The sequence below is a fragment of the Actinoplanes sp. NPDC051851 genome, assembly GCF_040681165.1.
In the GTDB taxonomy this organism is placed as follows: domain Bacteria; phylum Actinomycetota; class Actinomycetes; order Mycobacteriales; family Micromonosporaceae; genus Actinoplanes.
Window position 1 is genome coordinate 57,672 of sequence record NZ_JBFAYF010000010.1, and the last position, 55,367, is coordinate 113,038.

At 71.4% G+C, this 55,367-nt stretch carries 55 protein-coding genes, 1 pseudogene and 1 riboswitch (2 of these 57 cut by a window edge); of the genes and pseudogenes, 27 read left to right on the plus strand and 29 right to left on the minus strand.

The features are described from left to right. Positions 1-343: the beginning of an ABC transporter ATP-binding protein gene (locus AB0M08_RS12820; protein ID WP_364492214.1), read on the minus strand. 434 nt of this gene lie to the left of the window's left edge; 343 of the gene's 777 nt are visible here — the first part of the coding sequence; it begins with the start codon at positions 341-343; its stop codon lies beyond the left edge, outside the window. A 124-nt stretch (positions 344-467) separates the two neighbouring features. Between AB0M08_RS12820 and AB0M08_RS12825 the strand changes: the two genes are divergently transcribed. Genes AB0M08_RS12825 through AB0M08_RS12835 form a run of 3 tightly spaced genes read left to right on the plus strand, consistent with a single transcriptional unit; the run spans position 468 to position 2,916 of the window. Next, a complete protein-coding gene (locus tag AB0M08_RS12825; RefSeq protein WP_364492216.1) occupies positions 468-1,439 on the plus strand; it encodes an ABC transporter substrate-binding protein in 972 nt (323 codons plus the stop codon). After that, positions 1,439-2,173, plus strand: coding sequence for an ABC transporter permease (locus AB0M08_RS12830; protein WP_364492218.1), 735 nt, complete (start codon positions 1,439-1,441; stop codon positions 2,171-2,173). The genes AB0M08_RS12825 and AB0M08_RS12830 overlap by 1 nt, the downstream gene beginning before the upstream one ends. After that, the gene (locus AB0M08_RS12835; protein WP_364492220.1) at positions 2,170-2,916 is read left to right on the plus strand and encodes an ABC transporter permease; all 747 of its coding nucleotides are present in this window, start codon (positions 2,170-2,172) and stop codon (positions 2,914-2,916) included. The genes AB0M08_RS12830 and AB0M08_RS12835 overlap by 4 nt, the downstream gene beginning before the upstream one ends. On the opposite strand, the gene AB0M08_RS12840 is transcribed toward AB0M08_RS12835, so the two are convergent. The 8 genes from AB0M08_RS12840 to AB0M08_RS12875 form a co-directional block, all read right to left on the minus strand. Beyond that, positions 2,867-4,189, minus strand: a complete 1,323-nt coding sequence (locus AB0M08_RS12840; protein WP_364492222.1) for an FAD-binding oxidoreductase — start codon at positions 4,187-4,189, stop codon at positions 2,867-2,869. The two genes, AB0M08_RS12835 and AB0M08_RS12840, sit on opposite strands and share 50 nt — an antisense overlap. Then, positions 4,186-4,941, minus strand: coding sequence for an SDR family oxidoreductase (locus AB0M08_RS12845; protein WP_364492224.1), 756 nt, complete (start codon positions 4,939-4,941; stop codon positions 4,186-4,188). The genes AB0M08_RS12840 and AB0M08_RS12845 overlap by 4 nt, the downstream gene beginning before the upstream one ends. Then, positions 4,938-5,900 carry an alpha/beta hydrolase gene (locus AB0M08_RS12850; RefSeq protein WP_364492226.1) on the minus strand — a complete coding sequence of 321 codons (963 nt, stop codon included), beginning with the start codon at positions 5,898-5,900 and terminating at the stop codon, positions 4,938-4,940. Before AB0M08_RS12850 ends, AB0M08_RS12845 begins: the two co-directional genes overlap by 4 nt. A 127-nt stretch (positions 5,901-6,027) precedes the next feature. Next, positions 6,028-6,336 carry a DUF1905 domain-containing protein gene (locus AB0M08_RS12855; RefSeq protein ID WP_364492228.1) on the minus strand — a complete coding sequence of 103 codons (309 nt, stop codon included), beginning with the start codon at positions 6,334-6,336 and terminating at the stop codon, positions 6,028-6,030. A gap of 190 nt (positions 6,337-6,526) precedes the next feature. Further along, positions 6,527-7,720 (minus strand): ABC transporter permease, encoded by a 1,194-nt coding sequence (locus tag AB0M08_RS12860; protein WP_364492230.1) that lies wholly within the window; start codon positions 7,718-7,720, stop codon positions 6,527-6,529. Further along, positions 7,717-8,385, minus strand: a complete 669-nt coding sequence (locus AB0M08_RS12865; RefSeq protein ID WP_364492232.1) for an ABC transporter ATP-binding protein — start codon at positions 8,383-8,385, stop codon at positions 7,717-7,719. The genes AB0M08_RS12860 and AB0M08_RS12865 overlap by 4 nt, the downstream gene beginning before the upstream one ends. Further along, a complete protein-coding gene (locus AB0M08_RS12870) occupies positions 8,382-9,464 on the minus strand; it encodes an efflux RND transporter periplasmic adaptor subunit (protein WP_364492234.1) in 1,083 nt (360 codons plus the stop codon). Before AB0M08_RS12870 ends, AB0M08_RS12865 begins: the two co-directional genes overlap by 4 nt. Continuing rightward, the gene (locus tag AB0M08_RS12875; RefSeq protein WP_364492235.1) at positions 9,461-10,018 is read right to left on the minus strand and encodes a hypothetical protein; all 558 of its coding nucleotides are present in this window, start codon (positions 10,016-10,018) and stop codon (positions 9,461-9,463) included. Before AB0M08_RS12875 ends, AB0M08_RS12870 begins: the two co-directional genes overlap by 4 nt. 141 nt (positions 10,019-10,159) lie before the next feature. Between AB0M08_RS12875 and AB0M08_RS12880 the strand changes: the two genes are divergently transcribed. Both AB0M08_RS12880 and AB0M08_RS12885 read left to right on the plus strand, forming a co-directional pair. Further along, positions 10,160-11,785 (plus strand): histidine kinase, encoded by a 1,626-nt coding sequence (locus AB0M08_RS12880; protein WP_364492237.1) that lies wholly within the window; start codon positions 10,160-10,162, stop codon positions 11,783-11,785. Continuing rightward, entirely contained in the window at positions 11,782-12,444 is a 663-nt protein-coding gene (locus tag AB0M08_RS12885; protein WP_364492239.1) for a response regulator transcription factor, read from the plus strand. The genes AB0M08_RS12880 and AB0M08_RS12885 overlap by 4 nt, the downstream gene beginning before the upstream one ends. Before the next feature lie 63 nt (positions 12,445-12,507). On the opposite strand, the gene AB0M08_RS12890 is transcribed toward AB0M08_RS12885, so the two are convergent. After that, positions 12,508-13,545 (minus strand): 2-oxoglutarate and iron-dependent oxygenase domain-containing protein, encoded by a 1,038-nt coding sequence (locus tag AB0M08_RS12890; protein ID WP_364492241.1) that lies wholly within the window; start codon positions 13,543-13,545, stop codon positions 12,508-12,510. A gap of 126 nt (positions 13,546-13,671) precedes the next feature. Between AB0M08_RS12890 and AB0M08_RS12895 the strand changes: the two genes are divergently transcribed. Next, the gene (locus tag AB0M08_RS12895; RefSeq protein ID WP_364492243.1) at positions 13,672-14,637 is read left to right on the plus strand and encodes a helix-turn-helix transcriptional regulator; all 966 of its coding nucleotides are present in this window, start codon (positions 13,672-13,674) and stop codon (positions 14,635-14,637) included. Positions 14,638-14,789: 152 nt separating this feature from the next. Here the strand turns inward: AB0M08_RS12895 and gcvH are convergent, their stop codons facing one another. Together gcvH and gcvT are read right to left on the minus strand one after the other, a co-directional pair. Then, positions 14,790-15,140: a glycine cleavage system protein GcvH gene (gcvH, locus tag AB0M08_RS12900; RefSeq protein WP_364492245.1), complete on the minus strand. Its 351-nt coding sequence runs from the start codon at positions 15,138-15,140 to the stop codon at positions 14,790-14,792. Further along, positions 15,140-16,204 (minus strand): glycine cleavage system aminomethyltransferase GcvT, encoded by a 1,065-nt coding sequence (gcvT, locus tag AB0M08_RS12905; RefSeq protein ID WP_364492247.1) that lies wholly within the window; start codon positions 16,202-16,204, stop codon positions 15,140-15,142. The genes gcvH and gcvT overlap by 1 nt, the downstream gene beginning before the upstream one ends. 129 nt (positions 16,205-16,333) lie before the next feature. Continuing rightward, a riboswitch (glycine riboswitch) is annotated at positions 16,334-16,431 on the minus strand. 39 nt (positions 16,432-16,470) lie between these two features. Between gcvT and AB0M08_RS12910 the strand changes: the two genes are divergently transcribed. After that, entirely contained in the window at positions 16,471-16,653 is a 183-nt protein-coding gene (locus AB0M08_RS12910) for a hypothetical protein (protein ID WP_364492249.1), read from the plus strand. On the opposite strand, the gene AB0M08_RS12915 is transcribed toward AB0M08_RS12910, so the two are convergent. After that, a complete protein-coding gene (locus tag AB0M08_RS12915) occupies positions 16,650-16,994 on the minus strand; it encodes a metalloregulator ArsR/SmtB family transcription factor (RefSeq protein ID WP_364492251.1) in 345 nt (114 codons plus the stop codon). The two genes, AB0M08_RS12910 and AB0M08_RS12915, sit on opposite strands and share 4 nt — an antisense overlap. 77 nt (positions 16,995-17,071) lie before the next feature. Here AB0M08_RS12915 and AB0M08_RS12920 point away from each other — a divergent pair, with 77 nt between their 5' ends. After that, entirely contained in the window at positions 17,072-19,495 is a 2,424-nt protein-coding gene (locus AB0M08_RS12920; protein ID WP_364492253.1) for an HAD-IC family P-type ATPase, read from the plus strand. Positions 19,496-19,576: 81 nt separating this feature from the next. Here the strand turns inward: AB0M08_RS12920 and AB0M08_RS12925 are convergent, their stop codons facing one another. Then, entirely contained in the window at positions 19,577-19,879 is a 303-nt protein-coding gene (locus tag AB0M08_RS12925; protein WP_364492255.1) for a hypothetical protein, read from the minus strand. Between the two features lie 111 nt (positions 19,880-19,990). On the opposite strand from AB0M08_RS12925, the gene AB0M08_RS12930 reads away from it, so the two are divergent. Then, positions 19,991-21,181, plus strand: coding sequence for an MFS transporter (locus AB0M08_RS12930; RefSeq protein ID WP_364492257.1), 1,191 nt, complete (start codon positions 19,991-19,993; stop codon positions 21,179-21,181). Here AB0M08_RS12930 and AB0M08_RS12935 read toward each other — a convergent pair. Then, on the minus strand, positions 21,171-21,971 hold the full coding sequence (locus AB0M08_RS12935) for a PrsW family glutamic-type intramembrane protease (protein ID WP_364492259.1): 801 nt from the start codon (positions 21,969-21,971) through the stop codon (positions 21,171-21,173). The two genes, AB0M08_RS12930 and AB0M08_RS12935, sit on opposite strands and share 11 nt — an antisense overlap. Before the next feature lie 188 nt (positions 21,972-22,159). Here AB0M08_RS12935 and AB0M08_RS12940 point away from each other — a divergent pair. Continuing rightward, a pseudogene (locus AB0M08_RS12940) lies at positions 22,160-22,351 on the plus strand (zinc ribbon domain-containing protein); the annotation flags it as partial. A 14-nt stretch (positions 22,352-22,365) separates the two neighbouring features. After that, entirely contained in the window at positions 22,366-22,557 is a 192-nt protein-coding gene (locus tag AB0M08_RS12945) for a hypothetical protein (protein WP_364492408.1), read from the plus strand. 21 nt (positions 22,558-22,578) lie between these two features. On the opposite strand, the gene AB0M08_RS12950 is transcribed toward AB0M08_RS12945, so the two are convergent. Then, positions 22,579-23,580: a hypothetical protein gene (locus tag AB0M08_RS12950; protein ID WP_364492261.1), complete on the minus strand. Its 1,002-nt coding sequence runs from the start codon at positions 23,578-23,580 to the stop codon at positions 22,579-22,581. A 30-nt stretch (positions 23,581-23,610) separates the two neighbouring features. Then, the gene (locus tag AB0M08_RS12955) at positions 23,611-24,120 is read right to left on the minus strand and encodes a MarR family transcriptional regulator (RefSeq protein WP_364492263.1); all 510 of its coding nucleotides are present in this window, start codon (positions 24,118-24,120) and stop codon (positions 23,611-23,613) included. A 58-nt stretch (positions 24,121-24,178) separates the two neighbouring features. Here AB0M08_RS12955 and AB0M08_RS12960 point away from each other — a divergent pair, with 58 nt between their 5' ends. Further along, positions 24,179-25,201, plus strand: a complete 1,023-nt coding sequence (locus AB0M08_RS12960; RefSeq protein WP_364492265.1) for an FUSC family protein — start codon at positions 24,179-24,181, stop codon at positions 25,199-25,201. On the opposite strand, the gene AB0M08_RS12965 is transcribed toward AB0M08_RS12960, so the two are convergent. Together AB0M08_RS12965 and AB0M08_RS12970 are read right to left on the minus strand one after the other, a co-directional pair. Beyond that, complete coding sequence (locus tag AB0M08_RS12965; RefSeq protein WP_364492267.1) at positions 25,161-25,982, minus strand: aminotransferase class IV; 822 nt, start codon at positions 25,980-25,982, stop codon at positions 25,161-25,163. The two genes, AB0M08_RS12960 and AB0M08_RS12965, sit on opposite strands and share 41 nt — an antisense overlap. A 7-nt stretch (positions 25,983-25,989) precedes the next feature. Next, positions 25,990-26,475: a nucleoside deaminase gene (locus AB0M08_RS12970; RefSeq protein WP_364492269.1), complete on the minus strand. Its 486-nt coding sequence runs from the start codon at positions 26,473-26,475 to the stop codon at positions 25,990-25,992. Positions 26,476-26,762: 287 nt separating this feature from the next. Here AB0M08_RS12970 and AB0M08_RS12975 point away from each other — a divergent pair, with 287 nt between their 5' ends. Next, positions 26,763-27,941, plus strand: coding sequence for an MFS transporter (locus tag AB0M08_RS12975; protein ID WP_364492271.1), 1,179 nt, complete (start codon positions 26,763-26,765; stop codon positions 27,939-27,941). Here AB0M08_RS12975 and AB0M08_RS12980 read toward each other — a convergent pair. Then, positions 27,921-28,520 carry a TetR/AcrR family transcriptional regulator gene (locus AB0M08_RS12980; protein WP_364492273.1) on the minus strand — a complete coding sequence of 200 codons (600 nt, stop codon included), beginning with the start codon at positions 28,518-28,520 and terminating at the stop codon, positions 27,921-27,923. The genes AB0M08_RS12975 and AB0M08_RS12980 overlap by 21 nt on opposite strands. 71 nt (positions 28,521-28,591) lie before the next feature. Here AB0M08_RS12980 and AB0M08_RS12985 point away from each other — a divergent pair, with 71 nt between their 5' ends. Then, positions 28,592-30,019: an MDR family MFS transporter gene (locus AB0M08_RS12985; protein WP_364492275.1), complete on the plus strand. Its 1,428-nt coding sequence runs from the start codon at positions 28,592-28,594 to the stop codon at positions 30,017-30,019. A gap of 167 nt (positions 30,020-30,186) precedes the next feature. Here AB0M08_RS12985 and AB0M08_RS12990 read toward each other — a convergent pair whose 3' ends face one another. The 5 genes from AB0M08_RS12990 to AB0M08_RS13010 all read right to left on the minus strand — a co-directional run bounded on the left by AB0M08_RS12990 (position 30,187) and on the right by AB0M08_RS13010 (position 32,976). Further along, positions 30,187-30,564 (minus strand): SDR family oxidoreductase, encoded by a 378-nt coding sequence (locus AB0M08_RS12990; RefSeq protein WP_364492405.1) that lies wholly within the window; start codon positions 30,562-30,564, stop codon positions 30,187-30,189. Beyond that, entirely contained in the window at positions 30,498-30,788 is a 291-nt protein-coding gene (locus AB0M08_RS12995; RefSeq protein WP_364492406.1) for an SDR family NAD(P)-dependent oxidoreductase, read from the minus strand. Before AB0M08_RS12995 ends, AB0M08_RS12990 begins: the two co-directional genes overlap by 67 nt. 126 nt (positions 30,789-30,914) lie before the next feature. Continuing rightward, on the minus strand, positions 30,915-31,112 hold the full coding sequence (locus AB0M08_RS13000) for a DUF397 domain-containing protein (protein ID WP_364492277.1): 198 nt from the start codon (positions 31,110-31,112) through the stop codon (positions 30,915-30,917). A 14-nt stretch (positions 31,113-31,126) separates the two neighbouring features. Beyond that, the gene (locus AB0M08_RS13005; protein ID WP_364492279.1) at positions 31,127-32,005 is read right to left on the minus strand and encodes a helix-turn-helix transcriptional regulator; all 879 of its coding nucleotides are present in this window, start codon (positions 32,003-32,005) and stop codon (positions 31,127-31,129) included. Between the two features lie 380 nt (positions 32,006-32,385). Further along, positions 32,386-32,976 carry a TetR/AcrR family transcriptional regulator gene (locus tag AB0M08_RS13010; protein WP_364492281.1) on the minus strand — a complete coding sequence of 197 codons (591 nt, stop codon included), beginning with the start codon at positions 32,974-32,976 and terminating at the stop codon, positions 32,386-32,388. 91 nt (positions 32,977-33,067) lie between these two features. On the opposite strand from AB0M08_RS13010, the gene AB0M08_RS13015 reads away from it, so the two are divergent. From AB0M08_RS13015 to AB0M08_RS13050, 8 genes are all read left to right on the plus strand, one after another. Further along, complete coding sequence (locus AB0M08_RS13015) at positions 33,068-33,964, plus strand: oxidoreductase (RefSeq protein ID WP_364492283.1); 897 nt, start codon at positions 33,068-33,070, stop codon at positions 33,962-33,964. A gap of 72 nt (positions 33,965-34,036) precedes the next feature. Next, positions 34,037-35,089 (plus strand): zinc-dependent alcohol dehydrogenase family protein, encoded by a 1,053-nt coding sequence (locus AB0M08_RS13020; protein WP_364492285.1) that lies wholly within the window; start codon positions 34,037-34,039, stop codon positions 35,087-35,089. A gap of 61 nt (positions 35,090-35,150) precedes the next feature. Beyond that, positions 35,151-36,392: an alpha-amylase family glycosyl hydrolase gene (locus AB0M08_RS13025; RefSeq protein ID WP_364492287.1), complete on the plus strand. Its 1,242-nt coding sequence runs from the start codon at positions 35,151-35,153 to the stop codon at positions 36,390-36,392. A 4-nt stretch (positions 36,393-36,396) separates the two neighbouring features. Then, positions 36,397-37,047, plus strand: a complete 651-nt coding sequence (locus tag AB0M08_RS13030; RefSeq protein WP_364492289.1) for a TetR family transcriptional regulator — start codon at positions 36,397-36,399, stop codon at positions 37,045-37,047. 103 nt (positions 37,048-37,150) lie between these two features. After that, a complete protein-coding gene (locus tag AB0M08_RS13035; RefSeq protein ID WP_364492291.1) occupies positions 37,151-38,950 on the plus strand; it encodes an NAD(P)/FAD-dependent oxidoreductase in 1,800 nt (599 codons plus the stop codon). A 153-nt stretch (positions 38,951-39,103) separates the two neighbouring features. After that, on the plus strand, positions 39,104-41,587 hold the full coding sequence (locus AB0M08_RS13040; RefSeq protein WP_364492293.1) for a tetratricopeptide repeat protein: 2,484 nt from the start codon (positions 39,104-39,106) through the stop codon (positions 41,585-41,587). Positions 41,588-41,697: 110 nt separating this feature from the next. Then, positions 41,698-43,407, plus strand: coding sequence for a tannase/feruloyl esterase family alpha/beta hydrolase (locus AB0M08_RS13045; protein WP_364492295.1), 1,710 nt, complete (start codon positions 41,698-41,700; stop codon positions 43,405-43,407). A gap of 51 nt (positions 43,408-43,458) precedes the next feature. Further along, positions 43,459-45,456 (plus strand): S9 family peptidase, encoded by a 1,998-nt coding sequence (locus AB0M08_RS13050; RefSeq protein ID WP_364492296.1) that lies wholly within the window; start codon positions 43,459-43,461, stop codon positions 45,454-45,456. A gap of 59 nt (positions 45,457-45,515) precedes the next feature. Here AB0M08_RS13050 and AB0M08_RS13055 read toward each other — a convergent pair whose 3' ends face one another. After that, positions 45,516-45,812 carry a hypothetical protein gene (locus AB0M08_RS13055; protein ID WP_364492298.1) on the minus strand — a complete coding sequence of 99 codons (297 nt, stop codon included), beginning with the start codon at positions 45,810-45,812 and terminating at the stop codon, positions 45,516-45,518. A gap of 210 nt (positions 45,813-46,022) precedes the next feature. Continuing rightward, positions 46,023-46,214: a hypothetical protein gene (locus AB0M08_RS13060; protein WP_364492300.1), complete on the minus strand. Its 192-nt coding sequence runs from the start codon at positions 46,212-46,214 to the stop codon at positions 46,023-46,025. Here AB0M08_RS13060 and AB0M08_RS13065 point away from each other — a divergent pair. Together AB0M08_RS13065 and AB0M08_RS13070 are read left to right on the plus strand one after the other, a co-directional pair. Continuing rightward, complete coding sequence (locus tag AB0M08_RS13065) at positions 46,213-47,829, plus strand: FGGY-family carbohydrate kinase (RefSeq protein WP_364492301.1); 1,617 nt, start codon at positions 46,213-46,215, stop codon at positions 47,827-47,829. The two genes, AB0M08_RS13060 and AB0M08_RS13065, sit on opposite strands and share 2 nt — an antisense overlap. A 59-nt stretch (positions 47,830-47,888) precedes the next feature. After that, complete coding sequence (locus tag AB0M08_RS13070; protein WP_364492302.1) at positions 47,889-48,881, plus strand: arsenic resistance protein; 993 nt, start codon at positions 47,889-47,891, stop codon at positions 48,879-48,881. Positions 48,882-49,063: 182 nt separating this feature from the next. Here AB0M08_RS13070 and AB0M08_RS13075 read toward each other — a convergent pair whose 3' ends face one another. Next, positions 49,064-50,278 carry a beta-ketoacyl-ACP synthase II gene (locus AB0M08_RS13075; protein WP_364492303.1) on the minus strand — a complete coding sequence of 405 codons (1,215 nt, stop codon included), beginning with the start codon at positions 50,276-50,278 and terminating at the stop codon, positions 49,064-49,066. Positions 50,279-50,802: 524 nt separating this feature from the next. Between AB0M08_RS13075 and AB0M08_RS13080 the strand changes: the two genes are divergently transcribed. Genes AB0M08_RS13080 through AB0M08_RS13090 form a run of 3 tightly spaced genes read left to right on the plus strand, consistent with a single transcriptional unit; the run spans position 50,803 to position 55,310 of the window. After that, positions 50,803-53,682 (plus strand): ATP-binding protein, encoded by a 2,880-nt coding sequence (locus tag AB0M08_RS13080; protein WP_364492304.1) that lies wholly within the window; start codon positions 50,803-50,805, stop codon positions 53,680-53,682. Positions 53,683-53,694: 12 nt separating this feature from the next. After that, positions 53,695-54,600 carry a hypothetical protein gene (locus tag AB0M08_RS13085; RefSeq protein WP_364492305.1) on the plus strand — a complete coding sequence of 302 codons (906 nt, stop codon included), beginning with the start codon at positions 53,695-53,697 and terminating at the stop codon, positions 54,598-54,600. Further along, the gene (locus tag AB0M08_RS13090; protein WP_364492306.1) at positions 54,597-55,310 is read left to right on the plus strand and encodes a hypothetical protein; all 714 of its coding nucleotides are present in this window, start codon (positions 54,597-54,599) and stop codon (positions 55,308-55,310) included. Before AB0M08_RS13085 ends, AB0M08_RS13090 begins: the two co-directional genes overlap by 4 nt. Before the next feature lie 14 nt (positions 55,311-55,324). On the opposite strand, the gene AB0M08_RS13095 is transcribed toward AB0M08_RS13090, so the two are convergent. Next, positions 55,325-55,367, minus strand: partial view of an ABC transporter ATP-binding protein gene (locus AB0M08_RS13095; protein WP_364492307.1) — the 3' portion only. It continues 1,583 nt past the right edge of the window; only the last 43 of its 1,626 coding nucleotides appear in the window; the start codon falls outside the window, past its right edge — the gene reads right to left on this strand; the stop codon is at positions 55,325-55,327.

The window sequence follows — 55,367 nt, forward strand, 5'->3', positions numbered from 1 at the left end:
GCGCGCGGGCGGTCCGCTCGGCCCTGCGCACGCCCATGCCCTCCAGGGGGAAGGCCACGTTGTCGCGGACCCGCATCCACGGCAGCAGGGATCCGCGGTAGTCCTGGAACACCACGGCGATCTCGGCCACCGGCGCCGTGACCACGTGTTCGCCCAGGTGGACGGTGCCGGCGGTGGGTGGGCGCAGGCCGGCGAGGCAGCGCAGCAGCGTGGTCTTCCCGGCGCCGGACGGGCCGACGATGCAGACGAACTCGCCGGGGTCCACCGTGAGGCTCAGCCCGCGCAGCACCTCGTGCGTGCCGTACGTCATCCCGACGCCGGAAACCACCAGAGACGAAGTCATAAAACCACTCTACTGTCGACACTATGCACCATTCAAGGCCTCCACAAACCCTTGACGCCATCAATCTGTCGACAGTACGGTCAGCCGTGATGAGACTGGGGTCACATCTAAAGGAAGGAAAGCCATGCGGGTCCGCTCCTCCATAGTCACCCTCGCCGTCCTCCTCACGGCACTCTCCGGCTGCGGCGACAAGGACGCCACCGAGACCACCGCCGACGGCCTCACCAAGATCACGGTGTTGCGGTCGAACGGCGCGACCTTCGAGGGCCTCTACATCGCTCAGGACCAGGGATATTTCAAGGAGGCCGGCCTCGACGTCACCATCAAGGCCGGCGCCGCCGACACCTCACAGAACGTGCCCTCCGTCCTCAACGGCGAGGCCCAGTTCGCGATGACCGACTCGGCCGGTGTGCTCAAGGCCGTGGCCCAGGGCATCCCGGTGCGCACCGTGATCCAGATCCAGGCGTCCGAACCGGACGCCGCCGTCAGCGACGGCGTACTGGTGCCGAAGGGTAGCAAGATCACCTCGGCGAAGGACCTGGCCGGGAAGAACGTCGGGCTGCCCGCCCTCGGCGGCAACGTCCAGATGATCACGCAGTACGCCGTGGAGAAGGCCGGCGGCGACCCGAAGAGCATGAACCTGGTCGCGCTACCCACCGCCTCGCTCCAGGACGCCGCCACCAAGGGCCAGGTCGACGCGATCTCCACCTTCGCGGCGTACTACGACGGCGCCAAGGCGGCCGGCTTCACCGCGATCGGCAACGGCTCCAACGACTTCCCCGGCATCCCGCAGGCGCTGCTCTTCGGAAGCGACGAGTGGCTCAACGGGCACAAGGCCGCCGCGAAGGGCTTCGTCGAGGCGATGACCAAGGCCTTCACGTACGCCAACGCGCACGTCGACGACATCCGGGCGGTCGACACGAAGTACACCCAGATGGACGCGGAGACCATCAAGAACCGCACCATCCAGACGTTCAACCCGACGTTCCGCAAGGACCAGGTCACCCTGGCCGCGCAGAAGATGTACGACTACGGCATCGTCACCACCCAGATCGACATGGACAAGGTGTTCTGGACGGGTACCCCGGTCCAGTGATGCGCCGAACGCTGTTCCTCGTCGTGGTCCTCTGTGGCTGGGCCGCCGTACACGCCGCCGGCGTGGTCACGGACGACGCCCTGCCGGGACCGCTCGGGGTGCTCCGGGTCCTCGGTGCCGATCTCGGCACCGGGGACTACTGGTCCGCGATCGCCGACACGCTGCGGTCGGCCGCGGGCGGGCTGCTCGCCGCGATCCTGATCGGCGTCCCGATCGGGCTGGCGACCGGCACCTGGGCGTTCGCCGAGAGGTCGACCCGGCTGCTCACCGAGGTGGGCCGGTCGTTCCCGGTCATCGCCGTGCTCCCGGTGATGCTGCTGATCATGGGTTCGTCGCTGGAGATGAAGGGCGTCGTCGTCTTCATCGCCTGCCTCTTCCCGCTGATCATCCAGGCCCAGTACGGCGCCCGCAGCGTCTCCGAGGCGATCGAGGAGACGGCGATGGCGTACCGGATCCCGCGGCTGCTGCGCTATCGCAAGGTGGTGCTGCCGGCCGCGGCCCCGTCGGTGATGACCGGGATCCGGCTGGCGTCCACCATGGCCGTGCTGGTCTCGGTCGGGGTCGAGGTGCTGACCACGGTCCCGGGCATCGGGCACGTCGTGGTGCAGAGCCAGCAGGACGGCAACGCGGAGAACGCGTTCGCCTACATCTTCACCGCGGGCGCGATCGGCTACGCCATCAACCGGCTGTCGCAGTACGCCGAACACCGCCTGCTGAGCTGGAGGACCGTGTGAAGAATCTGCTGACCCAGCTCTGGCTGCCGGTCCTGGTGCTGCTCACCCTCGGGCTCGCCACGGCCGGCAGCACGTCGTTCTACTTCCCGCCCTTCACCGACGTACTCGTGACGCTCTGGACCGACCTGACTCAGGGCACGCTCCTGCACGACCTGCTGTTCAGCATGCGCAACGTGCTGGCCGGGCTGGCGATCGCACTGCTGGCCGGCGTGCTGCTGGGCATCCTGATCGGGGAGAGCGACGGACTGCGCGAGGCCGCCCAGCCGTTCCTGGACTACATGCGGGCGACGCCGATGGTCGCGTTCGTCCCGGTGATCATCCTGACCTTCGGCATCGGCTCGGCGCCGAAGGTCTTCCTGATCGCGCTCGCCGCCACGTGGCCGATTCTGCTCAACACCGTCAGCGGGGTGCACGGCATCTCCCCGGCGGTCCGCGAGTCGGTCCGGGCGTACCGGATCCCGGCGGTCCTGCGCCTGCGCCGGGTGCTGCTGCCGGGCGCGCTGCCGCAGATCTTCGCCGGGATCCGGATCTCGCTCTCCGTCTCGGTGGTCATGATGATCGTCGGGGAGATCTACGGCTCACCGGAGGGCCTGGGCCACTTCGTGCTGCACGCCGGCACGTCCTTCCAGGTGAAGGACGTGTGGGCGGGCACGCTGCTGATCGGGGTGATCGGTTACCTGATGACGCTGGTGCTCATCGCGATCGAGCACGCGTCGCTCGGATGGTACGAGCGTACGCGGTAGTCGACTCCTCGGGACGCATGTAGGTGTGGAAACGACGGTCCGGGTCGTAGGTGGCCCGGACCTTCTCCAGCCGCTCCGCCTGCTCCGGCCGCAGTCCCTGATCCCAGCGGTCGGCGAGGTTGTTGTCCGAGAACTGCAGGCCCCGGGAGTGCTCCTGGATCCGTTCCAGTGGTGCCGACGTCCACGACTCCATCGCCAGGTCCTCGGCCGGGTCCGTCCAGCCGGCGTTCGGCGACAGATAGACCTCCCCCTGCGCAGACCAACAGGCGTTCTCCCGTACGGGAAAACTCCCCCACACCATCCACAGGACGAAACTGTGCCCCGGCGGTACGGTCTCGTTCAGCTCACGGGCGAGCGGGACGCTCTCCGGGCCGTCGAGCCAGACACCATCCAGCGACCAGCGCATCCCCTGCGGGTTGAGCGCGTCCGCGAGGTCGTAGAGCCCCGGGACCGTGATCGGCTCGTTCACGGTCGAGCCGAGGGCCCAGTTCCGGAACGGCGCGCCCTCCAGATAGGCCAGCGAGCCGGTCTCCCCGAACGCGGTCGCGGTGAGCATGGCGTGCCGGGAGGTGACCTTCGCGGAGATCTCCACCTCGCGGGGCAGGTGGTCGAGCGCCTCTCGCGTGAAGGCCAGCACCTCCTGGTGCATCGAGGCCGGATAGCGGTGCACGGTGCGGCGGATCGCCTCCGGGTGCGGGTGCAGCCGCAGGTGGAAGCGGGTGACCACGCCGAAGAAGCCGGGACCACTCCCCCGGACCGCCCACATCAGGTCCGGGTGGGACTCGTCGGTCGCGTGGACCAGACTGCCGTCGGCGAGCACCACGTCGACGGCCTCGATGCTCAGGCAGGCGGGGCCGAGCGCGCGGGAGTTCCAGCCGTAGCCGCCGCCGAGGATGAACCCGCCGATCCCGACCGTCGGCGCGTGACCGGTCGGGAAGAACCAGCCGTGCTCGCTGACCGCACGATAGATGTCCGGCCCCTTGGCGCTCGGCTGGACCCGTGCGGTCGATCCGTCGACCGTGATCTCCGTCAGGTGCGACAGGTCGAGCAGCATGCCGCCGTCCCGGATCCCGTTACCCACCCAGCTGTGGCCGCCCGACCGGATGCCGATCGTCAGATGGTGGGTGGCCGCGTACCGGACCGCGTCGACGACGTCGCGCTCCTCGTGGGCGACGACGATCACCTCGGGGTGGCGGTCCGGCTTCCGGGCGTTCCAGACCGCAGCCTTCCGGAGCGTCTCGTAGTCGGCCTCGCCGCGGCGTACGTGCCTCATGCCGCGGTCACCCCGCCGTCGATGGAGAAGTTCGCCCCGGTCACCCAGCGGGCCTCGTCCGACGCGAGATAGACGGCGCACCAGGCGATGTCGTCGGGAACACCCAACCTTCCCACCAGCGTACGGGCGATGAGCGCCTCGGCCTTCGGACCCCTCAGCGCTCCGGCGGCCGCCGTGGCCGAGGTCTGCACCATGCCCGGCGCGATCGTGTTGGCGCGGATGCCGTACGGGCCGCCCTCGACGGCGAGCTGGCGGGTCATCGAGAGCACCGCGCCCTTGCCCGCGCAGTGCGCCACCATCGCCATCTGCCGGCTCGCCCGGAACGAGTTCACCGAGGCGAAATTGATCACCGACGCGTTGCCCGCCGCCTTGAGCAGCGGCCACGCCTCCCGGCACGCGAGGAAGACCAGGTCCACCTCGCCCGCGATGGTCGGGCGCCACTGCTCCTCGAAGTCCATCTCGTCCACCGGTGCCATGTGCGGCTCGATCGCGGCCGCGTTGACCAGGATGTCCGCGCGACCGTAGCGCTCGTCGGCGGCCTGGACGAACCGTCGTACGTCGGAAGGGTCCGTCAGATCGATCGGCGCCAGCACCTCGACGCCCTGCTCGGCCGTCCTCTTCGCCCGGTCCTCGTCGATGTCGCAGCCGAGCACGAACGCGCCCTCGGCGGCGAACCGGAGAGCGATGCCCTGACCGATTCCGGACCCCACACCCGTGACCAGGGCGACCTTGCCCTCGAGGCGGCCGCTCATCGGGAGGCCTTCTTCCGGCAGCCGCTGAGGAACCCGAGGACCGTGTCGTTGAAGATCTGCGGGCGCTCCCAGAAACCGCTGTGCCCGCTCTCGTCGAAGATCACCATCCGCGCCTTCGGGATCTTGGCGGCGATCTCGCGCAGCATGGCCGGCGGGGTGTAGAGGTCGCCGTCGCCGGTCGCGAGCAGGATCGGCGTGCTCAGCGCGGCGAGGGCGGCCGCGGTCACGGTGATGTCGGACTGGCGTACCGAGGAACCGGTGGCGTGCGCCGCCCATGCGGCCGCACCGTCCGGATCGGCCGCGCGGTACGACGGACCGAGCTCCTGGAACGTCACCGGGAGATCGCTCCAGCCCTCCGGCCGCAGCGCGTTGCTGCGGGTCACGTAGTCCGCGTCGCCGTTGGTGATGAGACTGCAGGTCAGCGCCAGGCTCGCGATCCGGTCCGGGTGCGTGATGGTGTACGCCGCGGAGAGGATGCTGCCGGCCGCGGTGCCCACGAGATGAAATGTCGACAGTCCGAGCTGGTCGGCGAGCGTGTTCAGGTCCGCGACGGCCGACCCGGTCGCGGTGGTGTCCCCCGCGTCCGAGTTGGCGTAGCCGCGCCGCGAATAGCCGATCACCCGGTAGCCCGCCGCCGCGAAGACCGGCTGCTGGTAGCCCCAGACCGTGCCGGCGGTGGAGCCGGCGTGCATCAGGACGACGGGTTCGCCGGTGCCGCCGGTGTCCCAGTACCAGAGCTCCCCCGACCCGAACGAGACCCTCCCCTCGACGGCCGGCGCCTGCTCGGGAACCGGAATCGGCACGATCCCGCCGGTATCCCCGCTCCTGTCACCGCTCTGGGCGCCGCTCCGCTCGCGGCTTTTCACGGCGGCCGTCGCCGGTGCGCTCCCGGCGACGACGGCTCCGGCGGCCAGGCCGAGCGCAAGCACGCCCCGCCGCCCGATGGTTGATCCGGACATAGATGACCTCCTGGGAGAGAGGCAACGGGAAGGCCGCTGGGCGCCAGTTAGCAGAGTGTCGACAGATTTGGCCTCACCGCGCGCCCTGTGGCGCGACCATAGCATTCAGGCCGTACAAGTGTCGACATTAAGCCTCTATCCCGAGGACCTCCAGCTCGACCGTCGCGGTGTCCCCGGCATCGAGCCTCTCGGCCCGCCGAACGCTCTTCTTGATCGGCAACACGAAGGCGCCACGGCCGCTGTCCGGAAATATCGAGGTATTCCAGCTCGACGTCCCGACACGCACCCGCACCCGCACCGACCCGAACCCGCGGCGCATCCCACCGGTCCGCTCCCTGATCTCCTCCGACACCCCCACGGGAAGACTGACGAACGTCCAGCTCTCCTCCCGGCGCGCTTCCCAGACCCACAGCTCCGCCGCAAACTCCACGATCACGCCGTCCAGCCTGCCACCGTCCCCTTCCCGGCCGGCGGTCACGGGTCAGTCGGAGCGCCCGAGGCGCCCCGGACCGCCAGCCCGCCGATACGTGCGCCGGCACCAACGGGAGACAGCCGTGCGCGCCGCCGCCCTGGCGTGGGCGGCAGCGCGCGACGATACGGTGCGATGGGCGTACCGGAGAAGGGGTTCAAGCAGTTCGCAGGGCCTCCGTGGGTGCCATCCGGGCGGCGCGCAACGCCGGGTAGAGGCCCGCGATCGTGCCGACCAGGATCGCGGCGGCCAGACCCGCGGCGGCCGACCACTGCGGGACGATCGGCTGCCAACCCCGGTTCTCGGCCAGGATCACCGTGACCACCGCGCCCAGCAGCACCCCCACGGCACCGCCGACCGCGCCCAGCAGCACCGACTCGACGACGAACTGGGCGGCGACGTGTGTCCGCGCCGCCCCCAGCGCCCGCCGCAACCCCACCTCGCCCCGGCGCTCCAGGACCGAGATGACCATGACGTTGGCGATGCCGATGCCGCCGACCAGCAGCGCCACCGCGCCCAGGCCCAGGAAGAGCGAGGTCGTCGCGTCCGAGACGGCGATGCGGGCGGTGAGCACGTCCGACGGGTTGCTGACCTGAACCCGGCTCGGCGACTCCGGATCGGCGGCCCGCGACAGCATCGTGGCCACCTGGGTGGTGCGATCCGTTTCGGTCCGGACGTAGACGCGCGTCGGGTGGCCGTCATAGCCGAAATCGGTCGTCGCCGTGTCGACGCCGATCAGCGCGGCGCGGTCGATCTCCGGGGCCAGCTCGACCGGGCGGAGGATACCGACCACCACGTACCAGTAGTCGCCGATCAGGATCCGGGTATCCGGGCCGACGTCGGCGACACCCAGGGTGGTGGCCGCCTGGTAGCCGAGGACCACGACCGGGTAGCGCCCGGTCTGCGCGGCGACGAACACCCCCTTGAGCAGGGAGGCGTCCAGCGTGGTCAGCAGGGACGTGTCGGTCGCTCGCGTGACGATGCCGCCGCCCCCGTGACGGGGCATCCTGTCGTTGCGATAGACCGCCACGTCCCCGAGTTCCGCGGTCGCCGAGGCGGAGAGCACCCCTTCGGTACGCGCGACCGACGTACCCGCCGTGGCCGGCAACTGCTGCTCCCGATCGCCGTGCGGGTCGGCGCTGGCCACGGTGAGCAGGTTGGTGCCGAGACGATCGAGGTCGGCCAGCACCTGGGCCTGGCTGGAGCGGGTGACGCCGAGCACGGCGACCATCGCGGCGATGCCGATCGCCACGCCCAGCACCGAGAGCGCGGCGCGGGTCGGCCGGGTGCGCAGGCCGATCGTGGCGACCGGGATCACGTCGGCGAGTCGCAGGCGGGAACGCTCGCTCATGACACGATCCGCCCGTCACGTACGGTGATCCGCCGCTGCGCCGACGCGGCCACGTGATCGTCGTGGGTGATCACCACGATGGTGGTCCCGGCGCGGTTGAGCTCCCGGAGCAGCTCCAGGATGGAGTCGCCGGTGGCCGAGTCCAGGTTGCCGGTCGGCTCGTCGGCGAAGAGCACCGCCGGGCGCCCGATCAGCGCGCGGGCGATCGCCACGCGCTGCCGCTCGCCGCCGGAGAGCAGCCGGGACCGGTGGTGGATCCGGTGGCCCAACCCCACCCGCTCCAGCGCCTCCTCGGCGGCGGCCCGGCGCTGCCCGGCGGGCACCCCGCGATACAGCAGGCCGGTGGCCACATTGTCCCGGGCGGTGGCGTGTTCGAGCAGGAAGAACTGCTGGAAGACCACGCCGAGCCGGTGCGCCCGCAGCCCGGCGAGCTGCCGGTCGCTGAGCTTCTCCAGCGCCTCGCCGGCCACCCGGACACTGCCGGACGTCGGCCGGTCCAGCCCCGCGGCCAGGTTGAGCAGCGTGGTCTTGCCGGAGCCGGAGGGCCCGACCACGGCGACCAGCTCGCCGTCACGTACCGTGAGATCCACGCCGCGCACCGACTCCACCGGCGGGCTTCCCGGGTACGTCCGGCGCACCTCGACGAGTTCCAGGGCGGCGCTCATTCCTGCGGCACCTCCACCCGGTCACCCGCCGCGACGTCCCCGGAGATCTCCACGGTGCCGGTGGCGTCGTCGAAGATCCCCGGCTCCACCCGCGCATACGTGCCATCGGCGAGCCTCACCCGGTAACCGCCGTCCGGGCTGGCCAGCAGCGCGGAGACCGGCACCGTCAGCACGTTCTCGTGCACCTCCGAGGCGAGCGTGAGCTGCGCCGACGCCTGATCCAGATCGGCCGTGCCCTTGGGGACGGTCACCCCGATGATCAGCTCGACGGTGGCCGGCTCGCTGTTGCCCTCCTGATCGGTCTCGGACGTGGCGACCTTCCCGACCCTCAGCACCTTCCCCTCCAGCGGCTTGCTGCCGGGCAGCGTGACGGACACCTTGTCGCCGACCTCGACCTGTCCCTGCTTGTCCGCGGTCAGCTCCGACGTGATCACCCGGCCGGTCCCGGTGCCGGTCAGCACCCCCTGGTCCTGGTGCACGGAGGTGCCCACGGTGCCCTCCACCGTGCTGATCCGGATCGGTCCTTTCAGGAAGACCACACTTCCTAAAACCAATGTCCCCGTACGATCGGAGTACGCCAGACCCCACTTCTTCTGGAGACGCCGGACAGCGGCGGCGGTGGCCGCGGTGTACCGGGTGTCCACGGTCATCTCGTGGTCGGGGTCCATGCCCAGCGCCCGGAGATTGCGCTCCAGCTGCCGGACGTCCTCGCCCCTCGCGCCGATCTCCAGATCCTGATGCGCCGGGACCACCCCGAGCAGCAGGTGGACCGCCTCGCCGTCGACCCGGTACAGCACCCCGCCCCGGTTCACCGTGGTACCGGCAGCGGCGGCGCCGGTCAGAATGCCGCCGCGGCCCTGGTGGTAGACCGCGTACGAGCCGCCGAAACCGTACGTCCCGGCGAGCCGGAACCGCTCGCTGACCGTGCCCTTCACGACCTCCGCGGTGCTGGTCGGCACCTCGCTGGCGCTCGCCGGGGTGGCCGGCGTCGCGGTGAGGGTGTACCCGGTGACCAGCACCCCGGCGACCAGGGCCACCCCGGTCACCGAGCCGGTGGCCACCCGCCAGCCGCGTCTCATCGGGCGATCCCGACCGGACCGTCCCAGTACTGCCGGCACTTCTCGACGACCTCCTTGGCGGGCTTCATGGTCTCCGCCTGCTCCTTCGAGATCGGGAACTTGCCCTCGGCGTTCGGGTCCGGCCACTCGGGGTAGCCGTTCTCCCGCAGGCACTGGGCGAACCTGGTCAGCGCCGGTACGTCCGCCGGACCGACCTCCTTCACCTGCGCGTCGCCCTCGTCGTCCTCGACGGCGCCCTGCGGAAGCGTGTCCCAGAGGTCCTGGCACGCCGCCTTGGCCGTCTCCACCTGCTCGTCGGTGTACTTGGCCTCCATGGCCTCCTGCGCGCTCTCGTCCAGCTTCAGGTGACCGGAGTCGACGTACGGGTCCGGCATGTCGGGGATGCCGTTGTCGCGCATGCACTGCACGATCTGCTTGCCGAGGGTGAGCAGGTCGGCGTCGGACATCGCGCTCGCCGTGGGGGACGCGCCGCCCGCCTCGGCGTTGCCACCGCAGGCGGCCAGGGCGCCGAGCAGCAGCGCCGGAACGAGGTATGTGACAACGTTGAATCTCATGCCGGTCAGAGTCGTCGCGGCGGAACCCCGATTCGTCCGCGCGCGGTCGCATCTTCACCGACCACGGTATGACCACGGTCGTACGCGAGCGTCATACCGTGGTCCGACGGCAGGACGGTCCGACACGCATAGACTCAGGTCATGCCGTGGATCGATGAGCTTTACCGCCGGGTCCGGGCCCGCTGGTGGCTCATCACCGACGTCGCCCTGACCGTCATCCTCACCGTCCTCACCCTGTCGTATGCGGACAGCGACAAGGACGGCCCGTGGCTCGTGTTCGCCGTGCCGATGGTGCTGGGCCTGCTCGTCCGCCGCCCGTGGCCGCTGGCCGCGCTGATCATGACGGTCGTGGGGGCGCTCGGCCACCACCTGACCGACTTCTCCGGTGCCGAGCCGCTCGACCTGGCCGTGCCGATCACGCTCTTCACCCTGGCCGACGCGGATCACCTGCGGCGGACGGCGACCCGGGCGTTCGCCGTCCTGATCGCCCTCGTCGTGCTGCTGAGCGTGCCGCAGCCGTTCCTGCACCCGGAGAAGGCCACCTCGGTCGCCCGCACCGAGCGGGTGCTCAAGCGGAACGCCCTCCCGGTGCTGCCGATCGGCCCCGTCGCCCGCGCCGTCGAGCCGCCGGACGAGGTGGAGGAGACCAGCACCCGGATCTTCGCGACGGTGTGGCGCTCCGCCGGACTGATCTTCCTGCTCGGCTTCGCGTTCCTGCTCGGCGCCAACACCCGGGGCCGCCGGCTGCACCTGCGGACGCTGGAGCAGCGCGCCACCGACCTGGAGCGCGAGCAGCGGCAGCGGGTGGCGCTGGCGACCGCGGCCGAGCGGGCCCGGATCACCCGCGAGCTGCACGACGTGGTGGCACACGGGCTCTCGGTCATGGTGGTCCAGGCGCAGGGCGGCGCGGCGGCCCTGCGCCGGCATCCCGAGCGGACCGAGACGGCCCTGCAGAACGTGATCACCACCGGTCGCTCCTCGCTGGAGGAGATGCGCCGCCTGCTCGCCGTCGCCCGCCAGGACCCGGCCGCCGACCCGGAGCTGGCCCCGGCCCCGGGCGTCGAGGCCCTCCCGGACCTGGTCGACACGATCCGCGCGGCCGGCACCCCGGTCACGTTCGCGGTCGAGGGCGACCCGATCCCGCTGCCCGCCGCGCTGGACCTCTCGGCGTACCGCATCGCCCAGGAGGCCCTGACGAACACGCTGAAGCACGCCGGCACCGGCGCCCGCGCCACGGTCCGCCTGGGCTTCCACCCCGACCACGTGGAGATCGAGATCAACGACACCGGCGCACGCCCGCGCCCCTCGCCCCGAAAGCCGGCCCCCGCAGCCACCGCCCCACATCGGCCCAACACCCCGACAGCACCCCAGCGCTCAGCAGCCCCCAACCCGGCAGCCCTCAGCCCGGCAGCCCTCAGCCCGGCAGCCCTCAACCCGGCAGCCCTCAACCCAGCGCTCCTCAGCCCGTCAGTCCAGTCACGATCCGCCGAACCGCAGAGAGCCCACGGCTCGGTGGCCACGTCATCGAGCGACGTGGCCGACCTGGCACGCGACCTCGCGAACCCGGCGCTGTCGGACGAGCCCGGCCGAACGCACGGACTGGGCAGGGCAAACGAACCGGACTGGGCGGACGAGCCGGGACGGGCGAACGGGAACGGGTTGCGCGGGATACGGGAGCGGGTCGGGCTGCTCGGGGGCGAGCTGAGCGCGGGACCTGTGGCGGCGGGCGGATTCCGGGTGTGGGCCGTGCTCCCGCTGAGCCCGTGAGCATCCGGGTCGTGCTCGTCGACGACCAGGTGCTGGTCCGGACCGGGTTCCGGATGATCCTCGACGAGACCGACGACATCGACGTGGTCGGCGAGGCCGGTGACGGGGCCGCCGCGCTGGAGGTGACCGCGCACACCCGGCCGGACGTGGTGCTCATGGACGTACGGATGCCCGGCATGGACGGGATCACCGCGACCCAGCGGATCCGCGCGCTCAGCCCGGCGCCCCGCGTGATCATCCTGACCACGTTCGACCTGGACGACTACCTCTTCTCCGGTCTGCGTGCCGGGGCCAGCGGATTCCTGCTCAAGGACACCCTGGCGGCCGACCTGGTCGCGGCGGTCCGCGTGGTCGTCTCCGGTGAGGCGGTCACCGCGCCGACCGCCACCCGCCGGCTGATCGCCCACTACGTGTCCGCCCCGGCCACCCCGGACCACGCCGACCGCTCGGGCGACCGGCTCGCGGCCCTGACCAGCCGCGAGCGGGAGGTCCTGACGCTGATCGCGCGCGGGCTCTCCAACGCCGAGATCTCGGTCGAGCTGCGCCTGGCGGAGGGCACGGTCAAGACCCACATCGGCCGCATCCTGGCCAAACTCGACCTGCGCGACCGCGTCCAGGCGGTCATCCTGGGCTACGAGTGCGGCCTGGTGAGCCCCTGACGCCTCCCCCGCAGCTCCGGTGTGAAACCGCGCCGGTCCAGGGCTTCGACACCGAGCGCGGTGTCAGCCTGGGCCGGCGGCACGGACCCGGGCGGCCTCGCGTGACGCGCCGAGGTTCTTCACGCCGGCGCGGGAGCCGTTCAGCTTGGCGGTGATGTGCTCCTTGACCGTCACCGGGTCGTACCGGAAGCCCTCGCCTTTGAAGTGTGGCAGGGTCTCGATCAGCGCCTCGACGTTGCCGTCGTGGAAGAAGGCCGCCGAGCGCCGCCTTTCGATCATCCCGTTGATCACCGGTGGCTTGACCCGGTGCAGGGTCGACATCCAGACGTCGTTGGTGAGGCGCGCGGCGATGTCGCCCAGGTTGACCAGGAGCGCGCCCTCCGCGGGCTGCACGTCGTGCCAGACGCCGTCGGTGCCGAGCACCTGGAGTCCCGCGATCCGGTCGGCCCAGAGCACGGTGACGATCCCGAAGTCGGTGTGCTCGCCCATGCCGATGAGATCCGCGCCCAGGTCGATCTCGCCCGGGTCCAGCGCGTAGTTGTTCATCCGGAGCACGTCGAGCGAGTGCCCGGCGAACCGCTCGAAGAACGCCGCGTCCACGCCGAGCGCCACCGCGATGATGTCGGTCAGCGTGTGCGCGACCCGGCGGGCCTCGGCGAAGTACGGCTCCACGAGTGCACGGAATGCGTCGTCCGGCCACGTATTCGGTGCATAGTCCGCCGCGGAGACCCCGCTTCCGGGATAATCGGCCGCGCTCGCCCCCACGTTGTACGCCTCGAAGAAGTCGTTCATCCGGGTGACCGGGTCCACCCCGAGGCTGTAACTCAGCGATTCACTCTTCGGGGGGCTGTAACCGCGATCTTCGGCCGCCGGACGGACATATCGCTTCTTCTCGGCGAGGGGCCGGCCGAAGAAGTCGTCGATGGCCCGTGCGAGCCCGGCGATCGCCGAATCCGGCACGCCATGCCCGGTGACCTGCATGAACCCGACCGTGCGGCAGGCCCGATCGAGTTCCCGGGCGACCCGCTCCCGCTCCTGGGGCGAACCGTTCCCGACCCAGGCGCCGATGTCCACGATCGGGACGAAGAATGCGGACGTCATACCCCGGATTGTGGCCGGGGGTTGTTTCCGGCGTGCTTCGTATGGCAGGACTGGAACACGGATAACGTCAACCTGGGTTTCGTAATCCGGACAGCCCATGCGTGATTCGTGCGGAGGGAGGGTGCGGTGGCGGAGCAGTCGTTCGGCCGGATCGAACTGGAGACGCGGGACCTGGATCAGGTGACCGAGTTGATCCGGGGCCGATACGTCGACAACCGGCCACGCGTACTCCAGGGCGCCCGCGATTTCGTGTTCCGGTCCCAGGCCGCCTGGGCCGACCAGCTGACCGTCGACCACATGACGTACGGCGCGACGATGGCGATCAGTGCCGACCCGTTCCGGACCGTCCTGATCGTCACCGTTCTGGACGGCGTCTTCGACGTGACCGCGGGCCGGGAGCACTGCCGCGCCGGGCCCGGCGGCTCGGTGCTCTACCTGCCCAACATCGGCCTCGACGTGGTGATGGACCGGATGACCCTCCAGGTGGTCCAGTTCCCGACGGCGATCCCGACCCGGCTGGCCAGCCGCCTCGGCATCGACCCGGCCGACTTCCGTTTCGAGCGGATGACCCCGGTCTCGGAGACCGCCAACCACCAGTGGCAGACCACGGTCGTCTTCCTCACCCGCCTGCTCGCCGCCGCCGGCCCGGCCGAGATCCCGCCGCTGATGCTCAACGCGACCCTGGAGACGACCGCCGCCGCCGCGCTGTCGACCTTCCCGAACACCACGATGACCATGGACTACATCGCCGGCCCGGGCCAGTCGACCCCGGCCGTGGTCCGGCGTGCGATGGACTACATCGACGCGCACGCGGGCGAGCCGATCCTGCTGGAACAGGTCGCCGCGGCGTCGGGCGTCGGCGTCCGCGCTCTGCAGTCCGCGTTCAGCCGTCACCGCGACACGACGCCGATGGCCTACCTGCGCCGCGTCCGCCTGGAGGGTGCACACCGCGACCTGCAGGCCGCCGACTGGTCGGGCGGCGAGACGGTGGCCGGCATCGCCGAACGCTGGGGCTTCGGTTCCCCGAGCCGCTTCGCCGCGGACTACCGCAAACTCTTCGGCAGAACCCCCAGTCAAACCCTTCAAGCCTGATCACGTACGGCCACACCTCCCCCGACCGCAACGATCCCCGCTCCCCGCCTCCGGCGGCTACCGCCCACCGCCTGCTCCGGCCCCCGCCGCGATGGGTGGCTTCCCGGGTGGCGGGGCGCGCCGACTCGGCCCGCCCCGCCACCACACGGGGGCTAACCCGCGGTCAGGGCGGTGTACTCCTGCTCGGAGAGGGTGTCCGGCTCGCCGGTGACGCGGAGTTTGAAGAGCCAGCCGGCGCCGTGCGGGTCACTGTTGATCAGGCCCGGGTCGTCCTCGAGGGCCGGGTTGACCTCGACGACCTCGCCGTCGGCCGGGGCGTAGACGTCGCTGACCGACTTGGTGGACTCGATCTCGCCGGCCACGCCGCCCGCGGTCAGGACCCGGCCCACCTCGGGCAGGTCGACGAAGACGATGTCGCCGAGCGCGTCGGCGGCGTACGCGGTGATCCCGACCGTGACGATCTCGTCGCCGGTCAGCCACTCGTGCTCACGGGTGAAACGCATCAGGACTCCCGGCGGTAGAACGGCAGATCGACGATGGTGGCCTCCTCGTGGGTGCCACGGATGTCCACGAGGACCTTCCCACCCGTTTTATCCGCATGAGTCGCTACATATGCCATGGCGATCGGGTGACCCAGCGTCGGCGAGGGCGCCCCGCTGGTCACCGAGCCGATCGCCGCGCCGGTCTCCGGGTCGAGAATCGCGTACCCGGCCCGTGGGGCCCGGCGGCCGGCCGTCACCAGGCCGACGAGCTGCTTCTCGACACCGGCGGCGGCGACCGCCCGCAGGGCCTGCGCCCCGACGAAGTCCCGCTTGCCGAGCGCCACCACCCGGCCCAGTCCGGCGTGGAACGGCGTGACCGAGACCGACAACTCGTGGCCGTAGAGCGGCATGCCCGCCTCCAGGCGCAGCGTGTCCCGGCAGGCCAGACCGGCGGGACGGGCCCCGGCGGCGCTCGCCCACTCCCAGATCGTCGCGGCGTCCCCGGCGGCGCAGTAGATCTCGTACCCGTCCTCGCCGGTGTACCCGGTCCGCGCCAGCAGCACGTCCCGCCCGGCCAGCGACGCCTCGGTGATCCCGTAGTACGGCAGGTCCGGGAAGTCACCGACGACCGTACGCGCGGCCGGGCCCTGCACGGCGATCAGCGCGCCGTCCGACGGGTCGCCGATCGACACCGCGTATCCGCCGGAGTGCTCGCCGAGCATCGCGCGGACCTTACCCGTGTTCGCCGCGTTCGCCACCACCAGGAAACGATTCTCGGCGAGCCGGTAGACGACGAGATCGTCGAGCACACCGCCGTTCGTGTGGCAGAGCATCGTGTACCGGGCGCGGCCGACCGTCACCGCGGAGAGCCGGCCGACGAGCGCGTAGTCGAGGAACGCCGCGGCGTCCGTTCCGGCGACCTCGAGGCGTCCCATGTGGCTCAGGTCGAACAGGCCGGCTTCTCGCCGTACCGAGGAATGCTCTGCCACATCGGAGCCGTAGCGGACCGGCATGGCCCAGCCCGCGAAGGGGGTGAAGGAGGCGCCGAGGCGCTGATGGACGTCGTACAGGGCGGTGCGTCTCACGGGGGAGGCTCCTCGAATCGGTTTCCGGGCCTCCCTCGCTCTGTCATGGGGCCTGAGAGGTTCACCGTTCTTCCGAACGGCTTGCACCGTGGGCGCGGACTCCGAGGAGCCCGACTTTCCAGAGTCGCCTGAACCATTGCGGTACTGGGGCCTGAGAGATTCTGAGGAAGTAGTTGCTCCTTCGGCGCCCCGTTCACAGGAAACGGGGACTCTCCCGCAGCGGCAGTCGCGGCGATGTCTTCACTTGTGAAACGGGACCCTACCGCATGCCCACTCACCACGCCGCTGACCGGGCATTCGGCAGCCAGACGGTGCTGACGATGGCGAGCTGCATGGTGGCGTTCACACGCGCCACGGCCGGGGCGATCGCCACCCGGCACCTCGATCCGATCGCCGACGCCGATACCGGGCCCGGCCCTCTCCTCCGCCCGGAGACGATCGACCGCTAGGCCGGCTGGGCCGTGGGGCGTTCCGGGTCGATGTGGTCGGCGTGGTGCAGCGCCTGGGACAGCAGGCGCCGGACGTGCTCGTCGGCGGCCGAGTAGTACATGAACGTGCCCTGCCGCCGCGCCGTGACCAGGCGGGACATCCGCAGCTTGGCCAGGTGCTGACTGACCGCCGTCGGGGACGTCCCGGCGATCTCGGCCAGGCAGGCGACCGACGACTCACCCTGCAGCAGCGCCCAGAGCACCTTGATCCGCGTCGGGTCGGCGAGCAGCCGGAACGTCTCGGCGGCGAGGTCGACCTGCTCGTCGTCGGGCATGTCGAAGTCCGGTAACCGCTCGTGCATGCCGGCCAGCCTATCCCACCACCCTTCTGCATACGTACTTGCGTATCTACGTGTCTGCGCAGGTATGCTTCCGGCCCGTGACGATCTTCTCGCTACCGGAAGTTCGATGGGCCACCGCCGCGACCGCGCTCTTCGGGCTCGGACTCGCCGTCCAGCTGGGCGGCGGCCCGGCCGGGGTGTGGTGGGCCTGCTACCTGGCCTGCTACGCCGCGGGCGGCTGGGAACCGGGCCTGGCCGGACTGCGGGAACTCCGCGCCCGGCGTCTCGACGTCGACCTGCTGATGGTCACCGCCGCGATCGGGGCGGCGGCGATCGGCCAGGTCCTCGAAGGCGCCCTGCTGATCGTCATCTTCGCGACGTCCGGGGCACTCGAGGCGCTGGCGACCCGGCGTACCGAGGACTCGGTCCGGCGCCTGCTCGACCTGGCCCCGGAACGTGCGTCACGACTCATCACACCCACACCGTCGCCACCCGCACCACCGTCAGCCGCACCGTCTCCAGCCGCACCACCGTCAGCCGGCACAGAGCCAGCCGGCACAGAGCCAGTCGGCGCAGAGCCAGTCGGCGCAGAGCCAGTCGGCGCAGAGCCCGCCAGCGCTACGGCCGCCAGCGCTACGGCCGCCAGCGCTACGGCCACGGGCGCGGAGGCCACCGGCGCAGAGCCGTCCGGCGCAGAGCCGTCCGGCGCAGAGCCGTCCGGCGCAGAGCCGTCCGGCGCAGAGCCGTCCGGCGCAGAGGCCGCCGGGGAGGAGTTGGTCGACGCGGTCGATCTTCGCGTGGGCGATGTGATCGCGGTACGGCCGGGCGAGCGGATCGGCGGGGACGGCCACGTCGTGGCGGGCCGGAGCGAGGTCGATCAGGCGAGCATCACCGGGGAGCCGCTGCCGGTCGACAAGCAGCCCGGCGACGAGGTCTTCGCCGGAACGGTCAACGGCACCGGTAGCCTGCGCGTCCGGATAGCGCGCCCGGCCGCGGAGAGCGTGGTGGCGAGGATCGTCGCGATGGTCGCGGAGGCGAGCGCCACCAAGGCGAAGACGCAGCTCTTCATCGAACGCGTCGAGCAGCGCTACTCGATCGCCATGGTCGCCGGCACGGTCGCCCTCTTCACGATCCCGCTGCTTCTCGGCGCGGCCCTGGAGCCGACCCTGCTGCGGGCGATGACCTTCATGATCGTGGCGTCCCCGTGCGCGATCGTGCTCGCGACGATGCCGCCACTGCTCTCCGCGATCGCCACCGCAGGACGGAACGGCGTGCTGGTCAAGTCCACGGTCGTGATGGAACGCCTGGCCACGGTCACGCGAGTGGCTTTCGACAAGACCGGCACTCTCAGTCAAGGTCAACCGCGGCTTGTCAGCGTACGCAAGCTGTCTGGTCTTGATCTTAATGAGCCGGAGATCGTGGCCCTGGCAGCCTCGGCGGAGGCGCCCTCGGAGCATCCACTCGCCCGGGCCGTCGTCGCTGCAGCCGTTTCGCCGCTGCTCCCGGCGCAGTCGTTCGCTTCGCTGCCGGGCCAGGGGATCACGGCGATCGTCGAGGGACGGGTGATCGAAATCGGCAACCCACACCGGCTACTCGCTCGCCGTCGCATACACCCAGACTCTGCGCCGACCCTGACCTTCTCCTCGCTCCCACCCTCCCCCTCGATCTCGCTCTCGCTCTCCCCCTCACCGTCGTCATCGCCCTCCGTGTCCGCACAGGCCTCACCCTCCGCGGTGGAGGCTGCCGAAGTCGCCACCAAGACCGTCGCCGAAGCCGCCACCAAGCCCGCCATCGGGGCCGCCGTCGAAGTCGCCACCAAGGCCGTCGCCGAAGCCGCCATCGGGGCCGTCGCCGAAGTCGCCATCGGGGCCGTCGCCGAGGTCGTCGCCGGGCTCGAACGGCGGGGTGAGACCGCGGTGCTGGTGGTGATCGACGGCGTGCCGGCCGCCGTACTCGGCTTCACCGACCGGATCCGGACCGGCGCGGCCCCGGCCGTCGGCGCATTGCACACCCTGACCGGCGCCGCACCGATGCTGCTGACCGGCGACAATCCCACCGCCGCCGGCCGCATCGCCGCCGACCTGGGCATCACGGAGGTCCACGCCGGACTGCTCCCGGAGGAGAAGGTCTCGCACGTACGCCGGCAGGCCGCCGCCGGGCACCACGTCCTCCTGGTCGGCGACGGCGTGAACGACGCGCCCGCCCTGGCCGCCGCGCACACCGGCATCGCGATGGGCCGCTCCGGTGCCGACCTCACCGTAGCCACCGCAGACGCTGTCCTGGTCGGCGACGACCTGACCGCCATCCCCGCGGTGATCGCCCTGTCCCGCCGCGCCCGCCGCCTGGTGATCGCCAACCTGATCACCGCGGCTGCCTTCATCGCCGTCCTGGTCACCTGGGACCTCGCCGGCAACCTGCCACTCCCCCTCGGCGTAGCCGGCCACGAGGGTTCCACGGTGATCGTCGGCCTCAACGGCCTCCGCCTACTCCGCGACGCGGCCTGGCGTAACGGCCGACCGTGACTCCGCCTGGCGTAACGGCCGACCGTGACTCCGCCTGGCGTAACAGGCGAGCGTGACTCCGCCTGGCGGAGCGGGCGAGCGTCAGGAGGTGGCCATCCTGATCAGAGCGTTCCCGCCGAGCAACAGCACGTCCGCCGCGGCCACCAGCATCATACTCCGCTGCAGGTGCTGGGCCGCCGTGCCCGGGTCGGCGGTGGTCAGGCCGCGCGAGACCAGGTAGATCGCCGCCAGGATCAGCGGGATGCCGACGATCAGCAGCGAACCCACCTGGCCGGGCGTGTCGCCGCCGATCACCAGCATGGTGACCATCACCGTGGGCAGGATGCCGAAGAAGAGCAGGGCAAGGACGGCATACCAGCGCAGCGGGCCGATCTCGTTCGTCACCCGAGGATCGTAGCCGGGCGGTGCCGCATCCCCACCCGGAGCGGTCGCCGTCGTCCCGGCGTCACCGGAATCCGGTTGAGGCGGGGGCCGTGGGCTGGCACGGTTCCCCACGTGGCCGCCGCAGCACCGTTCCGCTGGTTCCTCGCCGGGCAGGCGGTCTCCATGGCGGGGAGCGCGATGGCGCCGGTCGCGCTGGCGTTCGGGGTGCTCGGGCTCACCCACAGCGCGGTCTGGCTCTCCGTCGTCACCACGTCGGCGTTGATCCCGATGGTCGCCACGCTCCTCCTCGGTGGCGGGGTGGCCGACCGGTATCCGCGCGACACCGTCCTCCGGCTGACCAGTGTCGCTGCCGGGCTGACCCAGGCCGGGGTCGCCGCTCTGCTGCTCACACACCGGCATCCGGCGTTCCTGATCCCGCTCTCGGTGCTCAACGGCGTCGCGCAGGGACTCATCCGGCCCACGCTGCGGGGCATCCTGGCGAACCTGGTGGACAGCGCCGGACTGCAGCGCGCCAGTTCGCTGCTCTCCTCGGCCGGCAATGTCACGGCGATCCTCGGGCCAGCCGCCGCAGGGCTCCTGACCGCGTCGGTCGGTGGGGGCTGGGCGATCGCCGTGGACGCGGCGTCGTTCCTGGTCGCGGCCGCGTGCTTCGGGCGGATGGCGCTACCCCGGCTACCGGCGCGCACCCGCGACAGCCCCGGGATGATCGCCGAGCTGCGCCAGGGGTGGGGCTACTTCCGTTCGCACGCCTGGATCTGGTCGGTGACCATGGGGTTCGCCGTCTTCAACGGTCTCAACCGGGCGATCTGGCAGATCCTCGGCCCGGTGATCGCCGCCGTCACCATCGGCCCCCAGGGCTGGGGACTGGTCCTGAGCACCCGCGGGGCCGGTGCGCTCCTCGGCGCCGCGATCATGGTGAGACTGCCGCTGCGGCGCCCGATGATCCCGGCCCTGACCGCGATGTCCGTCGCCGCGCTCCCGCTGATCCTGCTCGGCGCCGGCGCGTCCACGGTATGGCTGGCGCTCTCCGCGTTCGTCGGCGGCGTCGCCACCGAGCTCTTCACGGTCGTCTGGACCACGGTCAACAACGTCCACATCCCCGAGCGCCTCCTCTCCCGGGTCGGGGCGCACGACGAGTTCTGGTCGACCGCACCGGCTCCGCTCGGTCAGCTCGCCACGCCGTTCCTCGCCGCGGTCTTCGGATCGGCGGCGACCGCCATCGCCGGCGGCACCATCGCGGCGGTCGCCATCCTGCTGCCGCTGACGGTGCCGGCATTGCGCGAGATCGAGATCAGGAGGTAGCGGGCGCCGGGGCGGCGAGGAGAGGCTGGAAGGTGCGGTAGCGGCGCAGCAGGATGGCGAGCCAGCCGAGGCTCAGGACGGCCAGGACCGCGTAGGTCAGGACGTTGCCGAAGGAGTCCCAGGTGGTGTGGAGGACGACGGCGCCCGCGAAGGTGGCCAGGAAGGTGAGGAAGCGCTTGATGGTGGGGGCACTCAGGAACATCCAGAGCGCGCCGACGGTCAGGCCGGTCCAGGCGGTGTGGCCCGCCGGAGCGGTCAGTCCGCGGACGAACAGGGTCTCCTCGACGGAACCGACGTTGCCGCCGGAGGAGAGCAGCGCCGTGAACGCGTAGCCCATCGTCTCCAGGGCGGCGAAGCCCATACCGCTGGCGATACCGATGATCAGGCCGTCCGAGGGGAGGCGACGGGCGTGCCGGACCACGACCGTGGTGAGGAGGAGGATCGGGACGATCAGCTTGGCGGACTCCTCGATCAGTGCGACCAGGATCATCGGGAGGGTGCCGAGGTCACGGAGGGCGTCGTACTCCAGGGTGCCGGCGACCACCACGCCGATCACGCCGCCGAAGAAGGCCGTCACCATCAGGACCGAGGCGGGCACCTGCCACTGGCCGGTGCGCCCCTGCGCGAAGGTGAGGAACGCGGCCGGGACCACGCTGGCGCCGAGCAGGATCAGGGCCGGGACGAGGTTCGGGTTCTGGGTGTGCACCAGGGTGCGCAGCACCAGGAAGTAGAGCGCCAGGCCGACGACGAGCACGCCCATCCAGGCCCAGCGCCGATACCGGTCACGCATGACATGCCTCCATAGTCGGTAACGCCTTCATCATCGACGCTGCGGAGGGTTCCGGCATCGACTGATCGACGCACCTCATTCCCGCTTCTCCGGGCCGCGAAGGCCGGATGTGAGCGGACGCACCAAAGACGGCGGGCACACCAGAAGACGGCGGGCGCGCCGAAAGACGGGCGCGCGGAACGCGTAGGGTGACCGCGAGATCGTGGGGACGGGGAAGGCAGCGATACGTACGGCTGTGCGCTTGCTCCGACCGCCGAGCAGCTCGCGGCGACAAGACGTGCTCGGCGTGCGGCGCGGTCAACGCCGGGCTCACCCCGGCCGACCGGTCGTGGGCCTGCCGGTGCGGCACCACCCACGACCGGGACCACAACGCGGCACGCAACCTGCTCGCCGCGTGGACACCGACGACGGTCCGCTCAACATCCCGAACTCCGCGCTGCTCGCGTCGGCGGTCGGCCCGTTCGAGGGGACGCTGCCCGCGAGCACGGCGGACGACGGCGCGGACACCACGGAGGAGGGTTCGGACACCGGGGCGGCAGTCATCACGGCGGCGGCTACCGAGGCGTCCCGGAGACATCACGACTGATCAGAGCAGCAGCACGACTGATCAGAGCAGCAGGCGGCGGTACAGGTTCCGGACGGCGGCCTCCTGATCGGGGCCGGTCGTGGCGTAGTGGTCCAGGCCCGGCGTGCCGTTCACCTCCAGGACGGCGTACTCGCCCTCGCCGCCCGTGATGTCGGCGCAGACCAGGTCCACGCCGCAGAGGCGCAGGCCGAAGAGGGCGGCGGTACGCGCGGCGAGCACCCGCCAGCGTTCGTGCACCGTGGTCGTGACGTCCACCGCCGTGCCGCCCGCGGAGAGGTTGGCGACGTCCAGCAGGCGCGCCCGCTCGCCGACCGAGAGCACCGCGTCCCACGTCAGGCCGAGCCGGTCCAGGCGCCGGGCGATCCGCGGGTCGTGCAGCTGGAGCGAGGTGTCCCGGCCGGTGCTCCGCCGCTCCTGCAACAGCGCGCTCAGGAGGTCCTTCACCGTCAGCACGCCGTCGCCGGTGACGGTCAACGGCTCTCTCCGGTACGCGAAGACCAGCGCCCCGTCGAGTATGACCAGCCGGTAGTCCGGGAGGTCGATCGCCTTCTCGACCAGCATCACCCGCACCCGCTCCTGGTCGAAGACGGACACCACCCGGGCCAGTTCGGTCTCGTCGACGACCCGCCAGACGTTCCGCCCCTTCGATCCGTCGACGGGTTTCACATAGACCGGATAGCCGGTCGTCTCACGGATGTACGCGGCGGCCTGATCGGTCGTACGGGAAAAGGCCAGGCGCTCGGCCCACCAGCGGAGCAGAAAGGCCTCGCCCGGCGGGGTGGAGATCCCGGCGAGAAGCAGAAAATGCTTCGTGTACGCCTTGTCCTTGACCACGTCGTTCGACGCACCGGGATTGATGCCCACGTCATTGCCGCGGATCATCCGATGGCTGCCGTCGACATATCCGATCATCGCGGCGTACCCGTAATCGGGCTCGACCTGAATGCTGTCCACCGTGGTCAGCGCCCCCTCGGCGAACAGCGACATCAGCACGCGGGTGAGGTACGGGTAATGAGACGCCACGCCATTCCACAATAGTGCCCGCCGCCCCGATCACCCATCTTCGGCGCGCTTTCCCTCCTCCTCGACGAGGACCGCGAGCAGGCGCCGCAGCCCGGTGTCGAGGGCCGCCCTGTCGGTTTCCGGCAGTTCGCCGAGCCACGCGTTCTCCAACCGGACGATCTCGTCGAGCGCCGGGAAGACCGTGGCGCTCCCCCGCCCGGTCAGCTCGATCACCACGCTGCGCCCGTCCTGGTGGTGCGGGCGGCGCCGAACCATCTCGGTCGCCTCGACCTGGCGCAGGCGCTTGGTGACCGCCGCCCTGGTCAGGTGCAGTTCGTCGGCGATCCGGGCCGGGGAGACCGGTTCACCGGCGCGCGCCAGCACGGCGAGCACCTCGAAACCCGCGCGGTCCACGCCGTACCCGGAAAGGGCGGTGTCGGTGAGGCCGCGCACCAGGTTGTTGATGCGCAGGATGCGCACGAAGGCGCCGGGAAGCCGATCGCCGATCTCGGGCCGTGAGAGTCGCCACCTTGCCTGGGCTTCATCCACCTCGTCGGTCATGCTCGCATAGTAGTTAACCAGTTCACTACTTTGCCACGAAACCGACGGGAGGAGCGTGATGACGACAGCCCTGTTACCGCGGCCACGCCAGTTCTGGCACGTCAACCGGCATGCGGGTGATCACCACCCGGCGCTGCGGATGGCCGTGTCGTCGATGGTGCCGATGGTCGCGCTGGTCCTCGCCGGGCACGCGTCGTGGAGCGCGTGGGCCGTGCTCGGCACGATGGCCGCGATCTACGGGCGCCTCGACACGCCCTGGCGGCGGCTCCGGGTTCAGGTCGCGGTCGGCCTGACGCTGGTCACGCTGGTCGTCGCGGGCACCGCCCTCGCCGCCGCGGACGCCTCCGGCTGGACGCTCGTGCTCTGCACCGCACTGGTCGCCGGCGCCGCCACGGTGCTGACCGATCTCGGTCGCTGGGCACCGACCGGGCCGCTCTTCCCGGTGCTGGTCTTCGGTGCGAGCTCGGCCCAGACGGTCACCACGTCGGACGTACGGATCGCCGGTCTGGTCGCGCTCGGCGCCCTGGCCTGGGCGCTCACCGTGACCGCGGTGGCCGGCGCCGTCGACCTGCCCGGCGCGCCCCCGCAGCAGCTGCCGCCACCCAGGGCCGGTGCCCGCCTGATCACTCTGCACACGGCGGTCTGCCTGGTGGCCGTGGCACTCGCCGGTTCGGTCTCGGTCCTGGCCGGCTGGCAGCACCCCGCGTGGGCGATGGTCGCCGCGGTCGTGCCGGTCGTCGGGCGCACCACCAGCGGCCAGCTACTGCGGGCCGGCCAGCGCCTGCTCGGCACCCTGGCCGGCGTCCTGGTCGCGGGCGTGCTCTACGCGATCCCGTTCACGCCGCTCACCGCGGCGCTCGTCCTCGGCACACTGCTCTTCGGCGCCGAACTGCTGATCGCCCGCAACTACGCCCTGGCCCTGCTCTGCATCACACCGGCGACCATCGGGCTCGCCCACCCGTCCGGTTCGGATCAGCTCTGGTCACTGCTGGCCGACCGCACCCTGGAGAACGCCACCGGCATCGCCGTCGTGGTCCTGCTCATCCTGGCCACCCACCGCCTGCGCCACCCGCGCCCGTGAGTTCATCCCCGTCAACGGCGGACCACGCGCGTCGGAGCAGGTCGGTCAGGGTTGGGTGACCCGGGAGGCCGACACCGTCCACGCTTCCGATCGGCTGCGCCGGGCTGTGCGAGTTGACCGCCACCGCACCCCGCATCCGGGGCAGATCCGTCAGGGTCAAGACCTTTTCGGCGTACGGGATCCGAAGCTCTTCCAGGCCGATCTTGAGCACGCGCATGGTGATCCCGCCGAGCACCGGGGCATCCGGCCAGATCACCCGCTCGCCGTCCCAGAAGGCGACGTTCCAGACCGTGCCCTCCCGCAGGTCGCCGTCCCGCCCGACGAAGAGCGCGTCGTCGAACCCGGCCCGCCGCGCCTCCCGGGCGTGGTAGGTCAGCCCGAGCGTCGCCACATGCTTGAGCTGCGACAACTCCCGCTCGTAGACCACGGTCCGCACCCGCAGCGGTGCCCTCGCTACGTCCGGAACGGGCTCGGAGACGGAGACCATGACGTCGGCGACACCGCCAGCGGCCGCCAGCGGCAGGACCGTCACCCGGACCGAGGCGTCCCGCAGATCCCGGAGGGCGCGCACGATCAACGCGACGACGGTGCCGTCGCCGGGCGGCGCGAGCTCGGGGAAGAGCACCGCCGACGCCGCACGGAGCCGGTCGAGATGGAACGCGAGCCCGGCCACCCGGCGGTCGCGGACCTGCATCGAGGTGAAGTGCCCGTAGTTCCAGGTGGCGGCCCGGTGCAGGCCGTCGAGGCCGGGCGGGACGCCGTTGATCTCAACGTAGGCCACCGGCTGCTCAGTCCCAGAAGCCGTGGTGGACCTCGGTGGCGCTGGGGAGGGGGACCGGGCCGTCGACGGTGATCGGGCGGCCGCCGCGGGCGAAGACCTCGCGGGAGGGCAGGCGCAGGGGCGGGACGCCCTCCTCCTCCTCGACCATGGTGGCCAGGTCGGCCTCGGAGAGCGCGAACGCCACCCGCCCGATGCCGGACCAGTAGATCGCGCCGGCGCACATCGCGCACGGCTCGGTGCTGGTGTAGAGGGTGCTCCCGGCGAGTGTGGCGCGGTCCAGTCTCCCGGCCAGGCGGACCAGGTTGGTCTCGGCGTGGCCGGTCGGATCGGATTCGGTCACCACGGTGTTGCGGGCCTCGATCACCGTCCCGTCCGCGGTGACCAGCAGCGAGCCGAACGGGTGGTTGCCGCCCCGGCGTGCCTCCCAGGCGAGCGCGACGGCCCGCTCCAGGTACGCCTCGTCCGCCGCCGTGATCCCGCTCGCCGTCACCATGATCGCGATCCTATCGGTCGCCGCGGTACAGGTTGCCGACTCTACGGAGGACGACGACCTCAGCGATTCTGCTCGCCGGCCATTCTCACCGCGGCCGCAATCGGGTTACCGTGACCCGGTGAATCCGCCCGAGGCCGTCGCCGCCGCCTACGCCCAGTGGATCACACCGGACCTGCCGCTCTACGGCGACGACCACACCCGCTCCGACTTCGCTCCCTGATCCGGGCCGTTCCCCGCCGACAGCCCACGTCAGACTCCTATCCCCCATCCCGGGAGCGAAAACACCCATGCCGGAGACCACCGGTGTGCGCGCCGTCCTGCGCGCCCCGCACGTACCCCTCGCCCTCGTCGCCAGCCAGATCGGCCGCCTGCCGCTGGCGTCCGCGCCGCTCGCGCTGCTCGTCTTCGCCCGTCAGGCGCAGAGCCTCACGCTCGCCGGGGTGATCGTCGCCGTCTACACCGCCGGCATGGCGATCAGTGCGCCGCTGCTCGCCCGCCTCGTCGACCGGTGGCGGCAACCGCCGGTGCTCTGGGGCTCCGCGCTCGTCTCGGCGGCCGGGTTCGTGCTGATCGCGGTCGGCGGGCACGCGATTCCGCCGACGCTGATCGGCGCGTTCGTGGCCGGGCTCGGCACGCCGCCGCTGGAGGCCTGCCTGCGGGCGCTCTGGCCGGTGCTGGTGCCGTCGTCGCTGGTCCCGGCCGCCTACACGCTGGACATCGCGGTTCAGGAGATCATCTTCGTGGTCGGGCCGCTGATCACCCTGGCGGCGGGCGCGGCCGGCGGGCCGACGGCGGGGCTGCTCACCGCGGCGGCACTCCAGGTCATCGGGGTCGCGGCTTTCGGGCTCACCCCCGCCGTACGTCAATGGCACGGGAAGCAGACGCGGCGGCACTGGGCCGGACCACTGAGGGTCTGGCAGTTTTCGATCATGATCGTCGGCGTCTCCTGCGTGGGCGCGGCGGTCGGCAGCCTGCCGGTGGCGCTGACCGGATACGCCGAGGCCGCGGGCGATCGCTCACTCACCGGCTGGCTGCTCGCGGCGCAGGCCGGTGGCGCGCTGATCGGCGGCCTGATCTACACGCGAGTGACGCCCGGTGACGTCCGGCGGCTGCCGGTGCTCGCCGGAGTCTTCGCGATCGGGTATCTCCCGCTGCTGCTCACCCCGGGTCCGGTACTGATGGGCGGGCTCTCCGCGATCAGCGGGCTGATGCTGCCGCCGCTGCTCACCGCGGTGTTCCTGGCGGCCGACCGGCTGGCGCCGGCCGGGACCGCGGTGGAGGCCTTCGCCTGGATCATGACCGCCTTCACCGTGGGGAGCGCGCTGGGTGCCGCGATCACCGGTCCGTTGACCGCGTCGCTTCCGACGTACGGCTTCGCGTTCGCACCGGCCGTCGGGGCGATCTCCGTGGTGGCCATGCTGATCGTCGCCCGTGACCGGAAGTCATCAGTCGACGCGCGGCGCTGACAGACCCAGGACCGGCAGCCACACCTCGTCGACGATCTCGATGATCGTCTCGTCGGGGACGCCCTGCATGGTCATGAACAGCTCGTGCCGGAACAGGTCGAACGGCAGGGTCACCACGCGCGGCGAACGCGGCATCCCGGGCAGTTCGCCGCGCTCGACCGCGCGCCGGAGGAGCACTTCGAGGGTGTTCGGGCGGCCCGGCGGGCGGAGCCGGTCCCGCAGGTCGCGGAAGCTGCTGCCGGTGCTGTTGAAGTACTCCATCAGCTGCGCGCTGATCATCGAGAGCAGCGCGGCGCGGCCCTCGTTGGCGTTGCGCATGAAGCCGATCACGTCGTCGCGGAGGTTCCCGGTGTCCGGCACCTCGATCACCCGGGCCCACCAGAACTTCTGCAGCGTGGCGAGCATCAGGTCCTCGCGCTGCGGCCAGCGGCGGTAGAGCACCGGACGACTGGTGCCGGCCCGCGCCGCGATCGCCTCGAAGGTGAAGCCGTGGTAGCCGTTCTCCCGCAGCACGTCCCACGCGGCGTCGAGGATCGCGTCCTCGAGTTCGGGGCCGCGACGGCGGCTCTTAAGAGTCACTTGCGTATCTTATCGCACCGGTCTACGGTGGCCTCGTTAGATACAGTCGCGTACCTTAAGGGCGGCTCGCCATGACCTCTCCCGCACTCCCCTCGCCCGACCGCAGCGCCATGCGGACCGCCGTCGCGGTGCTCGTCGGCGGCATCGCGGTCATCCTCGACTCGACGATCGTCAGCGTGGCGCTGCACGAACTCGCCGCCGACCTGGACGCCGGGGTCGGCACCATCCAGTGGGTGTCCACCGCCTACCTGCTCGCGCTCGGCGTGGTGATCCCGGTCGTCGGCTGGCTGCAGGGCAGGCTCGGCGCCAAGCGCCTCTGGATGGCGGCGCTCACCCTGTTCCTGCTCGGCTCGGTGCTCTGCTCGTTCGCCTGGAGCGCCGGCAGCCTGATCGGCTTCCGCGTCGTCCAGGGCATCGGCGGCGGCGTGATGATCCCGCTGATGACCACGATGATCATGCAGGCCGCGCAGGGCGCCGACCGGAACCGCCTGATGGCGATGATCGCGCTGCCCACCGCGGTAGGACCGATCCTCGGCCCGGTGATCGGCGGCCTGATCCTCGGCGCCGGCGACTGGCAGTGGCTCTTCCTGGTCAACGTGCCGCTCTGCCTGATCGGCCTGCTGCTCGCCGGGCGGATGATCCCGGCCGACGAGCCGGGACGCCGCGTCAAGCTCGACGTGGTCGGCCTGATCCTGCTGCCGCCCGCCCTGGTCGCGCTGCTCTGGGGCCTCTCCAACGTCACCGGCGACGGCGGGTTCGCGCAGGCCGACGTCTACCTGCCGCTGATCGGCGGCGCGCTGCTGCTGGTGGCGTTCGTCGTCTGGGCGCTGCGGCACCCCGGCGACGCGCTGGTCGACCTCGGGGTGCTGCGGTCCCGCCCGACCTGGGCCGCGACCACGCTGATGTTCCTCTCCGGCGCCTCGCTGTACGGCGCGATGCTGCTGCTCCCGCTCTACTGGCAGGAGCTGCGCGGCGAGGACGCCCTCGGCGCCGGCCTGCTGCTGATCCCGCAGGGCGTCGGGTCGCTGCTCAGCCGTGGTGTCGCCGCCAAGCTGCTGGACCGGATCGCCGCCCGCTGGGTCGCGTTCCTCGGGTTCGTCCTGGTCGGGGTCGCCACGGTGCCGTTCGCCCTGGCCGGCGCGGAGACCACCACCGGGATCCTGATGGTCACGCTCTTCGTCCGCGGCCTGGGCCTGGGCATGGTGATGATCCCGCTGATGACGGTCGCCTTCGTCGGCCTGGACCGGGAGCGGATGCCGCACGCCAGCACGGTCACCCGGATCGCCCAGCAGGTCGGCGGCTCGGTCGGGGTGGCCCTGCTCGCGGTGATCCTGTCGACGTCGGCGACCGGTAGCGGCTCGCTGACCACGGGCTTCCAGACCGCCTTCTGGTGGACGGTCGGCTTCACCGGTTTCGCCGTCCTGCTCTCCTTCGTCCTCCCGGCCGGCACGACGGCCCTCCCGTCGACGGCACCCGCGCCGGCCGCTGCCACCCGCTGACGGCCGGAGCGGGTAGCTCGGGCGGGTCGGCGCGGTCGGCGCAGGCCGGACGGCAGGCGTACGAGAGCGCAAGCGCGGATCGCCCCGACCACAGCGAGGACCTGACCGAAATGGACCAGCAGGAACAGCCCCGAGGACCAGCCGCGACCCGGTACCGCGGGGGTTGGTCAGGAGAAGGGGCCACGGACCGTGACGCCGCCGTCCACGCCGAGGCTCTGGCCGGTGATGTAGGCGGAGAGCGGAGAAGCCAGGTAGACCACGGCGGCGGCCGCGTCGTCCGGGATGCCCAGACGGCCCAGCGGGATCTCCGGCACCTCGGCCGCCGCCGGGCCGTTGTTCGCGACCGCCGTCGAGATGGCACCGCAGGCGACCACGTTCATCCGGATGCGCTCCGGGGCGTACTCGGCAGCGACCGTCTTGGCGAGGCTCGCCAGCCCGGCCTTGGACACGCCGTAGGCCGCCTGCATCGGCGCGGCCATCACCCCGGAGACCGAGCCGACGCTGACGATGGTGCCGCCACCGCCCTGCTCCAGAAACGCGGTGATCGCGGCGCGAGCGGCCCGGGCCCACCGGCGAGGCCGACGGCCCGGGCGCCGTTCTCGATCAGCTCGGCGGCGGCCGCCTCCGCGCGCTCCGGCAGCAGGTCCGCGACGGCCACGGCCGCTCCGGCGGCCGCGAAGGCCCGGGAGATCGCCCGGCCGATCCCCTCGCCGCCGCCCCCGATGATCAGAGCGTTCTTTCCGGCCAGGGGACGCAGGAAGTCGATCACCAGGGAATTCTTCCATATCGATGCCCGAGAGAGCGATGCCCACGAGAGCGACGCCCGAGAGAGCGATGCGCGGGGAAAGCGGAGGGCGCGGCCGTGTGGAAACGGCCGCGCCCCGCCGGGGAACGGTCAGTTGTCGAACGTGCCGGCCTTCGTTCCGGAGAGGAATGACTGCCAGGCGGAGGGGCTGAAGGTGAGGGCGGGGCCGGAGGGGTCCTTGGAATCACGAACGGCGACGACGTCGGGCAGGTTGCTGGCCACCTCGACGCAGTTACCGGATGAACCCGACCGGATGCTCTTACGCCACACCGCGTGGGACAGGTCCATTCTTGCCTTCTTTCCTACTGTGTCGGCAGGTCTGCAGCGATCTTGCCGAGTTTGTCCCGGCTCTCCGCCGGGCCCAGCGCGAGCGCTTGCAGCTGTTCATACGCGGCCGAGTATGCGGAAAGTTCGGCGGGACGTTCGAGATATAACGCTCCGGTGAGCGTGTCGACGTAGACCATCCGGTCCTCGGCGGCGTCCGGATAGGGCGCGGGCAGCGGCGGGAAATCGAGGATGACGAAACTGCCGTCGAAGCCGAAACCGGCCGTGTACGGCAACAACTGCACCTGGATGTGGGTCCGCTGTGAATCGCCGATGAGGCGGTCGATCTGCGCTTTCATCACGGCGGGTCCACCGACCAGGCGCCGCACGGCCCCCTCGTCTATCACCACCCGCAACAGCGGCGGGTCGTCGGAGGCGAGAATGGCCTGCCGGTCCATCCGGAGTGCGACCTGCCGCTCCACCTCCTCGTCGCGCATCGGCACCGGTGCACCACGAAACGCGGCCCGCGCATAGTCCTCCGTTTGGAGTAGGCCCGGAACCATCTGGCACTCGTAGGTGCGGATCACCGACGCCTCGGACTCCATGCCGACGAACGTGGCGAACCAGTTCGGCAGCACGTCGGTGTAGTGCTGCCACCATCCGCGCTGCTTCGCCTGCCGGGCCACGGCGATCACCGCCTCGGCCTGCTCGCCACTGATCTGGTAGAGGGAGAGCAGTGCGCGTACGTCGTTGGGATGGGGTCTGACCTCGGCGTTCTCGATACGGGAGAGCCAGCTGGAGTCGTGGTCGACCCGGCGCGCGGCCTCCCCCGAGGTCAGGCCGGCAGCGGTACGCAGCTGCCGGAGCGTCAGGGCGAGGCGTCGCCTTCGGACAGTGGGGCTCTGGCGTTGCGTCACCGGAGCATCTTCCCGTCAACCCCCTCCCCCGACAATGTGACCAAAACTCGCAACTTCCCTCATTTGAAAACGGAAATCCGCATGTTGCGGGTAGCCAGATAGCCGTGTCACGGTGGGCGCGGAGGCACGGCGGCCCGCTCCTTCCCAGTTCAGAGCCGCCGGGCCCTCCACAAAGCAACCCTCCACACAGCAACCCCCCACAAAGCAACCCTCCACAGAGCAACGATCGAAGGCGAGGCTCATGGGTCGTCACCGGCCGGTACGCGTCTGGTACATGCCCTGGCGGAAGCGCTGCACCTGCGGATGCGCGTGGTTCCCCTGCCCGGACTCGGTGACGATGACGACGATGCCCCGGTTGTAGGACGATGCCCCGGCCGTAGTCAGCCCAGCACGCCCGCGCGGGCCGCGGCGAGCGCGATGCGGGCCGCGTGGTCGGCCGTCGTCTCGTCGACCGCCTCGCCGGTGATCAGCAGTCGCAGGTAGACCGGCGCGGCGAGGGCCTTGAACACCTCGGCCGGGTCGACGTCCGGGGCCAGTTCGCCGCGCGCGACCGCCCGGGCCACCACCGGTGCGGCGCGCTCCAGCCGGTCGTCGAAGACCCGGCGCCGGGCCGCGGCTATCTCCGGCACGCCGCCCGCACCGCTGAACATCGCCGCCAGCAGCGCCTTCCCGGTCGGGCTGGTGTGCGTACGCACCAGTGACCGGGCCAGCTCGCGCAGGTCGGTGTCGAGCGCTCCGGTGTCCGGGATCGGGATGTCGCTCGCCATCTGCTCGGCGAGCGCGTCGACGAGCAGCGCGTCGCGATCCGCCCAGCGCCGGTAGACCGTGGTCTTGTGCACCCCGGCCCGCTGCGCCACGTTCTCGATGGTCAGCGCGGCGTAGCCCCGGTCGACCAGCTCGGCGAGGGTGGCGGCGTGGACGGCCGCGCGCACCTTGGCGCCCCGGCCCACCACCGGGCGTGCTGTCGGCATCGAAACTCCTCATTGCGATCTTGCCGGACAGTCTGACACGCTCACCCTATCGCAACTTTGAGTTGCAATAGCCGAGTGAGGGGTGCCGAGAATGACCGATCTATCGGGAAAGATCGCGGTGGTGACCGGGGCCAACAGCGGTATCGGGTACGTCACCGCCCGGGAACTCGCGCGGGCCGGGGCGCACACGGTGCTGGCCTGCCGGGATCCGTCGCGCGGACGGGATGCTCTGGCACGGATGCGGGGCGAGGTACCGGGCGCGCGGCTGGAGCTGCGGCGGGTCGATCTGGCCAGCCTGGCGTCCATTCGGGAATTCGCCGCGGGCTGGGACCGGGAACGGCTCGATCTGCTCGTCAACAACGCGGGAATCGCCATGGTGCCGTTCGCCCGGACCGCGGACGGGTTCGAGTCACAGTTCGGTGTGAACCATCTGGGCACGTTCGCCCTCACCGGGGTGCTCTCGCCGTACCTCACCAAGGGTTGTGAACCTCGGGTGGTGACGGTGAGCAGTGAGGGACAACGGTTCGCGCCATTCGACCTGGGCAATCTCCAGGGTGAACGCGGGTACCGGACGGGCGACATCTACGCCCAGTCCAAAAGGGCCAACCTCTACTTCGCGATGGAATTGCAACGGCGCGCGGAGAGGGCCGGTCTGCCGCTGCGCAGCATGGCCGTCGCGCCCGGCTTGACCCGCACCAATGTGCTCACCGGCGGCGCCAACGCGAGCCGCGGAAGGGTCTATCGGACCGGCATCCGGATGCTCATGGCCATCGCATTCCGGCCGGTCGAGCAGGGCGCGAAGACCTCCCTGTACGCGGCGACCACGCCGGACCTTCCCGGCGGGAGCTACATCGTCCCGGACGGCCCTTTCCAATTACGCGGCGAACCGATCCGGCGCGTCGACGAGATCGCCATTCGGGACGCGGAGACGGCGGCGAAACTCTGGCGGCTCTCCGAGGAGTTCACCGGAGTCGGCTACGCCTTCTAAAACCGTGCGCGATATCACTCAGCGTGACCCGGAAGGCGTAACCGGAAACGTGAGAGCGCTACGGTTCCGGCCATGCGCACTGTCTTCCTGCACGGCGAACGCGACATCCGCGTCGCCGAGGTTCCCGAGCCCGAGATCTCCACCGGGCGTGACGCGATCGTCCGCGTGGTCGCCGCCTGCGTCTGCGGCTCCGACCTGTGGGGCTTCCGCGGCGTGCGGGCGATCGAGCACGCCCGGCAGATGGGCCACGAGTTCATCGGCGTGGTCGAGCGGGTCGGCGCGGACGTCAAGCGGGTCAAGGCCGGCGACTTCGTCATCGCACCCTTCTACATCTGCTGCGGCACCTGCGTTAACTGCCGCAACGGCTGGACCGTGCACTGCCTCAACGGCGGTTTCTGGGGTACGGCCATCGAGGGCGAGGGCGACTCCAACGGCGCGCAGAGCGAGTTCGTCCGGGTACCCCTGGCCGACGGCACGCTGGTCGTCGTCCCCGGCGGGCAGCCCGCCGACGAACTGATCCCCGGCCTGCTCACCCTCGCCGACGTGCTCCCGACCGGCCACCACGCCGCCATCTCGGCCGGGGTGACCAAGGGCTCGACGGTCGCCGTGGTCGGCGACGGCGCGGTCGGCCTCTGCGCGATCATCGCGGCCAAGCGGCTCGGTGCCGACCGGATCGTCGCGATGTCCCGGCACGCCGACCGGCAGGCGCTGGCCCGCCGGTTCGGCGCCACCGACGTGGTGGCCGAGCGCGGCGACGAGGGCGTCGCGATGCTCAAGGAGATGTTCGACGGCGTGGGACCGGACATCGTCCTGGAGTGCGTGGGCACGAAGGAGTCGATGGACCAGGCGCTGCGCTCGGCCCGCCCGGGCGGCCAGATCGGCTTCGTCGGGGTCCCGGCCGGCGGTCCGGAGCTGCCGGTCGGCACCATGTTCAACACCAACGTCGGGGTACGCGGCGGGATCGCCACCGTCCGCGACTACATCGAGGAGCTGCTCCCCGAGGTGCTCGCCGGAACCCTCGAAGCGGGCGCGGTCTTCGACACCGAGATGCCGCTGACCGAGGCCCCGGCGGCGTACGCGGCCATGGACGAGCGCCGCTCGGTCAAGGTCCTGCTCCGGCCGTGACCGCGACGGCGGGGCCGCGGGGCCGGTAGCCTCGGACGGACTCGCGGAGTGGGGAGTGCGGATGGGCGGCTGGGTCGAGCACGCGGTGTGGTGGCACGTGTATCCGCTCGGGTTCGGTGGGAGGCTGGACCGGCTGGCCGGGTGGCTGGACTACGCGGTGGAGCTGGGCGCCTCCGGACTCCAGCTCGGGCCGGTCTTCGCCTCCGAGACGCACGGATACGACACCCTCGACCACTTCGCGATCGACCCGCGGCTCGGGACGGACGAGGATTTCGACAAGCTCGTCGCGGCGTGCCGGGAACGGGGACTCCACCTGTTGCTGGACGGGGTGTTCAACCACGTCGGGCGCGGGTTCCGGGCGCCGGAGACCTGGTTCCGCAGGGAAGCGAGCGGGGAGAAGGCCGTCTTCGAGGGGCATCACGGGCTGGTCGCGCTGAATCACGACGAACCCGAGGTGGTCGCGTACGTCGCCCGGGTGATGAACCACTGGCTGGACCGGGGCGCCTCCGGGTGGCGGCTGGACGCGGCGTACGCGGTCCCGGCCCGGTTCTGGCGCGAGGTGTTACCGCAGACGAGGCCGCGGCATCCCGGTGCCTGGTTCGCCGGGGAGGTCATCCACGGGGACTACACCGGGTACCTGCGGGAGAGCGGCCTGGACTCGATCACCCAGTACGAGCTCTGGAAGGCGATCTGGAGCAGCCTCAACGACCGGAACCTCTTCGAGCTGGCCTGGGCGCTCGACCGGCACAATGCGGTGCTCGGCGCCGGGCTGCCGCTGACCTTCGTGGGGAACCACGACGTGACCCGGATCGCGACCCGGCTCGACGACGAGCGGCACCTCGGGCACGCGCTCGCGCTGCTCTTCACCGTCGGCGGGTCGCCGAGCGTCTACTACGGCGACGAGCAGGCGTTCCGGGGGCTCAAGGAGGAGCGGGCCGGTGGCGACGACGCGATCCGCCCGGCGTTCCCGGACCGGCCGGACGAGCTGGCGCCGTACGGGTGGCCGACCTACCGCCTGCACCAGCGGCTGATCGGCCTGCGGCGCCGGCACGCGTGGCTGAGCCGGGCGACGACCACACCGCTGCACCTGACCAACACCGCGCTCGCCCTGCGGTCCAGCAGCGGAGACGACCGGATCGTCACACTGCTCAACGTCGGGGACACCGCCGTGACGTTCCCGATCGACGCCGGCGGGCTGAGCGTCCTGGAGGCCGACGCACCCGGCGACGGGCGGTCACCCGGCACGGTGCCGGCGCACGGGTGGTCGGTGCTCGGGGAGAGCGGGAACCGGTCCGTACGATGAAAGCATGGCAGTGACCCGGCGTCTGCGGCAGGAGCAGGTGGAGAGCACCCGGCTGAGCATCCTGAGGACGGCCGAGCGCCTCTTCGCCGAGCACGGGGTCTTCTCGGTGTCGAACCGGCAGGTCAGCGAGGCCGCCGGGCAGGGCAACAACGCGGCGGTCAACTACCACTTCGGCGGGAAGAACGACCTGGTACGGGCGGTGATCCAGCGGCACTCGGCGCCGATGGAACGGATCCGCGCCGAACTGCTGGACAAGCACGCGGGCAGCACCGATCTGCGCGACTGGGTGACCTGCGTGGTGCGGCCGTACACGGATCATCTGGCCTCGCTGGGCAGCCCGAGCTGGTACGCCCGGTTCGCCGCGCAGCTGGTGACCGAGCCGAAGCTGCGCGAGCTGGCCGGCGAGCAGTTCGCGGAGGACAGCGCACTCCTGACGGTCCGTGACGCTCTGCACCGGAATCTGCCCGGATTGCCGGCCGCCGTCCGGGCCGAGCGGGACGAGATGGCGCACACACTGATCGTGCATCTCTGCGCCCACCGGGAGCACTCGCTGCCGGCGGACGACGCAGGTGCGGCCGCCCTCTGGACGGCCACCGCGACCGGGCTGATCGATGCCATCGAGGGGCTGTATCTGGCCGGAACCGACCGGACTTAAGCTCCACATAAGACAAGCACTTGACTTAAATATTTGTCGACGCTTAGCTACCTCCGGCCGGAAGTAAAACGCGCCACCACTCCCGCCGGAAGGGCACAGCCGCATGTCCACCTCACCGCCACTGCCACAACGCTTCTCGGCCGGGCAACTCGATGCGCTGCGGGCCCGGTACCGGACGGAGCGTGATCGCCGGATCCGGCCCGAGGGCTCGGCGCAGTACCGGCGCGCGGCCGGCGAGTTCGGGGAGTACGCGGCGGACCCGCACACCCCGTTCGCCGCGCGCGAGCCGAAGACCGACCGGGTCGAGGCGACCGTGATCGGCGCGGGCTTCGGCGGTCTGCTCAGCGGCGCGCGCCTGCGTGAGGCGGGACTCGGCTCGATCCGGCTGGTCGACGAGGGCGGCGACGTCGGCGGTACGTGGTACTGGAACCGGTACCCGGGCGTGCACTGTGACGTGGAGTCGACCGTCTACATGCCGCTGCTGGAGGAGGTCGGGTACGTCCCACAGTGGCGGTACGCCCCGGGCGAGGAGATCCGGCGGCACGCCGTCGCGATCGCCACCAGGTACGACCTCTACGAGCACGCGCTCTTCCACACCCGGATCACCGAGCTGCGCTGGGACGACGAGGCCGCCGAGTGGACGGTGACCACCGATCGGGGCGATCAGTACCGGTCGCGGTACGTGATCTGCTCGTCCGGCACGCTGACCCAGCCGAAGCTGCCCGGCATACCCGGGCTCGACGAGTTCCAGGGCCGGACGTTCCACACCAGCCGCTGGGACTACGGGTACACCGGCGGCGACCAGACCGGCGGGCTGACCGGGCTGACCGGGCGGCGGGTGGCCGTGGTCGGCACCGGGGCCAGCGCGATCCAGGTGATCCCGCACGTCGGCCGGGACGCCGAGCACCTCTACGTCTTCCAGCGCACGCCGTCGTCGGTGGACGTCCGCGACAACCGCCCGACGGACCCGCAGTGGGCCGCCGCGCTGCAGCCCGGCTGGCAGCGGGAGCGGATGGAGAACTTCCTGACCATCGTGACCGGTGGGCACGCCGACGAGGACCTGATCGGCGACCGCTGGACCGCGACCGCGAAGCTGCAGCGGCAGATGCTCACCGGCACCCGGGACGCCAACCTCACCGACGAGGAGCGCGAGCACCTCGACGAGATCGCCGACTTCCGGACGATGGACGGCATCCGCGCCCGGGTGAGCGAGATCGTCACCGACCCGGCGGTCGCGGAGCTCCTCAAGCCCTGGTACCGCTACATGTGCAAGCGGCCCACGTTCAGCGACTTCTACCTGCAGACGTTCAACCGCCCGGACGTCACCCTGGTCGACACCGCGGACTTCGGCGGCGTCACCCGGATGACCGCGACCGGTGTCGTGGTCGGCGAGACCGAGTACCCGGTCGACTGCGTCATCTTCGCGACCGGCTTCGAGGTGGGCATCTCGGGCGTCGTCTCCGGGACGCTTCCGGTGTACGGCCGGGACGGCACACCCCTGCTCGGCGCCTGGCGCAACGGACCCCGCACCCTGCACGGCTTCTACACGCACGGCTTCCCGAACCTGTTCCACCTCGGCAGCCTGCAGAACGCCGCGTCGGTGAACTTCGTGCACGTGCTGCAGGAGCAGGCCGGCCACATCGGGGCGGTCGTCGCCGAGGCGGAGAAGCGCGGCGCGGCCCGGGTCGAGCCGACGGCGGAGGCCGAGGAGGCCTGGGTCGCGACGATCCGGGAGACCGCGCCGGTGAACGTCGCGTTCCAGGCGGAGTGCACGCCGGGCTACTACAACAACGAGGGCAAGCCGCGCGAGCGGAACAACTCGTTCGGCCCGGGCCCGGTCGTCTTCCACGACCTGCTCCGCCGTTGGCGCGACGAGGGCGGGATGGACCAGGTCCTCGGCTGACCCTCCTGCCAGGGGTGATGGGCACCCCCGTTGACAGCCCATCACCCCGGCAGGACTCCATGGTTACGATCCCTACGATCGCCGTACGGGCCCGTCGGCGACAGGTCGCGGATCGGCAATTGACCGGCAACTCGGCCGGTCAGGAGGAATGGGATGTTCAGCGCACAGGTCCGGGCGTACCGGCTGCGGGGTGGCATGTCGCAGGAGGACCTGGCCGCGAGCACCGGCGTGAGCGTGCGCAGCATCCGCAACCTGGAGTCCGGCCGGATCACCAACCCCCGGCCCGGCACGGTCCGCCTGCTCGCCGACGCGTTCGGCCTCCAGGAGACCGAGCGGGACCGCTTCTACCAGTCCGCCCTCGACCAGTCCGCCCTCGACGCGGAGCCGGTCTCGCCCGCCCGTCCGAGGCCCGTCCCCGCCCAGCTGCCCGCCGACGTGGCCGGGTTCGTCGGCCGGGAGGACCAGCTGCGGCGGCTCACCGCGCTGCTCGACGGCGGGGAGCAGCGGGTCGCGGCGATCGCCGGTACCGCGGGGGTGGGCAAGTCCGCGCTGGCCGTGCACTGGGCGCACCGGACGCTCGACCGGTTCCCGGACGGCCAGCTCTACGTCAACCTGCGCGGCTACGACGTCGGCCCACCCGCCGCGCCCGGCGAGGTCCTCGCCCGGTTCCTCGGCGCGCTCGGCACCGCCGACGCCGACATCCCCGCCGACCTGGACGAACGCGCCGCCCGGTACCGCACCGCGCTGGCCGGGCGGCGGATGCTGATCGTGCTGGACAACGCCGCGGTCGTCGAGCACGTCCGGCCGCTGCTGCCCGGCACCGGCTCCTGCATGGTGCTGGTGACCAGCCGGGACAGCCTGGCCGGGCTGGTCGCCGTGCACGGCGCCGAACGGCTCGACCTCGACCTGTTCCCGGACGGCGACGCGGCCGCCCTGCTCCGCCGGCTGATCGGCACCCGGGTCGACGACGATCCGGACGCCGCGGCCGCCCTGGCCGACCAGTGCGCCCACCTGCCGCTGGCGCTGCGCGTCGCCGCCGAGTTGACCGTGGCCCGCCCCACCACCACGCTGGCCGAGCTGGTCGCCGAGCTCGCCGACCAGCAGCGGCGGTGGGACCTGCTCAACGCGGACGGCGACCCGCGGGCGGCGGTGGCGGCGGTCTTCTCCTGGTCGATCCGGCACCTGCCGGCCGAGGCCGCCCGGGCCTTCCGGCTGCTCGGCCTGCATCCCGGTCCGGACTTCGACGCGTACGCCGCCGCCGCGCTCGCCGGGATCGGGCTCGCCGACGCTCGCCGGGTGCTGGACCGACTGGTCCGGGCCCATCTCGTCCAGCTCACCCGGGGCGGCCGGGCCACCATGCACGACCTGCTGCGGGCGTACGCGGTCAGCCTGGCCGCCGCCGAAGAACCGCTGCCCGAGCGCCTGTCGGCGGCGACCCGGCTCGCCGACCACTATCTGGCGGCCACCGTCGCCGCCACCGAGCGCCTCGGCTACGGCCGGGAGGGGACGGCGCCCGAGCCCGCCGGCCCGGTCACCGTGGTCCCGGACTTCCCCGATCCGTCGGCGGCGCTGCGCTGGCTGGACGCCGCGCGGGCCGGCCTGGTCCAGGTCATCGCACACACCGCGGGCCACGGGATGCCCACCCACACCGTACGGCTCGCCACCGCCCTGTACCGCTACCTGGAGGGCGGCCACTACCTCGACGGGCTGACCATTCACGGACACGCCCGGGACGCGGCCCGGCAGCTCGGCGACCCGGCGGCCGAGGCGCACGCGCTGCTCGCCATCGGCGCCCTCAAGATCCGCCTGGGCCGGCCGGAGACCGCGCCGACCGCCGACATGGCGGAGGCCCTGGTCCTCTACCGGCGGACCGGCGACCGGATCGGCGAGGGGCGGGCGCTGACCAACCTCGGGGTCGCCGAGGATCACCTGGGCCGGTACGCGGCCGCCGCCGAACGGCTGGAGCAGGCGCTCGTGCTGTACCGGGCGACCGGCCACCGGCACGGCGAGGCGATCGCGCTGCACAACCTGGGTGTCGCCGAACGCCACCTCGGCCACTACCCGGCGGCGATCGACCGGCTGGAGCAGGCGCTCGCGGTGTACCGGCAGCTCGGCTACCCGCCCGGTGAGGGGATGACGCTGCACAACATCGGGCTCGCCGAGGAGCGCCGGGGCCGCTTCGCGACGGCCGCCGAGCACCAGCAGGAGGCGCTGACCCTGCTGCGGCAGGCCGGCTACCCGCGCGGCGAGGCCTGGGCGCTCTACGGGCTCGGCACCGCGCGTACCCGGCTCGGCGCTCCCGAGGAGGCGACCGCGCTGCTGCACCGGGCGCTCGCGCTGTTCCAGGAGTTCGGCGAGCGGGACGGGGAGGCACGGGCGCAGAACGGGCTCGGCGAGGCGGCCCTGGCCCTGGGGCTGCCGGAGGAGGCGGCGGCCCGGCACGCGGCGGTGCCGGCGCTCACGGCCGTTCCGGATCAGCGGGCGCGGGCGTACGTCGGACTCGGGCACGCCCATCGTGCTCTCGGCGACCCGGGACTGGCGCGGGAGGCGTACCGGAAGGCCCTGATCCTGCACACGGAGATCGGCCTCCCGGAGACCGGCGCGGTCCACGCGCACCTCGCCGCCCTCGGCGATTGACCGTCGTCACGGGATTCACAATCGTTAACAATCTAGCTAACATTCGGAACACGCCGGTCATCGGCGCGTAGCGCGACTCCCGCGACATGCCCCGAGGAGGCGGCCTGTCCATGTCCGAGTATCCGCGTTCCCTCCGTATCGGATCCCTGGTGGTGGCGTTGATCGCCGCCCTCGTCACCCCGGGCGGAGCCGCCGCCCACGACCGCCGCACCACCCCCGGGGGGCTGGCCGTCCTGCCCGCACTGACCCCGGTGATGGACTGCGCGGCGGTCACCGGCCTGACGGTCGAGGGGGTCACGCTGACCAGCGCGACGACCGTGACCGGCGGCGCCGCACCCTACTGCGAGGTGCGCGGCACCATCGCGCCGGCCGACACCGTCGTGCTGCGGCTGCCCACCACCGGCTGGACCCAGCGGTACGTGCAGACCGGCTGCGGCGGTGAGTGCGGCAGCGCGAACATCAACGTCGGGCAGGCGTCGAACTGTCCGCCGGTCACCGCCGGTCAGGTCGCCCTCGCCACCACCGACATGGGCCACCAGGGTCAGAACGACGGCTCGTGGGCCGCGGACGACCCGCAGGCCCAGATCGACTTCGCCTACCGCGGGGTGCACGAGACCGCGGTGGCGGCCAAGGCGATCATCACGGCGTTCTACCGGCACGCGCCGGCGTACTCCTACTTCACCGGCTGCTCGGACGGCGGGCGCGAGGGGCTGATGGAGGCCCAGCGGTATCCGGACGACTTCGACGGCATCGCGGCCGGGGCGCCGGCCAGCAACATGGTCGTGCAGAACACGTACCACCACGCGTGGAACGTGCTGACGAACCTGGACGCGAACGGGAGGTACATCCTGCTCGCCGCGAAGCTGCCGATGGTCCACGAGGCCGTGCTGCGTGCCTGCGACGGCCTCGACGGGCTGCGGGACGGGATCCTCGACGACCCCCGGGTCTGCGACTTCGACCCGGACACCCTGGTCTGCCCGCAGGCGGCCTGCCTGACCCGGGCCGAGGCGGGTGTGGTCCGCCGGCTGCACGACGGCGCGGTGACCGACGACGGCAAGCGGCTGGAGCCGGCGATCTCCCACGAGTGGGGCTCCGAGCTGGACTGGACGCTCTTCGTCCCGGCGGCCCAGGGCACCACCGTGGGCAGCGAGAACTTCGTGCTGGCGTTCGCCCGGTACCTCGGCTTCACCAACCGGGTCGACCCGGACTGGCAGCTCGCCGACCTGAAGCTGACCGTGCAGGGGTTCTGGGACACCGTGCAGTCGTCGAGTTACCTCTCCGCGACCGATCCCGACCTGTCCGGATTCCGGCGCTCCGGCGGGCGGCTGCTGCTCTGGCACGGCTGGGAGGACCAGCACATCTCGCCGCAGGGGACGCTGGAGTACTACGACGCCCTGCGTACCACGATGGGCGGCTCGGCGGTCGACGGCTTCGCGAAGCTCTTCATGTTCCCCGGCGTCGCGCACTGCGGCGGCGGCGAGGGCCCGAACACCTTCGACGTGCTGACCCCCGTGATGGCGTGGACCGAGAGCGGCCGGGTGCCGTCGTCGATCGTCGCCTCCCGGACCGGGGACGGCGGCGTGGTCCGGACCCGGCCGGTCTTCGCGTACCCGGCGGTGGCCCGGTACGACGGCAGCGGCAGCATCGACGACGCGGCGAACTTCGTCCGCACGGTGCCGCGCCACCCGGTCCGCGACGACTTCCGCTGGCTCGGCACACGGCTCTACTCGCACGGGTACCAGCAGTGGTGCACGGCGGTCGGCACCTCCCTGGTGTGCCGGCCGCGCGACACCTGGCTCAACAGGATGACCGCAAGGTGATGACATAAATGGTAACTGCGGTCATCGATGCCAGGATGGTAGGAAAGTCTGGTGATCAACGATGCTCAGGATGCCTTCACCGACCTCGACGCCTACCTACGGCTGCCCCGGCTCGACGGGCTGCGCCTCTCGCCCGACGGGCGGCGCCTCGTGGTCGGGGTGGGCACCCCGAACCGCGACAACACCGCCTACCGCAGTTCGCTCTGGGAGCTGGACCCGGACGGGGTCCGGCCCGCCCGGCGGCTGACCCGCAGTGACAAGGGCGAGTCGGCCGCCGGGTTCACCCCCGACGGCGACCTGCTCTTCACCTCCGCCCGGCCCCGGCCGGAGGGCGGCACCGACGAGAAGGCCGCGGCGGCGCTCTGGCGGCAGCCGTCCGGCGGGGACGCCCACGTGGTGGCGAGCCCGCCCGGCGGCGTCGGCCAGGTGGTGGTGAGCGCGAACGGGACGACGCTGTTCGGCTCGGGGCTGCTGCCGTCCTCGGTGGACCTCGCCGCCGAGCAGAAGGCCCGTGACCGGCGCAAGGAGTCCGGCGTCTCGGCGATCCTGCACGAGGGGTACCCGGTCCGGTTCTGGGACCACGACCTCGGGCCGGCCCGGACCCGGCTGCTGGTCCTGGAGCCGGACGGCGAGCCGCGGGACGTGACCGGGTACGCCGGCGCGGCCCTCGACGACGGCGAGGGCAGCTGGGACCTCACCCCGGACGGGCGGACCGCGGTCACCACCTGGGCGCTGGAGGTCGCCGGGGGCTCCCAGCGCTACGCCCTGGTCGCGATCGACACGGCCACCGGCGAACGCCGGACGCTCGCCGACGACGCGGGCTTCGACTTCCTGGACGCCCGGATCTCTCCCGACGGCACCCTGGTCGCCTTCGCCGTCGAGCCGCGCTCGACCGCGACCGATCCGGGCGACCGGTGGCTGGCCGTCGTCCCGCTGGACGGCGGCCAGATCCGGGAGCTCACCCGCGACTGGGACCGGCTGCCCGCCCGGCCGCGCTGGACGCCGGACGGGACCGCGCTGATCGTCGCCGCCGACGACCAGGGCCGGTCGCCGCTGTGGCGGGTGGACGTGGCGAGCGGCGCGGTGACCCGGGTGACCGTGGACGACGGGGCGTACGGCGACTACCAGATCTCCCCGGACGGGCGGTGGGTGTACGCGCTCCGCTCGGCGATCGACAGCCCGCCCACCCCGGTGCGGATCGCGCTGGACGGCACGGCCGAGGTCACCGTCCTGCCCGGCCCCGGCGGGGAGCTGCGGGTGCCGGGCCGGCTGGACGAGGTGACCGCGACCGCGGCGGACGGCACCGCGCTGCGCGCCTGGATCGCGTTGCCCGACACCGATCAGCCCGCGCCGCTGCTGCTCTGGATCCACGGCGGGCCGCAGAGCTCGTGGAACTACTGGAGCTGGCGGTGGAACCCGTGGCTGGCCGTGGCCCAGGGGTACGCCGTCCTGCTGCCCGACCCGGCGCTCTCCACCGGGTACGGCAAGGACTTCATCGCCCGGGGCTGGGGGTCCTGGGGCGACAGCCCGTACACCGACCTGATGACCCTGACCGACGCCGCCGAGGCGCGCCCGGACGTCGACGAGACCCGCACCGCCGCGATGGGCGGCTCGTTCGGCGGCTACATGGCGAACTGGGTGGCCGGGCACACCGACCGCTTCGACGCGATCGTCACGCACGCGTCGCTCTGGTCGCTGGACAGCTTCGTCGCCGCCACCGACGTCTCCTGGTACTGGGCCCGGGAGCTGACCCGGGAGATGATCGAGGCGAACTCGCCGCACCACCACGCCGCCGCGATCACCACGCCGATGCTGGTGATCCATGGCGACAAGGACTACCGGGTGCCGATCGGCGAGGGCCTGAGCCTGTGGTGGTCCCTGATGTCCACCGGGACGGCCGGCGATCAGCACCGGTTCCTCTACTACCCGGACGAGAACCACTGGATCGCGAAGCCCGGCAACGTCAAGGTCTGGTACGAAACGATCTTCGCGTTCCTCACCCACCACGTCCGCGGCGAGAAGTGGGAGCGCCCCGAACTGCTCGGCTGACGCCCACCCCTGCAGCCGGGTCAGGCAGCCGGGTCAGGCGCCCGGCTCGGGCAACCGGCTCAGGCGCCGGCGAACACCCAGGTCAGCAGCGCCACGTCGGCGATCGAGACGACGGCCAGGATCGCGGCCGGAACCGCCGGTTTCGCGATCCTGGCCTCGCTGAACGCCCGCACCGCGAGGAACGGCAGCGCGGCGGTGCCGACGGCGAGCGGCAGGAAGACGTAGAGCAGGTTGCTGCGGCCACCACACGAGTCGAAGCACGAGAGCGAGGCCGCGAACGCCCCGAGCAGCAGGTAGAGCGCGACCGGGAACGCGACGATCGCGGTCAGGACGAAGACGGCGGTCTTGGTACGCATGGCATTCTCTCCGTAGGTCGGGGGGTTCAGCGAATGACGGCGCGGCCGGGCCCGGCGGCGGGCTGCCTGTCACGGCGCTAACCGTAATGATCATTAACAATGGCCGGCTCACCGGGGCACGGCCGAGAAGATCAACCCCTTCCGACCTCTCACTTCTCCCGTACGGTCGTCGCCGCGCACTACCGTCGCGCCCATGACAGCGGTGAGCATTCAGCGATTCGACGACCCGGACGGCAGGACGACGGTGGACTTCGGGAGGACGCTGATGCGCTCGTTCCAGCGTTCCCGCTCGACGCCGCACCCGCCGCCCACCAGCGGATGGACGCCGGCGAGGGGTTCGGCCGCATCGTCCTGACCGTGGGCTGATCGAACCGCTCCGACGGCCTGGTAGAACATGACCATGAGTGACACCGATGCACGGCCTGGCGTTGACGTACGCGAGGCCATCGAGCAGGGGCGGACCGCCCTCGGAATCGAGCTGGGGTCGACCCGGATCAAGGCCGTGCTGACCGGGCCGGATCACGCGGCTATCGCGGTCGGCAGCCACGACTGGGAGAACGAGTTCGTCGACCGGACCTGGACGTACTCCCTGGAAGCGGTCTGGGCCGGCCTCCAGGACTGCTTCGCCGCGCTGGCCGCCGATGTCAAGGCCAAGCACGGCGTGGAGCTGGGGACCGTCGGGGCGCTCGGCGTCTCCGCGATGATGCACGGCTACCTCGCCTTCGACGCCGAGGGCGAGCTGCTCACCCCGTTCCGCACCTGGCGCAACACCAACACCGGTGAGGCGTCCGAGCAGCTCAGCGAGCTGTTCGGCTTCAACATCCCGCACCGGTGGAGCATCGCCCACCTCTACCAGGCCGTCCTGAACGGCGAGGAGCACATCGGGCGGCTGGCGCACCTGACCACGCTCGCCGGGTACGTGCACTGGAAGCTGACCGGCCGCCAGGTCCTCGGCGTCGGCGACGCCAGCGGCGTCTTCCCGATCGACATCGCCACCGGCGGGTACGACGCGAGCATGCTCGCCAAGTTCGACGGCCTGGTCGACGGGCGTGGCCTCACTGCTTCACTGGCGGAGCTCCTCCCGGAGGTGCTGCCCGCCGGTGCGCAGGGCGGCACGCTGACCGAGGAGGGCGCGCGCCTGCTCGACCCGAGCGGTTCACTGCGGGCCGGCGCGCCGGTCTGCCCGCCCGAGGGTGACGCCGGCACCGGCATGGTCGCCACCAACTCGGTCGCCCGCCGTACCGGCAACATCAGCGCCGGGACCAGCATCTTCGCCATGATCGTGCTGGACGGCGAGCTGAGCCGGGTGCACCCGGAGATCGACCTGGTCACCACCCCGGCCGGCGACCTGGTCGCGATGGTGCACTGCAACAACGGCGCCAGCGAGCTCAACGCGTGGGCCGGGCTCTTCGCCGAGTTCACCACGGCACTCGGCGTCTCCGCCGACAGCGGCGCCGTCTTCGAGACGCTCTTCCGCGCCGCGCTCTCCGGCGCGCCCGACGGCGGCGGGCTGATGGCCTTCAACAACCTCTCCGGTGAGCCGATCACCAAGCTTCATGAGGGACGACCCCTCTTCTTCCGTACGCCGGGAAGCGAGCTCTCCCTCGCCGGCTTCATGCGCGTGCAGCTCTACGCCGCGCTGGCCACCCTGCGCATCGGCATGGACGTCCTGCAGAAGTCCGAATCCGTTCAGCTGGACCGGATGTTCGCGCACGGCGGCCTCTTCAAGACCGAGGGCGTCGCCCAGAACCTGCTCGCCGCGGCGATCGACACCCCGGTCTCGGTGGGCGACCTGGCCTCCGAGGGCGGCGCGTGGGGCATCGCGGTGCTGGCCGGCTTCCTCCGCGACCGCCGTCCGGACCAGTCCCTGGACGACTTCCTGACCACGGTCGTCTTCGCGGACGCGGCGGTCTCGACGGTCGCGCCGGTGGCCGAGGACGTGGCCGGGTTCGACGCGTACATGGAGCGGTACGTGGCCGCCCTCCCGGTCCAGCAGGCCGCGGTCGACCACAGCTGATCCATTCTCACCAGGGTGGCGCCGGTCCCGGCGCCACCCTTCTCCTCGAGGGTCCTCTCATGCAGCACGCTGTCGAGTGGTGGGATCGGCGGCAGATCCCGCTCTACCTGGCCGCGATCGCCGTCGGCGCGGTCGTGGGGCTCGCCGCTCCGGGTGCCGCGCCGGCCCTGGAACACGCGATCAACCCGGTGCTGGGGCTGCTGCTCTTCGCCACGTTCCTCGGGGTGCCACTGGCGTCGGTCGGGCGCGGCCTCCGCGACGTACGCTTCCTCACCACCGTCCTGACGACCAACTTCCTGGTCATGCCGGTGGTTTCATGGGTCTTGTCGCTTTTCCTAGCCCATGACCGGGGATTGATGCTCGGCGCGCTGCTGGTGCTGCTCGCACCATGCATCGACTACGTGATCGTCTTCACCGGCCTGGCGGGCGGCGACCGGGCGCGGTTGCTGGCCGCCACGCCACTGTTGATGGCCGCCCAGACGTTGCTGCTCCCCGTCTATCTGTTCCTGTTCGCGGGCCGGGAGGCGCTCGGGGCGGTCTCGGTACAGCCGTTCCTCGCCGCGTTCCTGCTGCTCATCGCGCTCCCCTTGGGCTGCGCGGCACTGGTGCAGAGGTGGGGTGCCGTGACGCCGGCATCGCCGTGGCGGTCGGTGGAGTCCGCGATGGCCGGGGCGATGGTGCCGCTGATGATGGCGACGCTCGCCGTGGTGATCGGCTCCCAGATCGCGGCGGTCGGATCCGAGGCTCTCCACCTGGTCCGGCTGGTGCCGCTCTACGCCGTCTTCGTGGCCGTCGCCGTCCCGGTCGGCCGCCTCGCGGGACGACTGGCCGGACTGGACGTCCCGGGCACCCGAGCGGTGATGTTCTCCTCCGCGACGCGGAACTCGCTGGTCGTCCTGCCGCTGGCGCTGGCGCTCCCGCCGTCGCTCGCGATCGCCCCGCTGGCCGTGGTCACCCAGACCCTGGTCGAGCTGCTCGCCATGGTCACCCTGGTCCGCCTGGTCCCCCGCCTGACGCCCGGCCCCGGCCGCGCCCCGGCCAGCCGGCGCTGAGTCACGGCACCGCGGCGCCATTCCCGACCTCAACGCCAGCCCGCACGAGCCGGCTGGCCCTGAGGGGTGCCCCGAGCCCTCCGAGACACCCCGCACCACCAGCCAGAAGAACACGGCCGGCCCTGAAGGGTGCCCCGAGCCCTCCGAGACACCCCTCAGGGCCGGCCAAGAGCCGCGGCGGGTCAGGCCGGGGCGAAGAGCAGGGTCGCGTTGTGGCCGCCGAACGCGAACGAGTTCGACATGACGTGTGCCGGCTCCCACGGGCGCGGGGCCGTGACCAGGTCGATCTTCAGGGCCGGGTCGGCCGCGCCGGAACCCATGGTCGGGGGCAGCGTCCGGTGCAGGTACGTCAACGCCACCGCGGCCGCCTCGATCGCCCCCGCCGCGCCCAGCGAATGCCCGGTCACCCCCTTGATCGACGTCACCGCCGGGCCCGACGGACCGAAGACGGCCGCGATCGCCTCCGCCTCGGCCGCGTCGTTCAGGGCCGTACCGGTGCCGTGCGCGTTGACGTGGGTCACCTGTTCCGGGGCCACTCCCCCGTCGGCGAGCGCCTCCCGCATCGCCGCCGCGGCCCCGCGGCCCTCGGGCGCCGGAGCCGTCAGGTGGTACGCGTCCGCCGTCGACCCGGTGCCGACGATCTCGGCGTAGATCCGGGCTCCCCGGGCCACCGCCCGCGACCGCTCCTCCAGCACCAGCACGCCGGCACCCTCGGCGGCGCAGAACCCGTCCCGCCCGGCCGCGAACGGGCGGCTCGTCCCGGTCGGCGAGAGCGCCCGCATGTTCCCGAACCCGGCCAGGTTCACCCCGGTCAGGCACGACTCGGTGCCGCCGGCCAGCACCACGTCCGCACGGCCGGAGGCGATCCACCGCGCCGCCCCCGCGATCGACTGGGTTCCGGTGGCGCAGGCCGTCGAGATGGTCTCGCACGGCCCGGTCAGCCCCCAGCGCTGCGACACCGCCCCGGCCGCCGCGTTCGGCATGACCATCGGGATGGTGAGCGGGGAGACCCGGCGCGCGCCCTTGGCGTCCAGCGTCCGGACCTGCTCCTCCCACGAGTACGCCCCGCCGATCCCCGATCCGATCAGGACGCCGGTGCCGTCGCCGTCCTCGTCGCCGAGACCCGCGTCGGTGATCGCCTCGTCGGCGGCGACCAGGGCCATCTGGGCGAACCGGTCCAGGCGTCTCAGCTCCACCCGTGACAGCCCGATCACCGAGGCGTCGAAGTCCTCCACGCGCCGCGCCACCGCATCCTCCGGTGTCCGGGAAAGCCCATTCCAGAAGGCCTCCGCCCCGACACCGCACGCCGCCAGCACGCCGACCCCGGTCACCACCACTCGCCTGCCGTCCCGCGACTCGCGCACAGATTCCCTTCCCCTGACCCGGATACTCGTCACCACCACAGTGCCCGCGGCGACTGACCGGAAACCAGCCCATCCCCTGCTCAGTCTGTCCATGGAGAACCTGACGCCGGTCGCCCCGGCCGTCTCGCCGGCGGCTTGCTCCGGACGTACGCGAAAACAACGCACCCGGCGCCGGAAAAGGCGGCCCGAACCTCGCGGGTGTTGAACCGCCGACCGTTTTTCATCACATGAGCCCCGCACCCGGCGCCCTACAGGCCAAATGCCGGAATGCGCTGTTGGCGTCTTGATCATCTATGCGTGAACTGTGCGCCTCGACTAGATAACCGCGGCCCACCCACCGGCGGCAAGCCCCTACCACGCATGGGGGACTTCCCTCCACGACCAGCTCAGTTGGGTCTACAGTGGCCGGTGCCGACGATTTTCGCCATCATTTTCCGTGGCCCGGCAAACCCGCTATTCGCCGGATTCCCGGGACTCCCCGGAAAATCATTACATTGACGTACGACAGTAGATTAAGCCTCTCTCCATAACCGTAGGCAACGGGAGGTGCGCGCCGAATGACCCGCGTGCCCGACACCCTGTCCCGGCCGGACGTGACGGGGCTCGCCGCCCTGCTGGAGAGCCTGCCGATCGGCCGCGTGCTCGAACTGCCCCGCCGCCCGCGGCCGCACTCCGCATCGGACGGCGCCGTCCGGCAACGGCTCGCCGCCGTCGTCGCGGCCTACCACGGCGGCGCCCCGCTGCTCCTGGGCTGGCACCGGGCCGCCGAGAGCGCGCCGGTCGAGGTCTTCGCGGCCGGCGGCGTCACCGGCCGCACCGGTCCCGGCGGGCGTGTCCCGATGTCCGTGCCGCCGGGCGCCGTCGGCCACCGCTATCCCGGGGGTGACCTGCCCGGACGGCTGCGCGCGGTGCCCGCCTGGACCCGCGTCGCCGGGCTCACCGACGGCCTGCTCGCCGAGGACGGCGCGCCGGAGCCCGGGGTGCCGCGCCCGAACCTCGACGAGGGCCTGCTGCACGTCTGGCAGGGCCCGTTCAGCTGGTTCGTCCTCGCCGTACCGGAAACCGCCGCCGGCCTGGCCACCGCCACCCGGATGATCGCCGCGGAGGAGCGGCAGGCCCGGTCGCACGCCCAGTCCCCCGAGCACGCGATCGCCACGGCCCGGCTGCAACGCCGCCACCGGGAGCTCCAGCAGGGCCGGTCCACCGGCATGTGGCGCATCCACCTGCTGGCCGGCGGCGACTCGCCCGCGTCCGCCGCCGCGGTGGCCGGCCTGCTCTGCGCCTCGGCCGACCTGACCCACCTGCCGTACGCCCTGATGCCCGCAGCCGTCGCCGGCGACCTGGACGACATGCTGGCCGCCGAGGACACACCGGACACCCCGGTGCTGGGCAGCTCGGCGCTGCTCGCGGCGCTCGCCGCCGTCCCGCTCGACGAGGTGCCGGGCCTGCGGACGGCGACCCGCCCCGACTTCGACGTCACCCCGGAGACCGCCGGCCACGACGGCCCGGCCGTCCGCCTCGGCGCCGTCCTCGACCGCGCCCTCTCCCCGGTCGGCCCGCTCGACATCCCCCGAAGCAGCCTCAACCGCCACACCTTCGTCTGCGGCGCCACCGGGGCCGGGAAATCCCAGACCGTCCGCAACCTGCTGGAATCCGCGTCCGCCCAGGGCCTGCCCTGGCTGGTCGTCGAACCCGCCAAGGCCGAGTACCGCCGGATGGCCGACCGCATCGGCGGCGACAGGGTCATCACCATCCGCCCCGGCGACCCCGGCACCCCACCGGCCGGCTTCAACCCGCTCCGGCCCGCCGACGGCTTCCCCCTGCAGACCCATCTCGACCTGACCAGGTCGCTGTTCCTCGCCGCCTTCGAGGCCGACGAACCCTTCCCCCAGGTCCTCAGCGCCGCGCTCAGCCGCTGCTACCAGGACCTCGGCTGGGACCTGGCCCTCGGTGAACCCCGCACCCCCGGCCACCGACCCCGATACCCCACCCTCGGCGACCTCCAGCACACCGCCGAACAGGTCATCGACCGGATCGGCTACGGCAAGGAGATCACCGCCAACGTCCGGGGCTTCATCCGCGTCCGCCTCGCCAGCCTGCGCCTCGGCACCACCGGCGGCTTCTTCGAGGGCGGCCACCCCCTGGACCTGGCCGCCCTGATGCGCCACAACGTCGTCTTCGAGATCGAGGACGTCGGCGACGACCGCGACAAGGCCTTCCTGATGGGCGGCCTGCTCATCCAGCTCACCGAACACCTACGGGTGGAGACCCGCCGCAACCCGGAACTGCTCACCCTCGGGCTGCGCCACCTCAGCGTCTTCGAAGAGGCCCACCGCCTGCTGCGGCGCACCGAGGAGCGCGGCCCGGCGTCGCACGCCGTCGAACTCTTCGCCGCCCTCCTCGCCGAGATCCGCGCGTACGGCGAAGGCCTCATCATCGCCGAGCAGATCCCCGGCAAGCTGATCCCCGACGTCATCAAGAACACCGCCGTCAAAATCATCCACCGCCTGCCCGCCGCCGACGACCGCGAGGCGGTCGGCGCCACGGCCAACCTCACCGACACCCAGTCCGCCTACCTGGTCACCCTGCCCCCGGGCACCGCCGCCGTCTTCACCGACGGCATGGACCAGCCCGTCCTCACCGGAATGCCCGACGGCTCCCCTCGCGAACGCGGCGGCCGCACCCCCACCGCGAACGCCACCGCCGTGATCGCCCGCCGCAGCCCGACCTGCGGCCCGAAGTGCGCCACCACCGCCTGCACCCTGCGCGAGATGCGCACCGCCCAGCACCTGCTCGAGGACGAACCGTGGCTCGCCGCCTGGGCCGAGCTGGCCACCCTCGGGCACCTCGCCGGCGGCCCCGCGCCGATCCCCCGGGCCCACCGGCTCCGGCAGTTGCTGCTCGTGCCCACCCGTCTGCGAGACTGCGCGCTCTCCCAGGCCGTCGACGAGGCGGTCCGGAGCCGGTCCACCGTGCTCGGTGACCACGCCGGTCCGGAGGCCACCGCGCGGCACCTGCTCGACGTGGCGCACGGCTACCTGAACGACGAGTTCCGCTGCGCGGTGGAGGAGCCGGAGTACCTCGCCCGCCCGTACCGATGGCAGCTCATCAGCGACGAACTCACCGAGGCCGCCCGCACCGACGGCGCAGCGCCCCGCCACCCGCGCTCCGCCGGGTGGGAGCGGGAGACCCGCCGGACCATCCCCGGCACGACGGTGGGCGACCAGGCCGCCGCGGTCACCACGTGGCTCGACCACGACCTCGCCGACCCGGGGCCACGGCGAACCGTCGCGCTCGGCTCCCGGGACCCCACGCCCCTGGAGAGGGCCGTCGGCACCACTTTCGGGTCGCCCGACTGGAACACCCGGATCCGGGCCCTCATCGAGGACGACTTCGAGGACGACACCTGGCTGCTCCGCTTCCTCATCCCGGCATAGGAGGTGACGTCGATGGGCGAGAACCCGTACGAACCCGAACCCTCCGACCCGGCCCCCGACCAGCCGAACAACCCGGACGGCACCGCCGCAGCAGCCACGTCGGCCGACGACGCCACCCGCGCTCCGGACACGAGAACCGCAGCCGAACTGAGGCGCAGCCACATGTCGAGGCTCACCGGCACCGACCGCGCTCCCCCGCCCGATCCCACCGCCGTCGCTTCGGCAGACAGGCGCTCCTTGGAGGACGAAGCCCTCAAGGAACTGGTCGCAGCAGAAAAGGCCGGCGTGCAAGACCTCTCCGTGTGGATCGACAAACACGACCGCAAGGGCCCGAACGAGTTTCAAGACACGATCGCCGAACTCCGAGAGGCGAACCGGCTCGCGTCGGAATACCCCGACCGGATCATCCGGGTGGGCGTGGACGCGGAAACCGGGATACGTCCAGGCACCACGAACGAGCGCATGCGGGAATTTGACATAAGGGTGGAAGCCCCGGACGGCCGAGTGGAACGAAGCGTGGAGGTGAGAACAATCGAGAAAGCATTCGCCGACGCACCGGACCTGAAGCTGAGCATCAGACACGCCGCGGACAAAGTCGCAAGCCGCATTAAGGATGACGACCCGATTCCCGGCCAAAAGGACATTACCATAGAGATGGAACTTCCCGTCGGATACACACGGAAGGATTCGAGAACAAGTCGGGACTTCTCTCCCGATGGGACCGTGAACGTGTTCAGCCGGGGCGGTAGGCACACCCGGAGCGGGAACCTGTTCGATGACGTTCGAGACAGTATTCCAGAAATCAAGAACTCCGGCTTACTCGACCGCGTGACGCTGATCGACAGGAAATCAGGTTACGCCACTGAATTCAACCGGCAGGGCTCGAACTGGACACGAACGGAAGCGAGGAAGAAATGATAGAGGCCAGCGAGCGCAGCTTCCCCGGTCGGCTGTTCCGGATCGAGACAGAGCCACCGGACGGCACTGAATTCGGCATGCCTGCGGCTCGAACGGCACTATCGGCCACTTTCTCCCTGATCCGCGGCCTGTGCACTCCACTCTCCGCCGAGCTGTCACTCTGCTGCCGAAATACCGAAACCGGATTTCCTACCGCCACCGCACCGAAGTACCGATTTCGCGGGCTTGGCGCGAGCCGAATACCACCCGGCATGACGATACAACCCTCATGGGAGGACGAGGAGTTTGACTCGACCACCGAGATAACCGAGGAATCGATCATCTCATGGATAGACGGTCTACTGAGTCAAGAATGTGCCCCGAACGAACATACCGACTGGACGGAAATAACCTTCCGGAACACATCGGTACGCATACCCGCCGAATGGTCCGGTGACCTCGGCGACACGCTGACGCTGTTCTACAACAGGGGATCGACTCAGTATCCGGTCGACCATGACGATCTAGGATGCTCGATCGCCGGCCCCCGGGGCCCTGTCCTGGAGTCACCGATCGAGCTGTCCGTAACAAATGATCTGGGAATCCTATCGATCTCGCTCTACGCTCGGTGGTCGCTGTGGGCCGACGAGGGATCTGCGGGATACCAACTGATCTCCGACGCCACGGCCCGGGTGGCCGAGGCGGATGGATGGACGATCACGGATCCCTGACACACCCCTGAGGCTCACGGCTCTTCGGTGTGGTCGCCGGAGGGGATGGCGGCGAGT

What these genes read in the sequence shown, in the direction of transcription:
- AB0M08_RS12825 (WP_364492216.1), top strand. Translation starts at nt 468, where the DNA reads ATGCGGGTCCGCTCCTCCATAGTCACCCTCGCCGTCCTCCTCACGGCA.
- AB0M08_RS12830 (WP_364492218.1), top strand. Translation starts at nt 1,439, where the DNA reads ATGCGCCGAACGCTGTTCCTCGTCGTGGTCCTCTGTGGCTGGGCCGCC.
- AB0M08_RS12840 (WP_364492222.1), bottom strand. Translation starts at nt 4,189, where the DNA reads ATGAGGCACGTACGCCGCGGCGAGGCCGACTACGAGACGCTCCGGAAG.
- AB0M08_RS12845 (WP_364492224.1), bottom strand. Translation starts at nt 4,941, where the DNA reads ATGAGCGGCCGCCTCGAGGGCAAGGTCGCCCTGGTCACGGGTGTGGGG.
- AB0M08_RS12850 (WP_364492226.1), bottom strand. Translation starts at nt 5,900, where the DNA reads ATGTCCGGATCAACCATCGGGCGGCGGGGCGTGCTTGCGCTCGGCCTG.
- AB0M08_RS12860 (WP_364492230.1), bottom strand. Translation starts at nt 7,720, where the DNA reads ATGAGCGAGCGTTCCCGCCTGCGACTCGCCGACGTGATCCCGGTCGCC.
- AB0M08_RS12865 (WP_364492232.1), bottom strand. Translation starts at nt 8,385, where the DNA reads ATGAGCGCCGCCCTGGAACTCGTCGAGGTGCGCCGGACGTACCCGGGA.
- AB0M08_RS12870 (WP_364492234.1), bottom strand. Translation starts at nt 9,464, where the DNA reads ATGAGACGCGGCTGGCGGGTGGCCACCGGCTCGGTGACCGGGGTGGCC.
- AB0M08_RS12875 (WP_364492235.1), bottom strand. Translation starts at nt 10,018, where the DNA reads ATGAGATTCAACGTTGTCACATACCTCGTTCCGGCGCTGCTGCTCGGC.
- AB0M08_RS12880 (WP_364492237.1), top strand. Translation starts at nt 10,160, where the DNA reads ATGCCGTGGATCGATGAGCTTTACCGCCGGGTCCGGGCCCGCTGGTGG.
- AB0M08_RS12890 (WP_364492241.1), bottom strand. Translation starts at nt 13,545, where the DNA reads ATGACGTCCGCATTCTTCGTCCCGATCGTGGACATCGGCGCCTGGGTC.
- gcvH (WP_364492245.1), bottom strand. Translation starts at nt 15,140, where the DNA reads ATGCGTTTCACCCGTGAGCACGAGTGGCTGACCGGCGACGAGATCGTC.
- AB0M08_RS12910 (WP_364492249.1), top strand. Translation starts at nt 16,471, where the DNA reads ATGCCCACTCACCACGCCGCTGACCGGGCATTCGGCAGCCAGACGGTG.
- AB0M08_RS12915 (WP_364492251.1), bottom strand. Translation starts at nt 16,994, where the DNA reads ATGCACGAGCGGTTACCGGACTTCGACATGCCCGACGACGAGCAGGTC.
- AB0M08_RS12935 (WP_364492259.1), bottom strand. Translation starts at nt 21,971, where the DNA reads ATGCGTGACCGGTATCGGCGCTGGGCCTGGATGGGCGTGCTCGTCGTC.
- AB0M08_RS12955 (WP_364492263.1), bottom strand. Translation starts at nt 24,120, where the DNA reads ATGACCGACGAGGTGGATGAAGCCCAGGCAAGGTGGCGACTCTCACGG.
- AB0M08_RS12960 (WP_364492265.1), top strand. Translation starts at nt 24,179, where the DNA reads ATGACGACAGCCCTGTTACCGCGGCCACGCCAGTTCTGGCACGTCAAC.
- AB0M08_RS12970 (WP_364492269.1), bottom strand. Translation starts at nt 26,475, where the DNA reads ATGGTGACGGCGAGCGGGATCACGGCGGCGGACGAGGCGTACCTGGAG.
- AB0M08_RS12975 (WP_364492271.1), top strand. Translation starts at nt 26,763, where the DNA reads ATGCCGGAGACCACCGGTGTGCGCGCCGTCCTGCGCGCCCCGCACGTA.
- AB0M08_RS12985 (WP_364492275.1), top strand. Translation starts at nt 28,592, where the DNA reads ATGACCTCTCCCGCACTCCCCTCGCCCGACCGCAGCGCCATGCGGACC.
- AB0M08_RS13000 (WP_364492277.1), bottom strand. Translation starts at nt 31,112, where the DNA reads ATGGACCTGTCCCACGCGGTGTGGCGTAAGAGCATCCGGTCGGGTTCA.
- AB0M08_RS13010 (WP_364492281.1), bottom strand. Translation starts at nt 32,976, where the DNA reads ATGCCGACAGCACGCCCGGTGGTGGGCCGGGGCGCCAAGGTGCGCGCG.
- AB0M08_RS13015 (WP_364492283.1), top strand. Translation starts at nt 33,068, where the DNA reads ATGACCGATCTATCGGGAAAGATCGCGGTGGTGACCGGGGCCAACAGC.
- AB0M08_RS13020 (WP_364492285.1), top strand. Translation starts at nt 34,037, where the DNA reads ATGCGCACTGTCTTCCTGCACGGCGAACGCGACATCCGCGTCGCCGAG.
- AB0M08_RS13025 (WP_364492287.1), top strand. Translation starts at nt 35,151, where the DNA reads ATGGGCGGCTGGGTCGAGCACGCGGTGTGGTGGCACGTGTATCCGCTC.
- AB0M08_RS13030 (WP_364492289.1), top strand. Translation starts at nt 36,397, where the DNA reads ATGGCAGTGACCCGGCGTCTGCGGCAGGAGCAGGTGGAGAGCACCCGG.
- AB0M08_RS13035 (WP_364492291.1), top strand. Translation starts at nt 37,151, where the DNA reads ATGTCCACCTCACCGCCACTGCCACAACGCTTCTCGGCCGGGCAACTC.
- AB0M08_RS13040 (WP_364492293.1), top strand. Translation starts at nt 39,104, where the DNA reads ATGTTCAGCGCACAGGTCCGGGCGTACCGGCTGCGGGGTGGCATGTCG.
- AB0M08_RS13045 (WP_364492295.1), top strand. Translation starts at nt 41,698, where the DNA reads ATGTCCGAGTATCCGCGTTCCCTCCGTATCGGATCCCTGGTGGTGGCG.
- AB0M08_RS13055 (WP_364492298.1), bottom strand. Translation starts at nt 45,812, where the DNA reads ATGCGTACCAAGACCGCCGTCTTCGTCCTGACCGCGATCGTCGCGTTC.
- AB0M08_RS13065 (WP_364492301.1), top strand. Translation starts at nt 46,213, where the DNA reads ATGAGTGACACCGATGCACGGCCTGGCGTTGACGTACGCGAGGCCATC.
- AB0M08_RS13060 (WP_364492300.1), bottom strand. Translation starts at nt 46,214, where the DNA reads ATGGTCATGTTCTACCAGGCCGTCGGAGCGGTTCGATCAGCCCACGGT.
- AB0M08_RS13070 (WP_364492302.1), top strand. Translation starts at nt 47,889, where the DNA reads ATGCAGCACGCTGTCGAGTGGTGGGATCGGCGGCAGATCCCGCTCTAC.
- AB0M08_RS13080 (WP_364492304.1), top strand. Translation starts at nt 50,803, where the DNA reads ATGACCCGCGTGCCCGACACCCTGTCCCGGCCGGACGTGACGGGGCTC.
- AB0M08_RS13085 (WP_364492305.1), top strand. Translation starts at nt 53,695, where the DNA reads ATGGGCGAGAACCCGTACGAACCCGAACCCTCCGACCCGGCCCCCGAC.
- AB0M08_RS13090 (WP_364492306.1), top strand. Translation starts at nt 54,597, where the DNA reads ATGATAGAGGCCAGCGAGCGCAGCTTCCCCGGTCGGCTGTTCCGGATC.